This window comes from Kurthia zopfii (assembly GCF_003143955.1).
GTDB lineage: Bacteria > Bacillota > Bacilli > Bacillales_A > Planococcaceae > Kurthia > Kurthia zopfii.
This window is the reverse complement of the sequence record NZ_QFVS01000016.1, coordinates 1-57,217: the sequence shown is the minus strand read 5'-3', so window position 1 is coordinate 57,217 and position 57,217 is coordinate 1. Positions and strand designations below refer to the sequence as shown.

Below are 57,217 nucleotides of genomic sequence, written 5' to 3'. Positions count from 1 at the left end.
ATTCTGAATTTGTAGGCTTTCAATTGTTCCATAAGGTTTACCTCTTTTTTAAGATGATTTCTTGATTTTATTATACCTTATTTTAACTAAAAAAGAAACATATGTTCTTATCTAAGCTAAAAGAAAATGGCGATAAGACCTTTATATCAGTTTTCGAGTTACCAACGGTAACCCTCAAACTGAACGGTATTCATCCCCCACTTATAGAAGATGGGGGAATTCTACCGAACAGATATTAAATTGGTTAAAATGATTCCACACTATTCGTGCATGAGAAGGGCGATTAATCGTAATCGCACGTTGGAATGCGATGCGCAATTCGCTTAAAAATTGTTCTTCTTGAGAAGTGACGAGAAGGTGGGAATTAATATTCAACCTTTTCAAAATCGCTTCTCGAATATGTTCTCTTGGCACAATATGACCTTTTTCAATTTTACTTAAATAGGAGGTGGAACAGATCCCTTTTGCGAGGGTTTGTTGTGTCATGTTTTGTGAGACACGTTCTATTCGTATAATCTGGCTGTAGTTTAACATAGGACACCTCTTCTGATGATCGTATTATTGTTTTGGGACTAAATCATGTGAGAAAGCATAAACGACGGCTTGTGTACGGTCTTGAACTTCAAGCTTAGATAGGATATTACTAACATGTGTTTTCACCGTTTTTAAGGCGATAAATAATTGGTCGGCGATATCTTGATTGGTCATTCCTTTTGCCATTAGCATGAATACTTCATGTTCGCGCTCCGTTAAATCTTCATGCAAAGGTTTGTCGTAACCTGTGCGCATTCGCTGCATCATTTTATTTGTTACTTCAGGTTCTAAAACAGGTGTACCAGCGAAAGTTTTACGAATGGCTTCTGCAATTTGCTTCGCATTCGTTGTCTTTAGTAAATAACTAATCGCACCCGCTTCTAATGCAGGATACACTTTATCATCTTCTAAAAAGCTCGTAACAATCATAATTTTCGCTTCTGGCCATTGCTTTATAATTTCAGCAGTTGCTTCTGCACCGGTCATTACAGGCATCACCATGTCCATTAAGATGATGTCTGGACGATATTCGAGTGCTTTATCAACGGCAATCGCGCCATTTTCAGCTTCAGCTACAACTTCCATATCGGGCTGTGCTTGTAAATAAGCAGATACCCCGATTCGAACCATTTCATGATCATCAACTAGTAGTATGCGAATCATTCTTTGTTTCCTCCTGTTCTACAGGGATTTGTACTTCTATAATTGTGCCTTGATCTGGAATCGACACAACTTTACATGTGCCACCGATTTCAATCGCACGTTCTTCTACATTTCGCAGACCATATGAGCCGGCGTGTGAGTCATCTTTTATTGAAAAACCAACACCGTTATCTTGTACTCTAAAAATGACGATTCCATTTCTCTCTACTAATAAAAGTTGTACTTCAGTCGCTTTTGAATGGCGCAGAGTGTTCGACAACGTCTCCTGTGCGATTCGGAATACATGATCTTCCGCCCCTTTTGGTAGCGTGACTTCCTCTAATCTCTCTTGAATATTGAAATACACTTTTTGACGAAGCTCATCCAATAAATCTTGAAGCCCTTGAGCAAGAGTTTTATTTTTCAACGCAATCGGACGTAAATGCAATAGTAATGCACGCATTTCTAATTGTGCCTGCTGAACAATTTTCTCTGTTTGCGCGAGTTGTTTCGCATTTGCTTCGGGTAAGTTCTCACCGATTGTCTCATTTGTAGCTGACAATAGCATGGAAGCGGCAAAAAGTTGTTGTGACACGGAATCATGTAATTCTCGAGCAAGGCGTTGACGTTCAAGTACGAGACGTTCCTGCACAGCTTTCTCTTGTACATTCGCCTTATCATTCGTCATCCGTTGTAAACTTTTTTTCTGCGTTTGTACAAGTTCATCAATTGAAATTAATGCTTTACGATTTCTTTTAGATAAACCACGCATTTTTTTCTTCGACAATTCACCATGTGTGATTAAGTCGAGTTGTTTGGCGATTTGGGATTCTTTTTTCTTCGTGATGGAATTCGACCATATAGCGATCAAAAATGCTAATGTGATAAATCCGATGACAATCCAAGCGCCAATCGGCAGGTCTGAATAGAAAAATTCATACAAGGTCGCCCATTTTTGCTCATCTTGATCCCAGAGCATATAAAAAATCCCTGCTGTAATACCGAGCATGAGAATCGAAAGTGTCAATGTACGTAGGAAGATTTTCGTCATTTTCGAATCACCTCCAAATTTCCGAATAAAGAAGAAACGCTAATGATTAGCTCTTGTGTAGGTGCAGCATCGGTGTAACCATCACGTATTGATAACCCTTCATTCCAAAGTCGCGGGTGATCTTGATTAATAATTTTTGCTTCGCCTGCGATTGTATTGTAATGAATACGTACAGGGATTTCATATGGAATATAAATCGTAGTTTTACCGAAACCTTGTCGAACAGAGATGAAAGAAGTGCCTTTCGGTAAAATCGTTTCCGTTGTATCAATGACTAACTCCCCGACAAAACTTTGAAGATGAATGTCTTTCCACGCGTACGATTCACCGACGTGATCTTCAAATTGGAAAAGTTGATTTTTATTTTTGACGATATTTTCGGAATCTGTATTTTTTGTAGTGTTTAAAGAAATTTGAATCGGGTCACCTTTGCGAATCCGCCATAGGATATAGACGAGTGTGACAACGAGTAAAAGTCTTAAACTCCACATTGAAAAGAGGGCTATTAAGACAGAAATTACGCCAAACCAAAACAGAACTTTTCTACGACGCTTGAACGCGAAATAGATGGCTAATATTCCGATTACCGCAAAAATGGATACGCCATTTCCGAATAATAGACCTTCAGCGACGATGCAAAGAACGACAAGTAAAAGTAATGTTGTAAACGAATTTGTCGAAATATTTTTCATTCGAATCCCTCCTTTAAAGTAAATGACCGAAAAGGGCTGTTCTAAAAGCTTACTAGCTCCAGAACAGCACCAATCTTATCTATCTATTGTACAATAAATTTTATTTTTCAACGTCATGAAACGAAAGATTTAGAAATTGTTTTTTTCTTTTTCTAAAGTAGCAAGGCGTTGTTCCATAGATGTCACTTCATGCTCTTTTTCAATTTTTGAACCAAGGCGATTAATATAATCTTCCATCGATTCGAATGTATCAAGACGCTCGTTTTGTTTACCATTACTTTCAGGATCTAAAATACGATCCATTTGTGTATGAGCGCGTACTACATTTTCTTTACCCATTAGTTGCAGTTGGCGAACTTTCATATCTTTGATTTTATGCTTCATTTCTTCATATTTACGTTCTAAACCGAATAATTCATTCGTCACTTGATCGATGCTATTTTGTAGAGTAGTCATGCGAGTTGCATAAGCATTTTTCTCTTCAGTAGCGAAGTCGATTAAATCTTGTTCAGCACTTGCTTCCGCTAAGTCAACCTGTGCTTGGCGTTTGTTGAACATTTCATTTGCTTGTTCATACTCTTTTTCAAGTTTTTGCTTCAATTGACCTTGACGTTCTAAATATTTGCCTGTATCTTCTGTTTGTTTTTCAGCTTCACGAATGTATTGATTAAGCATCGAAATTGGATTTTTCTCCTCTTTTTTGTCGAAGAAATGATTCAAATCTGCCTCAATTGTATATTTTAGTCTTTGTAGTAAACCCATTGTTACTACCTCCTCAGTTCATATTATTTTTGTAAGTCATTCCATTGATTTTCGAAATTTGTGAAAGGATCGTTTGATTTTGAAGAAGTGAATACTTTTGCATCTTTATGATCCCATTTTTTATAAATCCAGTAGCCACCAGCTAAAGCAACTAAAGCGACTAGACCTGGGATATTCGAAATTGTTGAAACAACTGCAAAGATTCCGATGATCACCCAAACTACTTTCAAAAATGTTGATTCTGTTTTTGTGTAGAAGTGGATACTCGCAAAAACGATTGCTGCTGAGATCGCTAAACCGAATAACGGTCCAACTAGTGATAAAGCGGTAATACCTGCGACGATTGCTAAAAGTGTTAATAATACTTTTCTCATGTGGAAAAGCTCCTTTCGTTATTTGGTATATTCATCATATAAAATATTCAGAAGAACGATAACGGTCGGAAAGTGGAATTTCAACTAGGTCTACAGGCGGAGGTTGTCTAAGCCTTCGATGTTTATTGATTTTCAAGAGCATAATAAATATGGCAAAATGGGGTGGAGGAGTGATAATTTGAAGAAATTAAGCTTATTTATTTTGGTGTTTCTACTATATAATGGCGTTGTTTTGTACTTAGGTTGGAACGTCTATGAATTTTTAAGAATAGATGCAGTTGAAGTCTTTTCAATTTTATGGCTGATTTGGGCGTATAGTTTATTGATCGGTATGATTTCGAGAAAATTATCCGTCTTCCAAGTGGCTGGGTACTATTGGTTTGCTTTTGTACAATATGGATTAATGTTATTTCCGATTGCCAACTTACTCATTTGGATCACGCCAGCTAATTTTGAAAGAGCGATTGAATGGATCATTTTCGCATTGATGATTATCATTTTTGCGATTGGTATATATCGTGCGTATTCACCTGTCACACGTAAGCTAACGGTAGAAGTGAAAAATGACTTGAAAGCGGGCGAGGAATTAAAAGTTGTCATCGGTAGTGATTTTCACTTCGGACCTGTTATGGGGAAAGGCCAGCTTGAGAAATTCGTTCGAAAATCGAATGCAGAAAATGCGGATTTAGTATTTTTAGCAGGGGATTTAGTAGATGATATTCCGTATTGGTATATGAAACATCAATTGAAAGATACGATGCGTGAACTGAAATCAACATATGGTGTATATGGCATTCTTGGAAATCATGAATATTATGGTAAACAAATTCCTGAAACCGTTTATCAAATGGAACAATCGAATATTAAAATGTTATTAGATGAGACGATCGAAATTCCGGGCGTATGTATGATTACAGGTCGTGAGGATATTACGAATAAATCGCGTAAGAAATTAGAAGAATTGAAAGTGGATAACGGTTTACCATGGTTGATTATGGATCACACGCCTACTGATATCGATACACCTGCACAGTTAGCAGCGGATCTTCAAGTGTCGGGACATACACATCGCGGGCAAATGTGGCCGAATCAATTGATTACGAAGCGAACATTCCCACTTGATTATGGCTATGTTCAAAAAGGAAGCCTTCACGCGATCACGACTTCGGGCTTTGGTTTCTGGGGGCCACCACTTAGAACGAATAGTCGTGCAGAACTTTGGGCAGTTACGATAAAATTTACAAAAGCGTAAACAACAGATAGCGTGTGTCTATGCTATTATTTGGGTATTGTAGAATATTATATCTGTCTAAAGAGGAGAATGCTTTCGTGTTTGAAATCGTAAAAGCGATTATTTTAGGAATCGTAGAAGGTTTAACAGAGTTTGCGCCCGTATCATCAACCGGTCATATGATTATCGTGGATGATATGTGGTTGAAGACACAGGACTTTCTCGGCAGTTCATCTGCCAATACGTTTAAAATCGTCATTCAGCTAGGTTCGATTTTAGCGGTAGTTGTGGTCATGTGGAAAAGATTGCTGAGTATCGTTGGGCTTTACCATATCGAAGGCCAGACGAAAAATCACCGTTTCAACTTACTACATGTTTTAATCGGGATAATCCCAGCCGGTGTTTTAGGGTTACTTTTAGAAAACTATATTGATGAACATTTATTTAGTATAGAAACGGTAATTGTCGGTCTATTTATCGGAGCAATCTTCATGATTATTGCAGATAAATTTGCATGGAAGAAACCGCGCGTCACGTCATTAGATGATTTAACATACTTACAAGCACTACAAGTTGGTGCGATTCAATGTCTATCATTGTGGCCAGGGTTTTCACGCTCAGGTTCCACAATCTCTGGAGGGGTGCTTCTAGGATTGGATCACAGAACTGCTGCCGACTTTACATTTATTATGGCAGTACCGATCATGGCAGGTGCAAGCGGCTTATCATTATTAAAACACTATAAAGAAATCAATCCAGATGACATGATGTTTTACATCGCAGGTTTCGTCAGCGCATTCATCTTCGCATTGCTATCAATCAAGTTCTTCTTGAAATTAATCTCAAGAATCAAACTTGTACCATTTGCGATTTATCGAATTGTGTTAGCGATTGTTTTAGCAATCATCGTATTTGGATAAAAAAAAGAGCGGTTGAGGAGTAATAAATACTCTTCACCGCTCATTTATTATTTATCGAGTGCTTTTTTACGTTGTACAAACGACCAAATGACGATGGCGATTGCCAATAATGAACCAAGAATGATGACGTATAATTTTCCAACGATTAATGCAGTTACGAAAGTCATTAAGAAAATTAGTAACGCAACAATATGCATTCCATAAAACATAGGCATTGATTTCACCTCATTTAATTAGATAACTAAATCTAATAATATTACAGCTTTCAAAAAGTGGCAATATAATGAGGACGTTTCTCATAAAAAGTTCATTTGTTTTCCAAATTTTATCCAATTGAAAAATAGGCGATATAGTAAAGATATGATTCATTGTCGTATGAAATGTCGAAAGGACTTAAATTGGGATTTTGCGAGGTTTTTTCAATAAAATGAAGCGATTTACATAGTTTTGAAAGTGTTGAGGAATAAAATGGATTCAATATGACTGAAAAAAGACAAGTAAGCGATTTAATTTAAGAATATATAAATTAAATGTTCGAAATAAATTCTTTTAGTTAAAAAACGTGTATAATTAGAAAATGTCGTTTGAAGAACCTAGCAGTACTTAACAACCTAGCACCTTTACAAAAAAAGGTATATCAACATTTTATTAAAACTCCGATATCAATCATTTCTTACCACAAAATTCAAGTATATTTGTAACAGAAATTTCGACATATCAAAAAATCAGTAAGCATTTTTACTTTTATATAACTAAAGAATATTTATGCTACAAGACAATGATTTTTTATAGGCCTTTTGCTATGATTTTCTTCTATTCTGAGTTTAATCTTGAATCAACCAATTCGATTGTGTTAGATTTAATAAAGACAAAAACACAATATATTTGTACGGACAACTTCAAAAACACAATATATAGTATTGACTTACAAAATAGCACAATTATAGGGAAACGAGTGTTCGTGGGAATTTAATTACTTTCTAAATAGCTAAATTAACCCATTCGAATAATTTTTACCCATTTTACACAGTACGTTTTATTTCGAAAATTGAGGAATGGACGTAAATGAAGATCGACAGTGAAGCGTATCGCGAGGTATGGAGTTTACTGTTATTTTATTTGCACCTGTTTTTGAATTTCATCGAGAAATCACATAGATAGCAATAATAATTTTTATTAAGGAGACGTGATCACATGGTACAAATGATGACACAAGGAAGAGAAGCACTATTAAAAAAGCTAGAGGAACAGTATGGACAAGAAGAGATTAGCCCTCTTATGCGTAAACACGAAAGATTCGTGTCAAAACATCCAGATGCTGATGATTCTGAGTGGACTAAAGCTTTAAGTTTAGATGCTCTTGGTATGCTAGATGAAGATGAGTCATTTTGGACATTTGTAGCAGCGCGCCTTCTTATTGTTGAAACTTACAAAGAAGCGGCTGACAAACGTAATGTTGCTCAAATTGAGGATGTATATAAAGCATTCCCTCAACAAATTGAAAAATTAGTAGAACGTGGCCTTTACAGCGAGTTCTTATTAACAAAATACACTGCTGAAGAGCGCCAACAAATTTCAGATTTAATCGATCCGACGAAAGATGAATTATTCACTTATATCGGACTTAAAACTTTACTAGATCGTTATGTAGCACGTGATTTCGACAAAACACCTCTAGAGTTACCTCAAGAGCGTTGGTTAGTAATCGCAATGACATTAATGCAAGACGAAAAAGTAGACCGTCTGAAGAAAATTGAAGAAGCGTATTGGGCGATGAGTAGCCTATACATGACGACTGCAACACCAACATTATCAAATGCTGGTAAAACACATGGTCAATTATCTTCATGCTTCATCGACACTGTAGATGATTCATTACAAGGTATTTACGATTCAAATACAGATGTAGCGACACTTTCTAAATTTGGTGGCGGTATCGGTATTTACATGGGTAAAGTACGTAGCCGTGGATCATCAATCCGTGGATTCAAAGGTGCATCTTCTGGTGTAATTCCTTGGATCAAACAATTAAACAACACTGCTGTATCCGTTGACCAATTAGGACAACGCCAAGGTGCGATCGCAGTTTATCTAGATGTATGGCATAAAGATATCTTCCCATTCTTAGATTTAAAACTTAACAATGGTGATGAGCGTATGCGTGCGCATGATATTTTCACAGGCGTAAGCTTACCGGATATTTTCATGGAAGCTGTGGAAGCTCGTGAAGAATGGCATTTATTCGATCCACATGAAGTTCGTACTGTAATGGGCTTTGATTTAGAAGATTCTTACGACGAAAAACGTGGCGAAGGTTCATTCCGTACGAAATATTTACAATGTGTGAATAATCCTGAATTATCTCGTGACACTGTAAATGCAATCGACATTATGAAACGTATTATGCGTTCACAATTAGAGACTGGTGTACCATTCATGTTCTACCGTGATGAAGTAAACCGTCAAAATGCAAACAATCACCAAGGTATGATTTATTCTTCAAACCTTTGTACTGAAATTATGCAAAATATGAGTGCGACAACATTTGAATCAATTACACTTGAAGATGATGTCATCGTGACGCGTCGTAAACCTGGAGATTTCGTAGTATGTAACTTATCTTCAATCAACTTAGGTCGCGCAGTTCCTGAAGATGTTCTTGAACGCTTAATTCCAATCCAAGTTCGTATGCTTGATAACGTAATCGAGCTAAATACAATTCCGGTTGCACAAGCAGAGCGCACAAACTCTCGCTACCGCGGTATTGGTCTTGGAACTTTCGGTTGGCATCACCTTTTAGCGAAAAAAGGCATCACTTGGGAATCGGATGAAGCAGTGGAATACGCTGATTCACTTTACGAAAAAATCGCATTCCTAACAATCCAAGCTTCACATGAACTTTCAAAAGAAAAAGGAGCATATCCTTTATTCGAAGGTTCAGATTGGGAAACTGGTGCTTACTTCGACAAGCATGGTTATGATAGCGCTGAGTGGAACGAATTACGTGCAAACATCGGTAAATTCGGTATGCGTAACGGTTATGTAATGGCTGTTGCTCCAAACTCATCAACTTCAATCATCGCTGGTTCGACTGCAAGTATCGACCCGATTTTCCAAAAATCATATTCAGAAGAGAAAAAGGATTATAAAATTCCTGTAACTGTTCCTGAACTTGATGAAAAAACAACTTGGTACTACAAGTCTGCATACTTCATTGACCAAAACTGGACAATCAAGCAAAATGCTGCACGTGCTCGTCACATTGACCAAGGTATTTCACTAAACTTATATGTTCAAAATACAGTAAAAGCAAAAGATTTATTAGAACTTCACATGCATGCTTGGAGCAGCGGTATTAAGACAACTTATTACGTGCGATCAACTTCTGTAGAGTTACTTGAATGTGAATCTTGCGCGAGCTAATTGTTAAGAAAGGAAGATTTTAATGACTGAGATCAAACGTAGAGTATTAATGGACAAGGATGCACCGAACCGTTCAACAGCAATCGTGAACGGTCAGTCTTCCAACGTTCTTAACTGGGATGATGTTCGCTTTAGTTGGGCATACCCAAAATATAAAAAAATGTTAGGTAACTTCTGGACACCATTTGAAATTAATATGGGAACAGATGTGAAGCAATTCAACAACTTAACGGATGAAGAGAAGAAAACTTTCAAAAAAGTTATTGGTTTACTTGCGTTACTTGATAGTGTTCAAACGGACTATGCTGGTAAAGTAGCAGATTATTTAACTGACTCAAGTTTGAATGCATTGATGATTATTCTTGCGCAACAAGAAGTAATCCACAATCACTCGTACTCATACATTCTTTCAAGTTTAGTTTCAAAAGATGAGCAAGATCGTATTTTCGACTTCTGGCGTACAGAGCCTGTTCTTGAAAAACGTAATGAATTCGTCTTAAAAGGGTATGAGCAATTTGCTGAAAACCCAACAATCGAAAATATGTTAGATTCAATCGTTTATGATGTTATTTTAGAAGGATTATTCTTCTATTCTGGCTTCAGCTTCTTCTACCACTTAGCGCGCGAGCAAAAAATGGTAGCAACAAGCACGATGATTAACTATATTAACCGTGATGAGCAGCTTCACGTAGATTTATTCGTAAAAATCTACAAAGAATTGCTTGAAGAATACCCAGAATACGATACGCCAGAACGTGCTACGAAAGTAGAAGGTATCTTCCGCGAAGCAGCAGCTCTAGAAATCGAATGGGCAAATGACGTAATCGGTAATAAAATCGATGGTCTTGATGTAGAAGATGTAGAAGATTATATTTACTTCTACGCAAATGTTCGTTGTAATCAATTAGGTTATGAGCGTCCATTTGAAGGCTACCGTAAAAATCCATTAAAATGGATCAAAGCTTACGAAGATGTAGATCTTGGTAAAACAGACTTCTTCGAACAAAAATCACGCCAATACGTGAAAGTAAACGTTCAAGATAACGGTTTCGACGATTTATAAAAATAGTAAAAGAGGGATTACATTCGTAATCTCTCTTTTTTTTGAAAAGGAAATGGGAAATGTTTTCAGAAAAGGATTATCTTCATAATTACGAAAAAGTATTAAATATGCATACAGCTGATTTACAAAAGATTAGTGAAAAATGGACAAATAAAAAATATGCGAAAAAAGCAAAATTACTAATGTTTGATTTAATGCTGCATAATGAAAAAATTTCATTGAGCATTGAAACAATGAAAGACTTATACCGACCAGCTTTTGATAGTAAAAAAGGATTCACTGGCAATCAATCAATTATTAGTCGCGCAAGAATTTACAAAACACCAAGCAATGAAAATGATTTTTTTCAATTTTACATAGAGTCGAAACTTGAAAAGAAATTTGTCGATTTGACATTAAAATGGCTTGAGGAAAATTTGCCAGAACAATTTCCGCTCCCTCATTACTTCCAACTGTCATTAGAAAATAAGTATTATTCTTTTAATCTCGGAAAATGGCAAACAGCAAAAGAAATAATGGGCAAACGGAAAAAAGAATTTTCAGTTAAAAAATTTACAAATAAATTAACGAAGGTTTTAGAAAAACAAAGCAAAAAAGTAGTGAAGGAATTAAAACTGTTAAATCAAGTAAAGTTATCCACAGAATCTAAATTATTATTTATGGAATTACATTTTGACGGTGAGAGAATCTCGGTTAATATGCGTGCAATGGAAGATTTAGCAAATGAGAGTGGTGAATATTTCGAAACGATTTTAGAAGATGTGAAGCTTTACAAAGATACACAAGACTTCTATGAATTTTACGAAGAACATGATTTAGAGAGTCATATTATCAGCTATGTTGCGGGTTATATGACACACTATGTGAAGCAAGCGGGTGTAGATGTCGCAATTCCAATGTATTTTGGCGTCCATGATGACTATGATTATTGGCTTGATCTAAAGTCGGGTAGTTGGGTAGATTATGATACATTGGAAGATGAATAAAAATACATCCAATTAGATTATTTCCCAAATAAATTAAAAATTACGAAACTTATTCACTTGTGGATAAGTTTTTTCTTTAATTTTAAACGTTGATACAACGCGATTTTGAGTGAAATTGTCTGAATTTGCTAATTATCCACAATGGTATAAATTTTGGGAATCGATTCCTCCTGTGATACAATTTAAAAAAAGAAAGAATAAAAGGGGTTATGAGATTGAAACCAGTTCTGTGGATTACTTGTAAGTTGCCGGATGAGGTAGTAGAACCATTAAAAGCTTGGGCAGATGTCCGACAATGGCCTACGGTAGAAGTAAATATGCCTCACGACAAGTTAGTTGAGATTATTAAAGAGGCGGAAATTCTGTGGACAATTATGGATAATCAAGTGTCTAGAGAGTTGATCGAATCTGCGCCAAATTTAAAACTCATCTGTAATTTAGCGGTTGGCTACAACAATATTGATGTAGCTGCTGCGAAGGAATTTGGTGTTGCTGTGACGAATACACCAGGTGTTCTAACGGATACAACAGCAGACTTAGCATTCACCTTAATGTTAACGACTGCGAGAAGAATAGTAGAAGCATCAGATGAATTGAGAAATGGCGATTGGACTTATTGGGGAGTAAATCAATTAGCAGGTGTAGATATTTTCGGTGCGAAGCTTGGCATCATCGGTATGGGAAGAATTGGTGAAGCGGTAGCGCATCGAGCGAAAGGGTTCAATATGGATGTCATTTACCATAATCGAAGCCGCAAAGTCGAGGCCGAGGAACAATTCGGATTCGAATATCGAGCTCTTGATGATTTACTAAGTGAATCTGATTTCATTGTCGTTCTCACACCACTCACACCCGAAACAAAAGGGTTAATCGGTGAACGAGAATTGGCATTGATGAAGAATTCAGCGGTATTGATTAATGTTGCGAGAGGTGGAATTGTACAAGAGGACGCTCTTTACAATGCACTTAAGAATAATGTTATATGGGCAGCTGGTTCAGATGTATTTGAAAAAGAACCGATTGATCTAAATCATCCGCTACTAACGCTTAAAAACTTCGTTGCACTCCCGCATATTGGTAGCGCAACTTTACGCACCCGTAAGAACATGATGGAAATGAATATTCAATCAATGATTAGCTATTCGAAAGGGAATCCGATTGATCACCGAGTAATTTAGGGGGTTCTAATTATGAAGCTACCACCAGGCATCACAGGCTTTTTTGATGATCATGCAGCATTTCAACCAATGGATTTAAAGAAATTTCGCACTATTTGCTATGACGTGTCATTTCAAAAAGGCGTAACTTTATTAGCGATTGTGGAAGCAAGTTATCCAACTAATTATCTTTGTGCGAAGTTCTCAATCAATGATCAACCTTTTCAAATTGTAATGAATGCTTATTATCCACTATTCGCAACCACCGTTATAGCGGAAGAGGGGCATTTAACTTTTTGTGAGCTGCCTCAACAATTAAAAACATTTGAAGAGCATTATCAACTTCTGTCAACCGAAGAACTAACGAAACATCTGACAGATCAAGACATCGAAAATTTAACAGATGTCGAAAAATATCAGATTCAACTTTGGTCACCAAGTAATATTGGGGAAGCAATCTTTAATACATGGGACTAAAGATCATAATATGAAATGGTGCGTCTTGCGAAAACACAGACAAGAGCAACATCGACGAAAAAACTCTCTTACCTTGAACAAGTAAGAGAGTTTTTTTACTTATAATTTTTTAATAAATTCGTTAAAATCACATTTCGTAATTGTACGAGTTCAGGATACTTGTAGAAGAATAATATTTTATCATCCGCAACATTGTATCGCACAGGTTTTTCAGAAAGGATGAAGTACATCCAAGCTTCCGCAAAATCTTCTGTTGGATGACTTGTTGAGTATTCTGTGAGGAACTCGTCTGAATGCTCCAAGAAAAACGCAGATTGAGCATCCTGGTCGGTTTCGATGTCATCGACAGATTTCCATTCATTATATAGACTAGTCTTCCAAAAACGGTCGTAAAACTCGTTTAAATAGGCATCCTTTTTCAAACAAGGTTGGCCCGGGTTGTAATTCGAACATTTAGCGTTTTCGTCAAACTCATAGGCATTGAGAGAAAAGAGATGACCGTACTCATGAACGATCGTAGCGTATAGTCCATTCAAGTTGGATGCATCTTTAAAATCTAAAGCTAAAGTCCAATCGGATAAGTCGCCCTTTTGTTGTACATAGCCAAGTGTGCCATCTTTCCCATCAGTCATAATTTTGAATTCGGAAATCATTTTACGGTTTTCCAAAGGGATGATTGATGAAAAGCGATGCCAAAGTTGTTTATGAAATTGTGGATCATCGACAATCTCTTGGAATGCGGCGCGTTTAGAAGTTTTTAACTTTTTCAGAACATCATTTGTAACGCCGAACGATACCACTTCTGAAACACGGTCAGAGTCACTATTCAATGTACTATCGAAATCATCTGTACTTTCATAGAGCAAATCACCGTATTTTTTTTCTAATTTTTGAATAGCACGATCACCAACACCTGAATCAATCGGGTTATTTGAAGCGATTTTCTTAATTGGTGGATTCACTGCAATTGGCATTGCTGAATTTGATTGGCTAAACCACTTATATGAATAAACGCCAGCGATTGCTGACAAAATAATAAAAATGACTAGAAATTTTTTCAAATTGCCACCTCCTACACAGAATATAGCAAATTGAATCGGACATTGCTAGTCGTATTAGCGATCAGAAAATAGGTTGAACAATCCGCCAATACCTTTTTCCTCACTTGAACCGCCTGAAACAGGTGCTGCAGAGAAGACGCGACTAGCTAATCGATTAAATGGCATTGATTGAATCCACACAGAGCCAGGACCTTCTAAAGTGGCGAAGAATAAACCTTCTCCTCCGAATAATGCCGTTTTAACGCCACGTACGCTTTCGATGTTATAGTCGATTGTTGAAGTCATCGCGACAAGACAACCAGTATCAATTTTCAAACGTTCTCCCGGTTGTAAATCTTTGCGGATCACAGTACCACCAGCGTGAATAAATGCCATGCCGTCACCTTCAAGTTTTTGCATGATGAATCCTTCACCACCGAAAAATCCAGTGCCAAGTTTACGTTGGAATTCTACGCCAATTTCAACGCCACGTGCTGCAGCAAGAAAAGCATCTTTTTGACAAATTAACTTCCCGTTAAACTCCGTTAAGTCCATTGGAATGATTTTACCTGGATATGGAGCGGCGAATGATACATGTCTTTTGCCATTTCCTTCATTTGTGAATGTCGTAATGAATAAACTTTCACCAGTGATTAGACGCTTACCAGCACCCATGATTTTATCCATGAAACCGCCACCTTGTGAAGATGAGCTACCGAAAACAGTTTCCATGCGAATACGATCATCCATCATCATCACTGCACCAGCTTCTGCAATGACCGTTTCTTGTGGATCAAGTTCTACTTCTACAAACTGCATATCGTCACCGTGAATTTTGTAATCAATTTCGTCGTTTCTCATTTTTCATTCCTCCATTTTGTTCTAGTACTAATAATACTGATTTTACCGATAAAAAGTTTCAATTAAATAGGAAGGGGAAAAATAAATAGTAGAAAATCTCATCTTAAAAGAGGATATTTATGTAATTTGTAGAAATTATAGTTAAGTGAATAATTGCTAATAATTCTACGAGGAGGGTTTTGTATGAAGCTTCAACATTTTTTGAATGGTAGGTTTGAACCGGGGGATGATTTAAATTATATTCCGGTCGTCAATCCTGCAAATGGAGAAGAAATTGCACAAGTTCCAATGGCATCAAAGAAATTGCTTGATGACGCAGTGCAATATGCAAAAGTAGCACAGAAGAAATGGGCATTAGTCCCAGCCCCAAAACGCGCAGATTATTTGTATGAAATCGGTTTAAAAATGAAAGAACGTAAGGAGCAGTTGGCACAAGTTTTGACGAAGGAAATGGGTAAGGTCATCGAGGAAGCTCGAGGTGAAGTACAGGAAGGAATTGATATGGCATTTTATATGGCGGGGGAAGGGCGTAGATTATTCGGTCAAACGGCACCTTCCGAACTTGCCAATAAATTTGCGATGAGTGTGCGTGCACCTATTGGCGTAGTTGGTTTGATTACACCGTGGAATTTCCCTGTGGCGATTGCGACATGGAAGTCATTCCCGGCAATTGTGGCGGGCAATACATTTATTTGGAAACCGTCAACAGACACGCCGATGATGGCTTACGAAATGGCAAAAATATTCGATGAAGTGGCATTACCAGCTGGCGTAGCAAATATCGTTTTCGGTTCTGGGAATGATGTAGGGACGACGATGATTGAGCATCCAGATGTGAAGGTGATCTCGTTTACAGGTTCCACTGATACTGGTAGAAAAGTTGCGGAATTAGGCGGAAAACATTTGAAGAAAGTATCGCTTGAAATGGGTGGCAAAAATGCGGTCATTGTCTTGGATGATGCGGATTTAGATTTAGCGGTGGAAGGTATTTTATGGAGTGCCTTTGGAACAGCTGGTCAGCGTTGTACAGCGTGTAGTCGTGTCATTGTACAAAGTAGTGTGAAGGAGCAATTAGAGAAGAAATTACTCGTTGCGATGGACGAATTAACGATTGGCGACGGTTTAGATGAGTCAGTGAAAATTGGACCGGTCATTCATCGTACAGCACTTCATAAAATTCATAGTTACACGCAAATTGGCCTTCAAGAAGGTGCGACATTGTTAAAAGGTGGTCATATTTTAGAAAATGCGCCATATGACAAAGGTTTCTATTATGAACCGACACTTTTCACAAATGTAAAAGCTCAATCGCAACTTGCACAGGAAGAAATTTTCGGCCCAGTCGTTTCATTAATTGAAGTGGAAGATTTAGCAGAGGCAATTGAAGTGAATAATAGCGTGAAATTTGGATTATCGAGTGCAATTTTCACGCAAGATATAAATAAGGCATTTCAAGCACAGCGCGATTTAGATACAGGGATTGTGTACGTTAATGCAGGTACAACGGGAGCGGAAATACACCTTCCATTTGGCGGCACGAAAGGAACAGGGAACGGACATAGGGATTCAGGCATTCAAGCACTAGATGTTTATACAGAGTGGAAAAGTATTTATGTAGATTACAGTGGACAGTTACAAAGAGCGCAAATTGATACTGACTAAATTCACATAAGGGGGCATTCCAATGAAAGTGACAATTCTAGGAGCAGGTTTAATGGGTAAAGAGGTAGCACGCGATATGGTGAGCAGTCCAAAAGTAGAGAAAATCTATTTGGCAGATGTCGATGTTGAAAAAGTGAGAAGCTTCGTTGAACGGTTGAATACGGATAAAATCGAACTTTTAACTGTCGATGCGACAATCGATGAGCAACTCCGTGACGCGATGTCGAAAGCAGATGTAGTCGTCAACGCACTTTTCTATTCATTCAATTTAAAAGTGGCGCAAATGGCGATTGAAATCGGTGTTCATTCCGTCGATTTGGGTGGTCATATCGGTGGTATTACGGATGAGGTATTGAAATTGGATGCCAAGGCAAAAGAAAAAGGAGTTACGCTTATTCCAGACTTGGGTGTTGCACCAGGGATGACGAATATTTTAGCCGGATATGGCGCATCGAAATTGGATCGAGTAAATTCGATTAAATTGTATGTCGGTGGCATTCCGGTCGAAAAACAACCTCCTTTAAACTACAATGTCGTATTCTCACTTGATGGCGTATTTGATCATTACACGAATCCGTCTGTCATTATCCGAGATGGCACTTTTAGAGAATTACCGTCATTAACAGAGATTGAAAACCTTTATTTCCCTGGATTTGTTGGCTTGGAGGCATTCCATACAAGTGGAGGCTTATCAACATTGCCGCAATCCTTCCCGAAAGTGCAATCATTAGAATATAAAACAATTCGTTACGCAGGGCATGCGGAGCATTTTAAATTACTTGTCGATCTTGGACTGACTAAAAAGGGTTCAGATGTCACGTTGAAAGACGGTACAACTGTTGAAATGCGTGAAGTGATGAAGCAGTTTTTACAAGAGAAATTGAATTTAGGCGACAAGGAAGATGTTGTTCTATTGCGAGTAGAAGTTCATGGAGAGCGTAATGAAGAACGTGCTTCGTATCAATATGAAATGGTGACGTACCGCGATAAAAATAGTAGTGAAACAGCGATGGCGCTAGCGACTGCGAATACGATCTCGGTTGTTGCCCAATTGATTGGCGACGGTACGATTACTCAGAAAGGCGTGTTACCTCCAGAAGTGGCAGTGCCAGGTGAGGAATATATGAGCGAGATGAATAATCATGGTGTGACGATTACTGAAACAGTGTTGCGTTCGACAAATATCATCAAAGGATAGGGGATGCGAGCGATGGATTTTCAATTTTCTGATGAGCAGTTAATGTTAAGGCAATCTGTAAGGCATTTTGTCGACCGTGAAATTATACCGAAGATAGCCGAATGGGATGCCAAAGGTGGATTTGATCAAGCCATTTGGAAACAACTTGCACAACTCGGTTTGCTCGGCATCTGTATTCCTGAAAAATATGGTGGTAGTGGCATGGACTATAATTCACTCGCTATTGCCTGTGAAGAATTAGAACGTGGTGATACAGCTTTTCGTACGGCGGTATCCGTTCATACAGGATTAAATAGTATGACATTGCTTCAATGGGGCAATGAAGCGCAAAAAGAGAAGTATTTAAAACCTCAAGCGAAGGGCGACAAAATCGGAGCGTTCGGTTTAACGGAGCCAGGAGCGGGTTCGGATGTAGCGAGTATGTCATCGAATGCGGTGTTGGAAGGCGATTACTATAAATTAAATGGTCAAAAAACATGGATTTCACTTTGTGATGTTGCGGATCATTTCATTGTTTTTGCTTATACGGATCGCTCGAAAAGTCATAAAGGAATTTCCGCCTTCATCGTTGAAAGAACGATGGGAGGTTTCTCTTCAAAAGCGATTAAGGGCAAGTATGGCATTCGTTCAGGTAATACGGGCGAACTCTTTTTCGAAGATGTCCTCATTCCAAAAGAGAATTTACTTGGAGAAGAAGGGGAAGGTTTCAAAATTGCGATGTCGGCATTAGATAATGGGCGTTTTACAGTGGCGGCAGGAGCGGTTGGTTTAATTGATGCTTGTTTAGAAGCGAGTGTGAAGTATTGCCAGCAACGTGAAACTTTCGGCAAAAAAATTGGTGATCATCAGCTTGTGAAGCAAATGATTGCGAAGATGGAAGCAGGTTATCAGATGAGTCGTCTACTCGTCTATCGTGTAGGTGACATGAAAAATCGTGGAGAACGTAATACACGAGAAACCTCTTTAGCAAAATGGCAGGCGTGTGATTTTGCGAATCAAGCTGCAGATGATGCTGTTCAAATTCATGGTGCTTATGGTTATTCAGATGAATATCCTGTTGCACGATTTTTGCGAAATTCCAAAGCACCTGTCATTTACGAAGGAACGCGTGAAATTCATACGTTGATGCAAGCAGATTATGTACTAGGCAATCGAGTGGATCGAAAATTATCACATATATTACCTCCTTGGAAATAAAAAAAGGATGAATCGTATATTATAGCTGTACCCTATCAGATCGACACTTTGAAAAAGGTCCCTGATAGGGTATTTTTGATTGAATACATAAGGATTTACGGTATTTATAGAATAAAAAAGATTATTTCAATAAAAATAAGGTATTTTTGAAAGCTATTTGATATATTGCGAATATGACTTTTTGTTATTTTTTTTTATAAAAGTTAGTAAGGAATATAAATTAAGTGGAAGCTTTTTTACGATTCAAGTTGTATTACGACTTTAGTAAACAATTTGAAATCACCAATATGCTTCTCTAAAATCGCTTCTAGAATATCCAGTTCGAGCGCCTGATAATCATGGACAGCGATATTACGGAAACCAACCATATTCATCAATGTTTTAGCGAGCGTTGCATCTAATAAATCCGCTTCTTGTAACAGTCTAAAACCATCACGACTTGCTTTTGGGACACCTAGTTTACGCTCACTTACAATATGCATTGCTAAATCAATACTCGCCTCACACGCGCGTTGAATATTTAAAATGATGCTGTCTTGCTTTGTGAAATCTTTTAAATTTTCAGGATTCCCTGCATACACTTCTTGAATACGATTTATGCAACGTTCAATTGTAGTTGTTTTATTTAAAATGACATCATTCATATCCGAAAACACTTCCTCTTTCTTTAATATCTTTAATAATATCTGCTCGTTGTTCACTTAATGTTGCGTACATACTATAGGCTCTCATTTTTTGACGCGTATATTCACTTTGATTTTGAATCAAAATTGGGATTCCTTGAGAAAAAATTTGCATCGTAAATACTGTATCAATTTGTTTGATATCAATTAAATCAACTTCTTTTCCTGTCAGTTCTGCTAAGTCAGCAGAGAGTATAAAACGCTCATAAGAGGATAGCTGACGCTCGCTATAATAAGCTAAATCAATATCACTCTCTTGACGATTTGTTCCCTTCGCATACGAGCCGAATAAAATAATGAACGCAGGATCTACTTCTGATTGTAAATGGTTGATGATTTGCGTTTGCATTTCTTTCTCTAGCATATTATCACCGCCTTGTCATTAATATGAAGCCTTCTTATCTCTATTATACTATGCTTCTTGTAACAAATCCGTTTCTATAGCATTCACAGATTTGTTCAATATCTTTTGAAAGTTCGACGTTAACGAGGCATAGGATCAAACTCCTTTTAATTGTTAGTCTAAGTTTACAAGCCCTCATTTATTCTGTCTAATTTAGTGTTGAATAGAGTGATTCAATAAAGCATGATCAGCGGGTGTTCCATTAAAAAGGATACGCGTGATCATGCTATTTCTATAGTTAATTAGAGAATTTACTCGGTTCCCTTACGTAGACCAAAAAAGCGACTTTCCCGGAATTAAGGGAAGGTCGCTTTTAGTATACTCAGTCTGCATGATCTAGTACTGCTTCACAACTGCGTGTAAAACATGAAGATCGTCAATGTAAATGTATTTCTGAACAGCTGTGTTCTGCTAAGGATTTTAAATATGTTTAGAGTTAATGCGTATGATTCACTCTTATTTATCGTTTATTTAGAAAGGTTCTTTTGAATATTCAACATTTCTGTAGAAGAAACAAAAGTGTAGCCTTCTTTTTTCAAGTATTTGATTACGGCAGGTAATGCATCAGCAGATGATTGATGAATGTCATGCATAAGAACGGTTGTATACTTTGTTTTTTCTGCTTTGACATTTGCTAATGTTTTCGCTGCATTATGGTGTTGCCAGTCAAGTGTATCGACATTCCATAATACGATTGGCATTTTCGCTGCTTTTGCTACCGCAGGATTGTATGAACCATACGGAGGTCTGAAAACAGTCGGGTTTTTACCAACAGCTTTTTTGATTGCCTTATTCGTTTCTTCAATTTCATGTGCTAATTGCTTTGGATTCAAATGGATTAGATTTGCATGTGTTAATGAGTGGTTACCCAGCTCATGTCCAGCAGCTGCAATTTTTTTCACCATTTTTGGATTTGCCTTCGCTTGCGTACCTACCATAAAGAATGTCGCTTTTACATTTTCCTTTTTAAGGGTATTTAAAATTGATTGCGTTGATGTGGTATTTGGGCCATCATCAAAAGTTAAAGCTACAACTTTACCAGTGATTTTTTTCTTTTTCTGTCTTTTTACAGGATCTTTTAGATTTGAAGCTAAAATCGCTTGTAAATCACTTAACGGAATTTGTAAGTGAACGACATCATCGAAAGAATTGTTAAAACTCTCTGGATTAAAGTACAACTCTAATGTATCTTTGGAAAGTGCAATATTTTTAAAGTTGGCAGAGCGAGAGTCAATTTTTAATTGATGATCCTGTGTCTTATTAAACTTCACAACTTCCGGAACTACATTTAACTTCTTCTGTGCAATGTCACTAAAGTTTTGTAAATGTTTTTCTGATGGAATAATGTCGTTTAATGTTAATAATTCATCTTTTTGTTGGTCAACTGTAAAAGTAGTAATGTTTTTTTCTTTAAACACTGTACCTTCTTTCACTTTTTGTGATACAACAAATGAGTACAGTTTTTTGTGACGATAAACTTTGTAATTTACGTATAAAGTTTCGTTCTGTGAATGATTCTTTAAAAAGTTTGATTTTATCCCGTTGATTGAATCATTTACCGCGTCATTTAGCTTTTTAGAATTAGTTTGTGGATAGTTAATTCTGTACTTACCATGATCTGTGTCATTTGTGACAGTTACTTTTTTCACAAAAGAATCCGAAGTATCAGCAGTTGAAATATGTTCTGAACTAGCAGATGCGTCATCTTTCGGTGTATCTTTCATGAAGAAGATGTAACTAATAGCGAAGATTACTAGAGATAAGAATGTACAAACAAGTAAAGAATCAATGAGCCATCTGCGTTTCGGTCTTCTTTGATTCATATTATGTACTCCTTTATTCAATATTAGTTTAATATTACCATTATTAGACGGACGAATGCGTAAAAAAGTTTGAATTTAATTATATTTAATGACAATTTATACATAAGAAAGGATGTGTGAGTTTTTGGCTCATAATAAAGAGGAAGAATTAGCGATCAACTGTTTCCTATTAGCCGGTCGATTACTCGTGCAAAGTGGCGCGGAAACTTATCGAGCAGAAGATACAATGATGAGGATGGCGCAGTCACAAGGATATGTGGATGCACAAAGTTTTGTGACACCGACAGGAATTATTTTTTCAGCTGGACATGAAAGACCTACAAGAATCGCTCAAATACCTAGTCGTACGACAGATTTAGAGAAAATTTCTCTTGTGAATAATGTTTCAAGAGGTTTAACTTCGAAACAACTCACAGTAGAAAAGGCTTATGAAGAATTATTGAGAATTGAGAGAACAAACTTTTTCTTCCCGGTTTGGGTGCAAATTTTAGCATCTGCCATCGCCAGTGCGTGTTTCTTAATTTTATTTAAAGGGATTTATGCGGATATGCCTGCAGCTTTCGTTGCGGGTGGTATAGGCTTCATCGTCTTTTACGCAATTCACTCATTAACGAGAGTTAAGTTTTTCGCAGAATTTACCGGAGCCCTCTTTGTTGGGATTATCGCTTTCTTCTCCGTAGAATTTGGTTTTGGTGCGGAATTGGATAAAATAATTATTGGATCAGTCATGCCGTTAGTACCTGGTGTGCCGATTGCCAATGCAGTACGTGATTTAATGGCTGGACACTTCGTTTCAGGTGTTGCCAAAGGTGTCGAAGCCTTTCTTACTGCCACAGCAATTGGAGCAGGTGTAGCGCTTGTACTGGCGTTTTAGGAGGATGAAGTGATGGAATACATTATACAATTGGTTTTAAGCTTCATCGCCACGGCTTCATTCGGTATTATTTTTAATGCACCGAAGAATACTTTATTTCATTGCGGTGTTGTTGGAGCGCTTGGTTGGGTAATCTATTTGGCATTTACGAATCAAGGCGTAGACGTAGTACCAGCATCATTTGTTGCATCATTTGTCATTGCCATGATTGCGCATATGTATGCGAAACGCTTTAAAACGCCGATGTTAATCTTCAGTGTAGCGGGAATAATTCCACTTGTTCCTGGTGGTATGGCTTATAATACGATGCGCCATGTTGTTGAAAAGGATTATACGCAAAGTATCGAATTCGCAGTGAAAACAAGTTTGATCACAGGTGCAATCGTAATGGGATTAGTTTTTGCAGAAGTATTTATGCAATTGATTTTTACAATGCTAAGAAGAAAAAAATACGCATCAAAAACAAACTCATAATAAAATCAAACCTTCGCACAATAGTTGCGAAGGTTTTTTTGTGGCGTTTCAGAAATTACGAATAAAAAAGGTGAATGAAATTGAAAATCCAATTTCATTCACCTTAGAAGTAGAACAATAGTGTGTTCGACTACGGTTGATTCATTTGTCTAACGTTGGTTAAGGCTCTGTTTATTTTCCTGTAAAATAATCATAGAGTAAAACGCCATCTAGTAGACCTTGTTTTTGTTTTGCATTAAGTGTAGATTTAAGGTTTTTTCTAGATGCATTGATTTGAACTGTTAAAGTTTTGTTTGCAGCAACATTAGATTTAATCCAATTTCTGTCTTTTGTTGATAAATTATAAAAGCCATATTCGGTTGATTTATAATATTTAGAGCCTTTAATATTTATCGTTAATTGCTTTCCGTTAGACTTGAATACTATAGTTTTAAATGGATTATTGATGATATTTTTTACATCAATTTCCATTATAGGGCTAATGGTTTTCCCTTTTTTATAAACATAACTAGAAACTAGGAATGGACTAATTCCGCTTCCTTTTTTGTTATATGAACTATTTGAAAGATAGAAGTACTTATCATAAAGAAATGCATTTTTTAAAGGATTGTACTTAATTGTGATCGTACGTTTTGCAGTAGCAGTATTTCCAGCTGAATCAGTTACTGAATAACTTAGTTTGTAGACGCCTGCCTTATTAGCATTAAAAGAGCCAGATACTTTAACTTTAGAAGTAACATCACCATCGCCAAGGTCTTTAGCGGTCATGCCGTGCATTGATTTGATTCCTTGGTTTGCATAGAATGTTAGGTTTTTAACACCTTCGAATACGGGCTTCTTTGTATCTACAACTTTTACTCGATTTTTAATTTTTTCATCTAAGTAAGTAGAATAAAGTGTGAATTCTCCAGTTTTCCGCGGAATTAACAGGTTTTTTCCACCATCAATGTAAGCAATATTATAATTATCTGTATGCCATTCGATTCCAGAAGTAATCAAGTCATTTGTTCCATTTGCACGATTGGCAGTAAGTGTTGGTGAATAAGATTGACCAAGCTCGATTGTTTTTAAATTATTCGGTAATTCAACACTTTGTATATAGGAAGTCAGATTTTTTCCACTGTATACGGAGCCGTTATTAAGAATGAATTTCGCATTTTTAGAAAGCGCAATACCGCCACCAGTTGTTTTGCTATCTTCTGATGTGTAAATTCTTTTACCATTAGTAAAATCATAAAGTTTAAAGTGATAGTTTTCATCACTTAAAGCTAGATATTTATTTGTGCTATCGATTGTAAGTAAGTCTGCTTTATTAGAATTAATAAAAGGCAGTTTCTTATCTAATGAATAATTTTTCGTATCAATAATTTGAAGTGTATCTGCGCTAGTTGCTACTACTAGTTTTGAGCCATCTTCAGTAAAGTGTAAATCTGTAATTTTAGAATTAAATTCCATAACATCTTGATAGTTACCATTTGCATCATAGATCATTAAATTTTTGTCGTTCGCAAAAACGATTTCTTTATTGAAAGCATATAAATCATAATTAGGTAAATTTCGTTTGAATACGACCTTTTTTCTATCTAGGTCATAGCCGTATAATGCGATTTTTTCATCATACATATCTATATATTCATTTTCGGGTTCTTCTTTTATTCCAATAATTATTAAAGTTGATGAATTTGCTAAAAAGCCAAGTGGATATCCCATGAAAGGAAGTTTATTCCCGTTTGTTCCTTTTGTTGAGTAAAGTAAGTTGCTTATATATTTATAGGTATAATTAAAAGAATAATCATAATCATCTTGATAGACAAAGTAATTGTTTAGAACATCTGTGCTTAAGTAGTTGAGATAATATTTTTGGGGTTGTATTGTACGTAATTTATTCCCACTAATTAAGTCCATTATATAAGCATGCTCCCTATTTGCTACTAAAATATCCTGCCTTTCTGGATTAGATTGTAGTGGAATCACTGTATCATATGAAGTAGATAAATTATTGATATTCGGTAAAGAGATTTTTTCTGAAGCGTTTGAAGTGCTACTAAATGTGAAGATTAATAGTAGTGAAAAGATAATGCCAAGAGAAAATTTTAATTTCATTTGAAAACACCTTTCTGTAGTTGGTTGGTTCTTATTTACTGGTATTTTTTTATCTTTGAGTAAACTAATTGGTTTTTAGGTAAATAGACCTGTTGATATAATACCACATATTTATGTTAAAAAACACATATATTTACAATTTATATATTCGAAAAAGCGTATTAGAACAACGATTCGTTCTAATACGCTTTATTTTTTAATTCTTATAATAAATTCTCGATGTCGATTGGGCTTGTTGGGCGGCTAATATAGTAACCTTGTACCGCGTCACAACCTGCTTCGCGAAGGAAGAATTCTTGTTCTTCTGTTTCGACTCCTTCTGCGACAACGCGCATTTGAAGTGATTTCCCAAATTGGATCATGCCTTTTACAAGCGCTTGTGTTTTCTCTTGGTACGTAACAGATGAAATGAATGATTTGTCGATTTTAAATTCTTCAAGAGGTAGCAATTGCATGTAACGGAATGAAGCATAACCAGTTCCGAAGTCATCTAATGAGAATTTAACGCCTTCCGCTTGAAGCTGTTTCATTTGTTTTACGATTGATGATTCTGCTTCTGCTTCTAAAGCGAATTTCTCTGTAATCTCAATTTGTAATAAATGTGCAGGGCAGCCTGTACTTTGAAGTACTTTGCGAATCGCTTCTGCCATGTTTTTATCACGGAATTCGCGAATCGATGTATTAATACTTACGCGAATATTATGACCTTGATTTGACCATTCAACTGCTTGTTCACACGCTTTTTCAAGAATGAAACGACCGATTTGGTTGATTAATCCCGTTTCTTCAGCGATTGGAATTAAAATATCTGGTGGGACCATGCCAATTTCTTGATCTTCCCAACGTACAAGTGCTTCGACAGTTTTAATACCATCAGAGTCAAGATCACGTTGAGGTTGATAAAGAACATGTAAATCTTTTTGATTTAAAGCGACTAATAGACGTTTTTCGATAACAGATCGTGTACTTAAATTTTGGTGGTCGTCTTTTGACAGACTCGTAATATTATCTCCACCTTCACTTTGTACTTTTTGAATAACGGTATTTGAAGCTTTGAATAGATTACTAAATGTATTTTGATCCTCAGGGAATTTCGTAATACCACCACTAATTGTTAGAGGTGTAGAAGTATTATCTAAATAAATTGGGTGTTGTTTTAAGTATGCAAGGAATCCTTGGATGAACCATTCGCCAAGTGGTGTTAGAACGACGAATTCATTGACGCTAATACGCGCCATGACACTATCTTGGAAATACATTTTCATACGACTTGTAAATTCCATTACGAGAACAGCTTCTGCCTTTTCGTCGTAAATTTCTTTTAGAGAATAGAACTTATCGATGCTTAAAAAGACGAATGTGAAATGCTGTGCATCCTCAATCATGTCATTAACGATTTGCTCAAGTCGATAGCGGTTCATTAAGCCCGTCTCTTGGTCAATATACGCGATTTTTTCTAATTGTTTCTGTAACACTTTTTTCTCGGTAACATCTTTTTCTAATAATAAGTAAGAAGCTCTACCTGCATGGTTTTTTGGGATAGGAATGGCTGATAGAGATACCCAATATGATTGGCCATCCTTCGTTACTTTTTCTACCTCGCCTTGCCATGAACGATTATTTTTCAGGGATTCCCAAATTTTATTGGCGATTTTTGTCCCTTCAGTAGTTTGAGGGAACATTTGCCAAAAAGTTTTGCCAAGAACACGTTTAGGCGTCCATTTACTCAATTTTAAAAAGCTTGAGTTAGCCGCAGTAATAAGACCTTCACTATCTAAGAAAAGTGTCATATAAGAATCTTTAAGACCTGCGTATAAATATGATAGCTCCTCTTCAAAACTACTATCAGTCGTGCTACTATCAGATAAGACGAGACTCATAGCTAAATAAGGTTGATCTTCAAAGTAGATGATTCTTACATAGGTTTTGAATAACATTCTCTTTTTAGATTTTGTTAAATAATTTTGATACCCAGAGTCAAAAGAAGTTTGAGGCTCGTTAAGTAGCTGGTGGAACAATTCCTCGTATGCAGTAATTTGACTTGAATCTGCAAAAGGAACGGGGAAACCATTCATTTCTTTATAGCTGTAGCCAAGTTTACTTTCGGCATCTGTATTCCACAAAACAATTTCTCCGTTTTGATTTACAAGGAGGAAAGGGTGGGGTAAGTGATTAATTAATTCTATAGTTGTTTGAAAAATATTGTTATTTTCTGACATATCATGCAACGACTCCTTGAAATTACTATATACATTATATTATAGATAAAAACCATGTATAAGTCATTAGTAATGGGTAATGAATTAGAAAAAATATTTTTTGAGTATTTCTTTTGAAATAATTAAAAAAGAATCAAAAATAGGCGTTGTAATACAAAAACTTTACAGTAAATAAGTAAAATAGTTATACAAAAGGGGATGTTCAAGTGAATAGTACGTCACAAAGGTTAAAAGGGATAATCATGATTATTTCCGGCGCGATGCTGTGGGGGGCAACTGGGCCAATGATGGAATGGGTATTATCGTCTAGTGAGTTATCCGTTTCATTTATGCTAACAATTAGATTGACGTTAGCAGGTGCGATGTTATTACTATTTCTAATGTTAACGAAAAAAGATATTTTTTCAATTTGGAAGTCGCCATTTTGGTGGGTAAAATTAATCATTTTTGGCGTTCTAGGGATGTTGGGTGTTCAATATACATTCGTTGCCGCCATTAATGCGAGTAATGCAGTGTTAGCAACGCTTTTGCAATTTTTAGCACCAATTTTCGTTGTGCTATATGTATCATTTGCACAACGCATGCTACCGCCAAAGTACCAAGTGATCGGTATCGCGGGTACATTAGTAGGCCTTTTCCTGTTACTAACGAACGGGTCATTTAGTAACCTGCTCGTAAGTAATGAAGCATTGCTTTGGGGATTAGGTGTCGGCTTAACTTTCGCCTTCTATACATTATACCCAACTTCGATCATGAATGAGTGGGGTGTACTCATTGTTGTTGGTTGGGGAATGCTAATTGGTGGATTAGTTCTCGGTCTTTTCAAAGGTTTTTGGCAATTTGAAGAAATGGAAATCATGCTTCAACCAAGTATTGCTTGGATGATGGTATGGGTCATCCTCTGCGGTACTTTCGCTTTCGTCTTATTCCTCGGCAGTATGAAATATATTTCACCTGTTGAGACGAGTATCCTTTCAAGTATGGAGCCTTTAACTGCGATGGTCATCTCGGTCATTTGGCTAGGTCGTGTCTTAGAAGGTTGGCAAATCGCTGGTGTCATCATCATGCTCGTCTGTGTAACATGGCTTTCGCTCGAAGGTGATCGACAGACGAAGAAATTAGAATCGCAATAATAAACGGAAAGTATCTTCAAAGCAGTATGCTAGGGAGATACTTTTTTTACATGCGGTTGGCCAAGTAAGAACGGTGCAACCGGCACGAATCTTTGCATTAAAACAGATATAATAATCGGAATGGCCAAACCGAGAATTGTGTAACCAAGCAAGCCATACGCAATAAAATCGTTGGCAAATTTATCAACAGAAATATGCATATACATAATAACGATGGAATGTTTTTCGATAAATTCAAAGATCTTTAAACGAATTTTCTTCGTAATCCATTGAATAATCCCTAAAATTGAAATAACGAATGTAAAAGGAATGAGTAAATCATAAATCGGCTCACCGTATCGAATGAATTTCAAACTTAGGTGATAATCGAAGCGGTCATGCCAAGTAAGATACATATGATAAGTAATGAAAAGGGTGCTGGCAATCCACAAAGACCAATGAATGTCTTTAATAAATTTTCTAAGATAGTAACCGATGCCTAAATAAACAACCGCGAGAAGTGCGACATCGAGATTCCATGGAATGATGATCGTTAAGGAAGCTTCTTTAATTGTTCCAGGTAAATTTTCGACATACTGGCCTTCCCATTGAGCAATAGCATAAAAAATAGCTAAAATAATTATTTGTACAATAGGTTTGAAATAACGTGTAATGAGTAAAAATAAGATATAGGCGGCAAATAATGTAGTGATGAACCAAATGACGCCATAAGAGCCACCAGCAAAGCGCCCACCAAGTAGTAAGTCATATAGATCTTGGCGCAAATAGTTTAGGGTGAAATTATGGCTCGCAATTGCTAAAATATAGCGTAGAGCTGTAATAACGATGAGGAAGAAAAAATAAGGAATCATAAGTTGCATGAATCTTTTTTTCACATACGGAAGTATTCGTTCATTTTGCGGAACGGGTTTGAAAAATAATCCGCTTAAAATGAAAAATGCAGGCATATGAAACCAGTAAATAAATGTAATCCAAGGTTGATCCAATTTAACAGGGTAATGACCAATCACGACGAAAATCATGAGCAACCCTTTTGCTGCATCAACCCAAGTTAATCGTTTTTTTGCCATACTTGAACCTCCCCAATCGAAAAAATAAAAAGGTAGTGAAAACAAATGAATTTATTCGCGATGAAAGCATCCTATCCACTTGATGATTTGACGCTTCAAGAAATGAACACATTAATTAGTAAGAGTGAATACCCTGCACATGTCGATTTATATGAAGTTATGCAATTTGCTCGTCTGCAAGATGCCACTTGTAATGGTTTCCTCGTATTAGCATATGACGAAGATATCGATCAATTAATCGGGGCGGTGAATGCGTACGATTTATTCGGTATGAATGCTTTTGAATGGTCGATGGTTGTGCATCCAGATTATCGTAATATCGGCATCGAAGAAGTGTTAATTGAAGGATTGAAGCATGGTTTAAACGAGCGTGAAGCAACAGGCGAGATGGCTGCGATTATATCTGTGGCGAATTATACTGCGTTATTAGAAGAACAAGGGTATGAATACAATTCTTCGAAATATCAAATGGCAGCTAAACCTGCAAAATTAGTGGATGCAACAATTACAGTCATCCCTTTTGAGCAAGCGCATTTACCACAATTACAACAAATCTTTGCTGAAGGTTTCGGTGATCTTCCAGAAGAAACTGCTGAAATGGCAGCATTGATGGAAGAGGAAGAGTCGAGTCAGCTGTGGATGGTACTTCGTGATGAAGCGGTCGTAGGTACATTTACAACAGCGGTCGTTGCAGATGATGTTTGGCTAACTTCAGTAGCGACAAAAGAGCAGTTCCGCAATCAAGGGATTGCATTAAGTATGTTAAATTGGGTAAAGAATTATACATGCGAAAAAAACTTCAGTTCAATTGCTGTTGAAGTAGAGTCTGACAACCCAGCAGCGGTTCAATTATATAGGAAATCAGGTTTTAATATTACGACACAAATTGACTACTTTGTAGTAAAGTAATACCCTAAAATAAAGGGATACAACCAAGGAGGTGGCAAGATGAAAATTGTCTGTTTTGGTGACAGTTTAACGACTCGAAAAGAAGGATATCCGAAACCGATGCTGACTTTAATGCTTTCTGAAAAAGTAAAAGGTCATCTCTATATAAATGCTGGTGTGGCAGGTAATAATACAGTGGAAGCACGTACAAGAATCAAGGAGGACGTTGTATCGAAACATCCTGATGTTGTGACGATCTTATTCGGTTCGAATGATTGTGCAGAACATAAAAAAGTGCCATTACATCTTTTTAAAGAAAATTTAGAAGCTTTCGTACGAAAAATTGGGCATAAAAAAGTCATCTTAATTACACCGCCACCAGTAGATGAGTCGAAGCAAACAAGTAGAACAAATAAAGATTTGAGTCAATACGCGCATATCGTGCAGGAAGTGGCTGCGGAGCAAAGATCAACTTGTATCGACTTCTTCCAATTTGTTTATGACCAGCCCGATTATGAGAAATTATTAGTTGGTAAAAGTGATGATGGACTTCATTTTGGAGAGAAATTATACGATCAATTAACAGATTTAATCGCAGCGGAATTGAAAAAACGTGAGCGCATCGCCGAAACACCTATTTGGAAGAAAATTATTGATAAATTATAAAAAAACATCTCTACTAGATTGAGAAATCATCTAGTGGAGATGTTTTTATTTACAGTAAAAAGTATTCTTTTTTCACACCTACAAAATGAAGTTCATGCATGGCACGAGTGATGGCAACATAGAGAAGCTTTCGTTCCAAAGCGGAATCTTCAAATGGTGATTCATCCGCAACGATGATAACCGCATCAAATTCCAACCCTTTAGATAGATGACTTGGCACGACTAAAATAGCATTTTGATCAATTTCTGTCGCATCATTTAAGTTTTGAGCGTTAATATCATTTTCAACTAATAATGAAGTAATTCGGCTCGCATCATCAATCGTTTTACAAATAAGAGCGATGGAACGATGCCCATTGCTTAAAATCGACCCATGTATTTGAGCAATTAATGCTGAATCGAATGTTTTCATCTCGTGGAATTGTGGTTCAAGACCATGACGAACAACAGGCTCTACCATTGGTAAATCTTCATCCATGCCACTTAAGATTGCATTCGCATAAGCCATAATTTCGATCGTTGTACGATAACTTTTTTGTAATGTTTTATAGCTAGCACGAGGGAATAATTCGCGAACCGGTTGCCAATCATTTAATGAACGATAACTATGAATCCCTTGCGCTAAATCACCAACCATTGTGAACATATCTGTCTCCAATGCATCTTTCAATGCGGCAAGTTGGAATAAGCTATAATCCTGCACTTCGTCAATGAATACAACGCGCATTTTCCACGCATCGGGAATGCCTTTCATTTTAGCAAACAAGTAGTAAAATGCAGTTAAATCTTCAACTGCCCATCTTTCTTTTTCATGAAATTTCAAGAAAGTTTGACGCTGCTTTTTCGTCCAATCAGGCGTAGTCGAAGCGAGTAAATCTGAATCCGTTAAAAATTGACGATACAGTTTTTTTACATTGTATTTGCTGAAACGTTTCATATATTTTGTCGTAACCGTTTTAGCTTCCGCTTCGATCGCTGGCATTCTTTCATCACGCTCATCAATCCAATGCGTTACTTCTTTTTTACGACGATCATCATCAAAAATATTCAATGAACGGCCTAAGATTTCATCATATTTTTTATAAAGGTCGTATAATATTTTTTTCGACTTTTGTTTTACATGACTTTGAATAATACTTCGGATTTTTTGGATTCGTTTTTCGACAGGCATATAAGCATACTCTTCAACGAAAAGTTTTTTTAGACGAGACCCTCGAAGAATACGATATTTTTCCAAATAAACATCTTCAAAAAGTTCGCCAACTTCAGCGACTACATTGTCGACGACGTGATCCATCATATCGCGGTATTCGAGAGAACCTTTTAATTTTGTCACCCATAGTAAATCTTCATTGGCCTCATTGGAAATAAGTGATTCAAGAATAAGCGTGGGATTTGTCAGTTTGAATTTTGTTTTCGTCGCGTTTTGTACATACTCTTCAAAAGTAGTTTGGCAAATGCCACCGACACCGAGTTCAGGAAGTACATCTGAAATATAATCGATGAACAGTTTATTTGGTGCTAGAATCATAAGTTCCTTCGCATCAAAATGCTCGCCCATCGTGTAGAGGAAGTAAGAAATTCTATGCAAGGCAATCGTTGTTTTACCAGAACCAGCAGCACCTTGCACGATGATTGGTTGGCGTAAATGCGCTCGAATTATTTCATTTTGTTCTGCTTGGATTGTCGATACGATTTCAGTAAGGCGCACGTCTGCTTTGCCTTCAAGTGCATCTTGAAGCAGTTCGTCATTCGTTGTTAAATCAATATCGCGCACGTCGAGAAGTTTGCCATCTTCAATTTTATACTGTCTTTTTGAATAGAGATGACCTTTATTTTCTTCGTCATTTACCATATACGTAATGTCGCCCAATCGCCCGTCATAGTAAACATTCGAAACAGGGGAACGCCAATCGACGATTACAGGTTCTTGCGTTTCCTTATCGAAAAGAGAGGTTTTTCCGATATATAATTTTTCATCAGGTTCTCCCTCTTTTTCAAAATGAATGCGCGCAAAATAAGGCTTCGATCGTATTGCTTCGAGCCCTTCTTGTTGATTGCTCGCCATATCAAAAAAGCGAGTATTCGTTAATATATTCAAGTATCCGAGACTGGAATCTAAATAGTCGAGATCCGCCATAGAGTTTCGGATGACTTCTTGTGCATTGGCTAGATCTTCTTCAGATTCAGTTAGAAGCCTTTGCATAAAGTGTTTTACATACGCTAAATGTTGTTGCTCTTTTTCAAATTCAGGGTGTTGATTAGACATAAAAAATCCTCCGATCCGAAATTTCGTTTTAACACGCAATGAATCGGTGTATATTATTTCCGACCAGTACTTTCCCAATTCAGTAGATTGTAATTCTTTTTTTCTTTGGAAAACTTCTATTGTAAAGTATATCATAGTGTACTTTATATTCGAAAATGTGACCATCGCAAGTTTTTTTGTCGGGCCAATCCATTGACCAAAATTTACGGTTTTTACATTAAATTTGCAAAAATTCAGTGAAAAATCAATACTACTTACATACAATAGATTTAAGAGGTGACTGATTATGAAGATTTTTGCACATAGAGGGTATGCGGGTAAATACCCAGAAAATACATTAGTAGCATTTGAAGCAGCGGCGAAACTGCCTGTTGAAGGTGTGGAATTGGATGTACAGCGCACGAAAGATGGTGTACTTGTCGTAAATCATGATGAGCGGATCCACCGTACTTCGAATGGTAAGGGACATTTAAAAGATCATACATTTGAGGAATTACGTGAACTGGATTTTGGAAGTTGGAAGGGCGAGGAGTTTGCGGGCGCAAAAATTCCTACTTTGGAAGAAGTGTTATGCGTATTCCAACAGACACATCATGTCATCAATTTAGAAATTAAAACAGATGTCGTAGCATATCCGAATATTGAAGATGATGTGTTGGACCTTGTGAATCGACTTGGGATGGCGGATCGAATTATGTATTCATCCTTCGACCATACGATGGTGGAATCTTTATTACAAAAAGCGCCATCTAATCTAGTTGGCGTATTATTTGAAAAAATTCTCGTTAATTTACATGAATATGGCGAAAGAATCGGCTCAAATTCACTTCATATCTCAATGGAAGCAGCGAAAAGAGGCGTTATTCGCCAAGATATTGAGAAGGGAAGCGTATTCCGAGTCTACACAGTGAATAAAGTAGAAGATTATGATGTTATGGAATCACTTGGCGTTGAAGCAATCTTCACAGACCAACCTGAATTAATGTACGCACATCGCGAGAAAAAAGCAGCGAAAACCTCAAGTTAGGTTTTGCTGCTTTTTTGATACTAGAAAAATTAAAATATGTATTATATGGAAAAAATTGAACTATTTTTTTTTTTGGTATTATTTATATGGAGTTGGATTTACGAAAGATCGGAGGTTAATGTATGAATAAAATCACACTATCATTCATCGGTATCTTTCTAGTCGTATTTATTATTTTGCCAATCATTTATCCAAATAATAATATGTTAGATTGGATCAGAAATATATTATTTTTCGCTTTGATTATTGCTTTAATTTATGACCTTTTGCTAAGTAAAAGAAGCAAAAGATCATAAATGTTTTTCAAGAACTTACCTTCAAATTAGTTTGAGCGGTGGGTTCTTTTTTTGATCATGAGTTTACTTCTTGTGGATCCAGCTTTTTTCTTAAGATAAAACTAACTAAGAAACTGATACCGCCAATCGGATATACCCATGTGCATTGCGTTTATAACTTTTGAAGACAATTCTTCAGTATTTGAATGACTTTAATAAAAGTGGAATATGATTATTTCTGAAAGTTACAACGTGAATTGTTTTAAGATCCCAAAATATATAATAGAACAAAATAAAAAAGATTGATCCTATATTACTTTAGATCAATCTTCAATATTTTTAGTTGCTTCATCAATGCATTTCAAACAAATACATTGTTTATGAAGTAGCTGGGGTGGTATTTGTTCAAAAAGAGACTTCGGAATCTCTTTTGTGACACACCAGCAAGATGGGTCGTTTCGTCCACAGGCATTGTAATGGCCGCAGATCGGGCATTTATTTTCGTCGATTACCATTTTGCTTTATGCACCTCTGAAGCGCCGAGCATTTGGCGAATTGGAATCGTTTGACCTGTTTCCGTACGAACATAGCCGTCGAAATAGCCAAATAATTGATGCACATTTGATTGAATTAGTTTGGCATCTGAATTAGAAATTCTTTCGAAAAAAGGCTTAAATACAAGGTGAACATCATCCGAAAACTTCGTACGAATCGACCAACATTTTGTGAAATCCTGCTCGTCATATTCAAAGATTACATCTTCATGAATTTTCGTCATCACACCATCATAGAAAAACGCATTTTCCGTCATGCCTGTGCCATCCGTCCATTGCCCACCGAAGTTTAAGCCGATACGATGACCACGACATTTTTGTGAAGCCATTGCCCAATTCCAAGTAGACTCGCGAGGCCATACGCCACGACCGAAGTCGAGAACGGCGAAAGATTCATGGGCATCAAAAGTGTAGCGTTTATCCCCAATTTTCACATAGCCTTCAGTAGGCAATGAATGGTGCTTCGCAGTAAATTGGAAAGTTTGGCGATTCCAAGGAATGACAACATTTAATGAATCATCTTCTTCAGGATGGTGAATCGTTAAATCGGCATGAAGTACCTCGCCATCGAAATCTGGGATCGTCACCGTCATTTGCGTTTCATTATTGCCATCATGCAAAAATTGAATTTTCATATCGCTATGATTGCAAAGTGCTGTTTCTAAAACATGTTCTGAAAGTTGAACTTTCTTTCCAATTGGAGGAAGTGTAATTGATTTTTCAAAAAATCGCTGTGTTTCATAGTCGAGGATGTAGACGAAACAAACGGCTGCATAATCTAGATGACTAATCGTTGCTGAAAACATTAAATCATCACCATATACACACCAATAGTTCCATTTTTTCTTTCGCATGAAGTGACCCTTTAAATTACTTTGAATCACCGGTTTTCTAGCGTATCCAATTGCGGCAGGATTCAAATTACCTTTCGCATCACATAATTTTATTGCGTCATTAATTTCGTTTTCGGCATGTTGTGTCACTTCATATTACACCCTTTCTACATTGCTAACATTACGAGCAAATTCTTAATACTCTCATTGTATCAAATAAAAATGGCAATATGCCGAATTCGGAAAAAAATAAAAGTCATTTTCGCCTTTATTTCCCATTCTGTACACCAGCCCAGAAAAAGCGTACAACTTGTTTAGCTGTTTCTTCAGGTGTTTCGAAAAACCCTTTTCCTTCGCGGTCTCTTTGCTTACTCATTGTCAGTAAAGCGAGGAAAGTATGGGTGAAAAATTTAGTATTTTCCTTTGGTAAAATTCCGTTTTCTGCTTCTCGAATAAAACAAGTTTCGATGCCGTCATACATCGTGTTTTTACAGTCTTCAATTTTCAATAATTGATCGACGGATAGGCTGGGTGTCGCTTCTTTAATAAAATTATCTACATCAATATTTACAGTCGCATATGTGAAAATCGTTACTAAATTTTCAAGCCTTTTTTCAAAAGGTTCTTCTGTCGATAAAATCTCCATGGAACTATTTCGAATCCTAGACATTAGCGCTTCAAATGCAGCGGTAAACAATTCAGCTTTTGTCGAGTAGTAGTAATAAACGGTCGCTTTCGTCACATTACAGCGCAAAGCGACATCATCCATCGCTACATTTTTATACCCTTGTTCAACAAATAAAGAAACAGCTGTAGATAAAACTCTCACTTTTGTAGGGACTGCGTGTTCTTGCTGACGCGGTCTACCCAGATTTCGCTTGGAATCTCCCATTTGAAATCACTCACTTTCATCATATAAATATTCATATTATAGCATATATACAATAAATGTTTGATTAATTAACCCTTGAGTATATATAATTGGGTGGAACATAAAATTAAGGGAGGAATTTGATGAAGAAACATCCGTTTGAGGCATGGGGCCAACTTGTTGCGAGCAAAAAGAGTCGCTGGATCACACTCGTATTTTGGGTTTTACTCGTAGTTGTTCTATCATTTACGATGCCGCAAATTAATAGCATTGATAATAAAAATGCAGACAATTTACCAGAAAGTTCAGCTTCACTTCAAGCCGCAAAAGTAATCGATGAGAATTTTCCAGATAATTCAGGCATTCCATTATTACTCGTTTGGCATAGAGATGGCGGTTTAAAATCGACTGACTATGCAGAGATTCAGAAATTATACCAATCATTAGAAAGTGAGCCAGTGAAGGAACAATCACTCGTGCCACCTTTAAGTAAAGTACCACCACAGCAGCTTCAAGCGACTGCTTCAGAAAATGGCTCCACAATTGTGACACCTGTATTCTTTAATGAGAATGCGACAACTGATGCATTAAGTAAAGGTGTCGACGAAATTGAGAAAGTCGTTGCTGATTTAAATGTGAAAACAACAGGAAACTATGAAGATGCGAAAAACTTAAGTTTACGCTATTCAGGACCTGTTGGAATCTCTTTAGATGCAACAGGGCTTTTCAAAAATGCAGACTTTAAATTAATGGGTGCAACAGTTTTACTTGTACTCGTATTATTAATTCTCATCTATCGTTCGCCATTATTAGCGATTATTCCATTAGTAGCAGTAGGGATGGCGTATGGTGTCATTTCGCCGTTACTTGGCTTTATGGCTGAGCATGGTTGGATCGATAAAGATGCACAGGCAGTATCCATCATGACCGTTTTATTATTTGGAGCGGGTACGGATTATTGTTTATTCCTCATTTCGAAATATCGAGAAATTTTATTAAAAGTAGAAAATCAATTCGATGCGATGAAACAAGCGATGAAAGAGTCTGGCGGCGCGATTATGATGAGTGCCTTAACCGTTGTTTTAGGACTTGCGACATTAGCATTAGCTAATTACGGAGCGTTTGAGCGCTTTGCAGTACCATTTAGTTTTGGTGTGTTATTAATGGGCTTTACAGCATTAATTGTATTACCTGCATTGCTCGTAATCTTTGGTCGAGTAGCATTTTATCCATTCGTTCCTCGTACCGAGAAATTAGCTCAAGAATATGCTGAGAAGAAAAATAAACCTGCGAAACGCCATGAGCCAAAACATAAATATGGCAAAAAAATTGGTCATTTCGTCACATCGAAACCTTGGACGGTTATTTTAGCAACAATTATTGTATTAGGTGGACTTGCTTCATTCACACCGAAAATTCAATATACATTTGACTTATTATCGTCATTCCCAGAAGATACGAGTTCACGAGAAGGATTCACATTAATTGAGGAGAATTTCTCTGCTGGTGAATTAGCGCCAATGAAAGTTGTCGTTGATACGAAAGGGGAAGGGTTAAATCTTCAAAAACAATTAACAGATTTGAAGGAAATTGAATCGGTTAAAGAGCCTCAACAAAGTAAGGAGAATAAAAATCTTCAATTATACGAAGTCAGTTTAAAAGAGAATCCATATTCACCAGAAGCGCTACAAGCAGTACCGAAAATCAAAAAAGAGGTACAATCACTTGTTGAAAAAGAAACAGGTGAAAAAGCAAAAGTATGGGTTGGTGGCGAAACAGCTTCGCAATATGATGAGATGAAGACGATTGAGCGTGATGAATCGGTGATTATGCCAGCGATGATCGCATTAATTGCATTATTATTATTCGTCTATTTACGTTCAATTACAGCGACATTCTACCTTGTTGCGACAGTTGTTTTATCATACGGAGCAGCTTTAGGAGCGGGTTGGATTGTTCTTCATTACATTATGGGTGTGGATGCGATTCAAGGCTCAATTCCACTGTATGCATTCGTATTTTTAGTCGCACTTGGTGAGGATTACAATATCTTTATGATTTCAGAAATATGGAAAAATCGTAAAGAAGGTAAACCGCATAAATTGGCGATTCAAGAAGGTGTCATTCATACAGGAAGTGTCATCACATCAGCAGGTCTAATATTAGCAGGGACTTTCGCTGTTTTAGGCACATTACCAATTCAAGTACTCGTACAGTTTGGTATTGTTACGGCGCTTGGTATTTTGATGGATACATTCATTGTGCGTCCTTTACTTGTACCAGCATTAACAACAGTTCTTGGGAAATACGCTTACTGGCCAGGAAAACTTTTCAAAAAGGGGTAGAAACTATTCCTTTTTGAAGAAACATGGTAAGGTAAAAAGGTATAAAATTGCCCAAAAATAGAGGCGATCGAAACAGAGGAGCTGGGGACATGAGTGAAAAATCTTTATCAGTTAAACAAGCGATTCGTGAGCGTCGCTCGATTAAATTATTTAACGGTGAACCGGTAAATAAAGAAGAAGTTTTAGCTATTTTTGAAGAAGCAAAATGGGCGCCAAACCATGGTAATCGTCAACCTTGGCGTGTTGTATTAGCAGTGGATGAAGGTTTACAAAAACTAGCGGATGTCATTCGTGAATTTGTCGTGCCAAATTGGAAAGAGCTTCCTGAAGAAGAAGTATCGAAAAAAATGGCGAAATTTACGACGCCAGGAGCGGTAGCGTTCATCATTATGCCTCAAGACTTACGTCAAAAAGAGCGTTTAGAAGACTATGCGGCTGCAAGTAGCTTTATCCAAAATGCACAATTATTAGCATGGGATGAAGGCATCGGCACTTGTTGGAAAACGCCAGGTTGGTTAGAAAAACCTGAATTCCTTAAAGCATTAGGTGTTGAAGCGGGAGAACGTCCAATTTCAATGTTACAATTCGGACATTTTGATGCAATTCCAAATGACAAACCTAAAAAATCTGTAGAAGAATTTGTTACTTTCTTCTAATACAATTGAATGAAAAACGTCGATTATAAATTAATCGGCGTTTTTTTTTATTTCGCTTGTAATAGAACGAATGTTCGTATATGATTTAAGTAACAATAAATTAGTGGAAAGAGTGATGACAATGATTCAATTAGAGAAATTATATGAAATTCGGACGAATAACTTTAAAGATACTCAAATGGCTGCGAAATTTGATCAACTATGGAATGAAGCTTCTAAAAATGTTGAAAACGGCGAGGTTCTTTACGGCGTATATAGTGATTATGCGAGTAATTATATGGGGGATTATACAGTTGGTGCATATCGAGAAAGCGAAAAGAATGATTTGAAAATTGATGTTCTTACAAACTACAAAACATATGAAGTAAATAGCGCGGATCCAATCGGTGTATTCAATACTTGGCAAAAGATTTGGTCAGAAGAAGAAGCGTCAGAGATTCGCCGTGCCTACACATACGATTTTGAAAAATACGAAGTGGACGGTTCAATCTCGATTCATATTGCCATCCAATAAAAAAAGAAATTACACATGGCAATTTCTTTTCTGAAAAATATTACTTTGAGTAATCTTTGATTTCGTGGAAGTAGTCACTTACAACACGAAGTCCTTTATCAAAATTTTCTAAGTGGAAATGTTCATTCGGCGCATGGAAGTTTTCAGTTGATAGACCGAAGCCCATCATAACTACAGGAGTGCCTAAGATTTCATCGAATGTTGAAACGATTGGAATCGAACCACCTGCACGAATATAAGCTGTTTTCTCATTATACTGTGTTTCATATGAGCGACCAGCAGCTTGAATTAGTGGATGATCCATTGGTGTGATGAATGGTTTCCCTTTATCGAATTCAGTTACTTCAATATCAACGCCTGCAGGTTTATTCGCTTCGATATGTTGACGAAGTAATTTTACAATTTCATATGGATCTTGGTCAGGAACTAAGCGACAAGTGATTTTTGCGCCAGCTTTTGCAGGAAGTACAGTTTTAATACCTTCTCCAGCAAAGCCACCGAATACACCATTCACTTCTAATGTTGGACGAGCCCAAGTTTGTTCAAGATAAGTAAATCCTTCTTCACCGAATAATTCTGTAACACCGGCTTCAGATTTAATACCTTCTTCATCAAAATCAAGTTCAGCAAATGCAGCACGTTCTTCAGCAGTTAATTGACGAACAGAATCGTAGAATCCTTCAACTTTGATCGTACCGTGTTCATCGTGGAATGAAGCTAAAATGTCAGCAAGTGCGTGGATTGGGTTTTGAACGCCACCACCGTAAATACCTGAGTGAAGATCGCCTTTTGCACCAGATACATTAATTTGTACGCCTGTTAATCCTCGTAATGCATAACATACTGCTGGTTTTCCAGGAGCGTATAAAGCTGTATCAGAGATTAATACTAAGTCAGCTGCTAATTCTTCTTTATGTTCCTCGATGAATCCATCAAGATGCACACTACCGATTTCTTCTTCGCCTTCCACAAGTAGTTTTACGTTTACTGGTAATTTTTCTTCAGTTTGTAACATCGCTTCTAACACTTTTACGTGCATGAATACTTGTCCTTTATCATCACTTGAACCACGACCATACATGATATTATCGCGAATTTCGGGTTTGAATGGTTCAGAATCCCATAATTCGATTGGATCTACTGGTTGCACATCATAATGGCCATATACAAGAACTGTCGGGCGATTTTCAGCGTGTAACCAATCAGCAGTTACAACCGGATGACCTGCAGTATCACGTACTTGAATATTCTCCATTCCAGCTTTTTTCAATAAGTTTGCTAAATGGTCAGCAGCTTTTCTCATGTCTGGTTTATGTTCTGAAAGAGAACTTATACTTGGAATTGAGATAAATTCCTTCATTTCTTCTAAATGTCTTTCGCGATTTTCAGCGAAAAATTGGTCTAATTGCTTTAATTGATCCATATTTAGTCCCTCTTTTCTAACAGATTGTAGCCATAGTATAGCATATATTTCGGCTTACGTAATATCACTCAGCCTTGATTTCCTTCTATTAAATCGCTTAAATTAAAAGTAGAAGTAAATGGGGTGAAAATATGGTAATGACCGTAAAGAATTTTTTAGAATTGCCCATTACGAAAGATTTCAAAGTTGAGACTGGGCATCATGATTTAGAACGCACGATGAAGAACGTTGAAATACTCGATTTTGAATTTATGCAGGAATTTAATAATTTGCGAGATCAAATGTTTACAGAGAACAGTCTAGTATTAACAAGTTTATTATTTGCTAAAGATGATGCTAATTTACTTTTTGAGATGGTTTCGAAATTAGCGGAGTTAAAAGTTAGTGCATTAGCATATAAGCCGGTCATTTATGAGCAATTGCCTGAAGAAGTATTGCAATTGGCTGAAAAACATCGACTACCCATTTTGAAATTTGGCGGCGATGAATTTTTTGAAGATATTATTTTTCAAGCGATGGATTATCGCAATAAATCTTCGCAAACGGACTTTTTAGAAAGTAGTATTACACAATTAATTGAAAATGAGATGACTGAAGAACAACTTCAAAATATCATTCGACAAATGAGTAAACCATTTGAAAAATATATGTATGCTGTTTGTATTCAAAGTGATGAGAAATTGGAGGAGAATCTTTTCCATTTTGAACCTTTCCTACGAACAGGGTTACTTAGCTATTACAAAGACAAATTGATTATCGTAATGACGAATAATGATGTGAACTATCCTTTCCACGAAAAAATGCATAGTTTACTTCAATTATTCAATTGGGATTTGAGTAAGATTCATTTAGGTGGAAGCAGTATATGTGAGACAGCAGATGAATTAGCAGAAGCTTTGAAAGAAGCCTATTATTCTAGTATTTTTGCTAAAGTGTACAGTGAAGTGGCGTGTTTATACGCTGATTTACAGTCGGAGCAGTTACTCATTCAACTTGTTCGCCAAGATCGTGCATTCGCAGAGAAATTTATTGAACAGTCCATTACATCACTTGAGACGACGGAGCATTTATTAGAAACAGCGATTTCTTTTATTTTATATGAGGGGAATATTAAGGAGATGGCGAATGATCAATTTTGTCATCCGAATACCGTCCGTTATCGACTAGGGAAGATTAAGCAAATCATTGCACCAAATGCGACGGATTTTAAGTTTTACAGTAGTTTAAGTCAGGTAATCTTATTGTATCTCTTACTTCAGCATCATCCTTTGTAAAAATTACAAAGATTGAGGGGTATTTTTAGAAAATAGATGAACCAATTTGTTCTCTTTACATGGTATTCTAGTTAAAGCTAGAGGAGGAGAACGATGAAACAACATATTGGTGTAATGATGCTAATGGTGACAGCCGTTGTTTGGGGTAGTGGTTTCGTAGTTACAGACATCGGTCTTGATTATTTTAACGCCCATCAACTAATGGCTGGACGATTTTTATTAGCAGCAATTTTACTATTAATCATTTTTAGTTATAAATTAAAACAAATTAATAAAAGAATCATAGTCAAAGGGGCAATCCTCGGAGCGATTTTATATACAGGTTTCGTACTTCAAACAGTCGGACTGGAACATACAACTGCATCGAAAAATGCTTTCTTAACGGCAGTAAATGTACTAATCGTACCTTTAATTGCATTTGCAGTATACAAAAGAAAAATTGATCGTTTTGAAATTATTGGAGCATTTACAGCTTTAATAGGGATCGGTTTACTCTCATTACAAAGTTCATTCACAATGAATATTGGGGATATTTTAACTTTACTATGTGCAGTTGCTTTCGCTTTTGATATTTTTTACACGAATAAATTTGTTCAAAATGATGATGCGATTTTAATTACGATTATGCAATTTGTTTCTGCAGCAACGATCAGTGTGATAGTAGTCTTAGTAAGAGGCGACATTCCTACATCAGTAGAATCTGGCGGAGTATACGCAATTGTTTACTTAGCAATTTTCTCAACAATCGTGGCATATTTATTCCAAAACATTGCTTTCAAATACACAACAGCAACTCAAGGAGCAATTATCCTTTCAATGGAGTCGCTGTTCGGTATGATTTTCTCAGTCATCTTCTTACACGAAGTATTAACAGGACGCATGATTGTCGGAGCAGCATTAATATTGCTCGCGATTATCTTTACAGAATTGAAACCAACCTTTGGTAAGAAACAACCAAATCTGATTAAACCAGATCAAAACCCTTAAAAAAAGCGTTAGTGAGGAAAACAATCATCTACTCAAAAGATGAATGTCTAAACTTCACTAACGCTTTTTCTTTGAAAATCCAAAACCTACTAATTATTTCTTGTTTATTATTCTAAATCTCCGCCATAAGCATTTGAAGTAAATTCCCAATGCGCACGATCATAAGCTGTTTCTCGGAATTTAGCAGGTTCAACCCAATCTTCATCAGCAAACTCCTCGATTGGGCTAAGTTCTAAGTGATTTGTACCATCTAGAGCATTAATCTGTTTTACGATTTTAGTATATTCTTTATAATGTTCTTTTTTTGTTCTTGGTTTAAGACTTTAGGTAATTTAGAATCACTCGGTAAAGTTTGATTATTAATCATTACCTCATTAGTAATAAATTCCGTTTTGCTTTCTTTTGCTTTGTCTTCAATAACAGAGTTTGTATTATATCCAACTAAGGCAATAATTGTACCAAGAAGAATCCCTGAATAAATGTATTTTTTCATATTAGTCACCTCAATAAATTAGTATTAAACAAAGTAATCGTATGAAAATTCGTGATAGCTAATAATCTAATAATACCATATAATGGTTTTTTATTCTTAGATACATAAGGTTCAATATATCCAATTTGCCAAATAAAACGAAAAAGATCACGCAATACACCTAACTCGAATCATTGACGAGGGGGGATTGCATGATCTTTTTTATGTGCTGCTCAAGAAGTCCTTCATAAAACGCACTATGACTGCTTACACGAAAAGGTTGCTTACCTTACAAGTTTGTAATGAAAGTGAAAGCAAAACCGATAGAGCGTAAGGTTCGTTTCGGAGATAATAAGAATATCAAAACGAACGAAAACTAATTGGAGGTTTTAAAAATGACAATTCAACTTGAAACAGTTTATGAAGAATATAACCGCTATATATATCATTTATGCTTAAAATTAACTAGAAATAAAGCAGAAGCAGAGGACTTAATGCAAGAAGTATGGGTTAAAGTTGTACGCTATGAATCATACGTTGCACAAGTCGACCACTTGAAAGCTTGGTTAACAACAATTTGCATGAACACTTTCCGCGACCGCTATCGCAAAAATGTTCGCCGCAGCAAATATATGATGAACCAACCTGATACTCTAGACGTACCGATCCTAGATTTAGTTCCCAATAATGAACTAACAACTGAAGAATTAATTGAAAAGGAAGATGTAGCCAGTCTTGTTCAATCAAAAATCAACGAACTAGATGGCATTTACCGCAACACTTTATTGTATTTCTACGTAAATCAATATTCGCTAGTAGAAATCGCTGAAATTATGAAAGTTTCAATCGGTACAGTGAAATCTCGTCTATTCCGCGCGAAACAACGCTTAAAAGAAATGATGCTGAACGACGTAACGACTGCATCAGCAATTTTACCAGCGTAAAAATTGCCCCCCTTTCTCTACAGTTACCTAACTGTGAGTTTATATAGATTGAAGTAGAGTAATCATGCCGCGATTACTCTATTTCTCGTACATAAAAAAAGCCACCTAGCACATATTAAAAACCGTCACATCTTTGTGAAGGCCAATAAGTGTTAGGTGGTTTTCGAACATGACTGTGTTCAATTAACCGAGTAATAGTTTTGTAAAAATTTTGCGAAGTGAATCGACTTCTTCTTCAGAGAGCATACCAAACATACGATGTACCATTAAATCAATATGTTCATAAGCTAAATCCAACTGCGTAATACCGTCCTCAGTAATTTCAAGTTGATAAGCTCGGCGATCAGACTCGTTTTTCGTCTTTTTAATATACCCAGCATTAATCAATTTCGTAGTGAGGACGGTCACACCGCCAGTCGTAACATGAAGTTTTTCAGCTAAATCGGATGGACGCACTGGCCCATTTGCTTCTAAAATATCAAGTAACAAAATATGAGTTTTTGAAAAACCAATATTGTTGTGACTATTCCATTCATTTGCCCATTTACGCTCAAGAGCAGCAGCAATTTCAAAAAGCGAAGATATGCTGTGCTCTTTGTTTTCTTTATTCATCATTTAACTCATCTCCAAAGCTATTCATTCAAAACTCATTTGATAAGCGTTGCATTTCAAATAATTCATAAGCACGTACTTTACGAGGGATAAAACGACGGATATCCATTTCGTTATAACCAACTTGTAGACGTTTATCGTCAATTAAAATTGGGCTACGTAGCATTTTTGGATGTTCTTTTATAATACTATAAAGTTCTTTAATCGATAACTGATTAATATCGCAATGTAAGTTTTTGTAGTCTTTTGAGTTTGTTGAGATGATCTCATCTGTACCATCTTCAGTCATGCCAAGGATCTTTTTAAATTCTGGTAAAGTAAGAGCCTCAGATGTAATGCGTTTTTCAATATACGGAATTTCATTTTCAGTTAACCATTGTAGTGCCTTTTTTGAAGATGTGCAGCTCGTTTGTGTATAAATTGTAACAGTCATGTTCATTACCTCTTTCTCTCTTGTTATTATATTTATATCTTACCAATAAGATATTTATAAGTCAATTACATTTTCGTGACAAAAAGATGAAGAAACGTGCATAAATCAGTAATATTACACAAATGTAAGGTGCAAATACGAAACCTTAATCTGTATTAATGCGTATGCCAATCTGTTGCTATTTCGAACTCTTTTGCCAATGTTCTTATATATATAACGAATGAAAAGGGTGAAAAGATTCAAATATTACAAATTATCTTCTAATTCAGTCTTATTTATTTGGAATGCCTTGTTTTTTCTTTTGCGTAATACCAATAAAAATGGAGCAGCGATAATTGCGCCGAGGAAAAATCCGATATTGTACAATAGGAGATCCGATAAATCGAAAATCCCTAGAAGTAATTTTGCTTGTAATAATTCAATCGCGACAATGAATAGTTCAAATACGATTAATTTTGATAGAAAACTTTTTAATCTAGTAGCGTATGATAATAAAAAGTACATCGGAATCAAGATGGCAATATTAATGAACATGATGATCAAAGAGAGATTGTCATTTTGTATATCTGCGACAAAACCAAGTGGATTCCATGCAAAAGAACCTGTTTCACCAAAATTTTGCTGATCTGGACGCAATAAACCGAAGATTAATACGACGAGATAGAGTACAAAGAGCAAAATTCGTTCAATTTTTTGATCAACATTAAAAATAATTGTTAATAATGAATAATGAGCGAAAATAATAATGAGAATTGCTAAAATATTTTTTTCGATATTTTCCATGTTTGCGAAAAACATCGGAAGAATATTTACGAAAAACAATAAATAAGATAGAACACCGAGAATAATACTAATGGAAAGCAAACTTATTTTAACGGTTTTCTGTGATTTCATGAATGGACTCCTTTCAATCTGTAAAGTAATCGTAACATGAAAAAAACGTTATTTCAAAAAAATGTTATATTTACTAAATTTTACTTTTAAGTCGATAAAGCCATTAATTCTACAAAAAAACCAAAGTTGCTCAGCACAACTTTGGTTAATGTTTATTGATGTCCTTTAGAGAACCATTCTGCTACATCCCATACTTTCGTTACAAGACCTTCATAAAATTCAGGTTCGTGACTGACAAGGATGATTGTGCCTTTATATTCTTTCATGGCACGTTTTAATTCTTCTTTCGCATCTACGTCTAAGTGGTTTGTCGGTTCATCGAATAACATCCAGTTCGATTCTTCCATCATTAGTAGGCATAGACGTACTTTTGATTGTTCGCCCCCTGATAAGTGAGCCATTGGACGAGAAATATGTTCGTTTTTCAAGCCTGTTTTCGCTAATAATGCGCGAATCGTACCTTGTTCTAATGAAGGGAAGGCATTCCAAACTACATCGATTGGCGTTTCGTTACCGCCTTTTACTTCTTGTTCGAAGTAAGAAGGGAATAGGAAGTCGCCGCGTTGTACATCACCATCAAGTGGTTTGATCTTACCAAGCATAGTTTTTAGTAAAGTTGATTTACCGACACCGTTCATACCGACAAGTGCGATTTTTTCGCCACGTTCGATTTCAAAAGTAAGTGGTGGTAAAAGTGGTTTATCATAACCGATGACTAAATCTTTCGCTTCCACGACATAACGGCTTGAACTACGAGATTCTTTAAAAGCAAACTGTGGTTTTGCTGCTGTTTCAGGGCGATCGATACGTTCCATACGATCCAATTGTTTTTGACGAGATTTTGCACGACCAGTAGTCGAGAAACGCGCCTTATTTTTTTGGATGAATGTTTCTTGTTTTTTAATGAAGTCTTGTTGCTTTTCATAAGCATCAAGATGTTGACGTTTGTTCATCTCAGCTAACTCTAAGAATTTCTCATAAGTCGCTGTGTAACGAGATAGTTTTGAAAATTCTAAATGGAAAATAACACCTACAACATCATTCATAAATTCAACATCATGTGAAATTAAAAGGAATGCATGTGGATATTCTTTTAAATAGTTTTTCAACCAAGTAATATGCTCTTCATCAAGATAGTTGGTAGGCTCATCTAGTAATAGAACTTTTGGCTTCTCTAATAGAAGTTTCGCTAAAAGTAATTTCGTACGTTGACCACCTGAAAGAGCTGTTACATCACGGTCTAAACCGATTGCATCAAGACCAAGACCACGTGCTACTTCTTCAATTTTCATATCTAAAGTGTAAAAATCGCCTGCATCAAGAGCATCTTGAATGGCAGCCATCTCTTCTAATAACACTTCTAATTCTTCGGGGGTAGCTTCACCCATTTTATTCGCGATGTCATTAAGTTCTTCTTCCTTTTTATATAAAGGTAGGAATGCATCCCCTAAAGTATCACGCATAGAACGACCAGGCGTTAATACAGCATGTTGGTCTAAATAACCGTAATGTGTATTCGGAAGCCACTCAACGCGACCTTCATCGTGAATTAATTGCCCAGTTAAAATACTCATCATCGTTGATTTACCAACACCGTTTGCGCCGACTAGCCCAACATGCTCGCCTTCAACAATTCGGAAAGATACATCTTTGAAAAGTGTGCGATCACCAAAAGTGTGCGCCAACTTATCTACTGTTAAAATTGCCATAAAAAATCGTTTCCTCCTAAAAATAAAAATTGCCTAAAGTCCGTTCGCTATTCACTTCAGATGAACGAGCGAAGAATAGGATTTTAGACAATCTAAAGTTTGATTAAAATTTTGCTAATTCTTCATTCAATGCTGCTAATTGTGCTTCCATATCTTTTAGACGTTCTTCAGCCTTGATGATCATTTGTGGAAAACCAGTTGATTCTAGTTTTTCAATATCACCTTGTTGACGGATGTAGTCACTTTTTAGTTCAAGAATTTGATACTCGATTTCAGATTTAGTTGCCATTTTCATGCGCTCCTTTATTGAAAAAATGCATTAGCATTTTATTTTAATACTCATTAAATTAATTGTAACACAGGACATTATAGATAGAAAAGAACGCAATATTTCGTTTCCGTCTAAAGACTGATTTGTCCTTTCTAGAAACAATATTTCTATTGAAAAGAATGTGCTTTTGATACAATTGAATAAGTATTAAAGAACTTGGAGGTACGACACATGAAAATTCTATTAGTTGATGGCACAGTATTAGGTAGAAAAACAGGTGCGATCCTAGAAGAAGTAAAAACATATATCGAACAATTTGATTCTAAATTGGAGCTTGAAATTTTAACTTTTGCAAACTACGAGCATCAAATCGTAGATGGTCGTCCGTTTGATCAATATAATGCGGGAATGCAAGAGATGGTTCGTAAAATTGAAGAAGCAGATGGCTATATTTTTGCGACACCTATTTTCCAAGGATCGATTCCTGGTGTATTAAAAAATGCATTTGATTTCTTAAATCCGAAAGCACTACGCTATAAACCAGTATCAATTGTAGCAAATGGCGGAACTTATCAACATCATTTAGTTGTGGAAAACCAATTAAAACCGATTCTTGATTATTTCCGCGCGCTTGTGACACCGAACTATGTGTATACACATGCAAGTCATTTTGACGCAGATAACCACATTATTGATGAAAATGTACATGAGCGATTACAAGAATTGGCTCGCGTATTCGTAAAATACTGTGCGCTAAGTGCTGACTTACCGAAAACGCCGATTGATCAACATTAATGAGAGAAAGCGACTACTTTTTAACGAGTGGTCGTTTTTTTATTTTCTTTAAATTACTTTACGATAGGTAGAAAATAGGAACTACTGTATGACAATACGATAATGCTTTATAATAAGGACATATTGAGAGGAGCGGAATCATGTCAAAATCATTAGTAATCGCTGAAAAACCTTCCGTAGCAAGAGATATTGCCCGCGTATTAAAATGCGGTAAAAAAGGAAATGGGTTTTTAGAAGGCGATCAATATATCGTTACTTGGGCTTTAGGTCACTTAGTAACACATGCAGATCCAGAGCAGTACAATCAAAGTTTTAAAGAGTGGAAAATGGAGGATTTACCGATTATTCCAGATCCATTTAAACTCGTACCAATTCGTCAAACGACGAAGCAATTCAATGCGGTGAAAACACAATTAAATCGTAATGACGTGAATCAAATTATTATTGCGACAGATGCAGGGCGTGAAGGGGAACTTGTAGCGCGTTGGATTTTAATAAAAGCAAAATCACGCAAACCTGTAAAACGTCTGTGGATTTCTTCTGTAACCGATAAGGCGATTAAAGATGGTTTCAATAATTTAAAAGATGGTCGTCAGTATGAGCATTTATTTGAAGCGGCAGTTGCTCGAGCAGAAGCTGACTGGGTTGTTGGTATTAATGCGACGAGAGCGTTAACGGTGAAGCATAATGCACAGTTATCAACAGGTCGTGTACAAACACCTACTTTGGCGATGATTGCAAATCGTGAACAGCAAATTAAAAATTTCAAATCGAAAACATTTTACGGCCTACAAACTTTGACGAATTCTGCGACATTCACTTGGCATGAACAAGGAACGAATCAATCGAATTCATTTAATAAAGAAAAAGTAGAGCAAACTATGAAAGCATTAGATGCAGAGAAAACAGGGCAAATTACAGATGTTAAAACGACGCCGAAAAAAACGCCTGCGCCTAGCTTATTCGATTTAACGGAATTGCAAAAAGAATCGCATAAACGTTGGGGTTGGTCGGCCAAAGAGACTTTGTCTACGCTACAAAATTTATATGAACAATATAAAATCGTGACATACCCTCGTACCGATTCAAAACATCTTACTTCTGATATGCGTGATACATTAGCAGATCGCATTAAATCAGCAGCGGTGGGCGACAATCGTGCAGCTGCAAATAAAATTTTGAGCAAAGGGAAACCACAAGCTCAAAATGGTGTTATTAATGACGCATTAGTATCCGATCACCATGCGATTATACCGACGGAAGAACCGGTTAATTTACGTGCGCTTTCAGATAAAGAATATAAATTATACGATATGATTGTGAAACGCTTTTTAGCAGTGTTTTACGGACCTTATCAATACGATCAAACAGTCGTTTCAATGAAAGTTGGCAATGAACAATTTTCTGCGAAAGGGAATACGGTGCGTGATGAAGGTTGGAAAGCTGTTTACTTACAAGAAGATGAAAGTTCAAATGAGCGCTCATTACCTGTATTTAAAAAAGGCGAAGAAATCGAATTACGTGGCATCGCAATGACAAATGGCGAGACGAAACCTCCAGCACGTTTTAATGAAGGAACTTTACTAGCTGCGATGGAAAATCCTTCTCAATTTATGGGGGATGAATCGAAGGAATTAGTAAAAACATTAAAAGAAACAGGCGGAATCGGTACAGTTGCGACGCGTGCCGATATTATTGAGAAGTTATTCAAGTCATTTGTTATTGAGAAAAAAGGTAAGGACTTATACACAACTTCAAAAGGTCGCCAATTATTAGATTTAGCACCTGAAGGCTTAAAATCACCTGCATTAACAGCCGAATGGGAAACAGAATTAAATAAAATTGCCAAAGGTCAGGCGAAAAAAGCCGACTTTATTAATGATATGATCGAATTTACGAAAAAATCGATTTCAGACATTAAGAAAAGCGATCAAAAATTCAAACATGATAATATTTCAGGCAAGGTTTGTTCAGAATGTGGAAAACCAATGTTAGAAGTGAATGGTAAACGTGGCAAAATGCTCGTTTGTTCAGATCGTACTTGTGGCAATAAGAAAAAAATCTCAACAGTTACGAATGCCCGCTGCCCGGTATGTCATAAGAAATTAGAATTACGTGGCGAAGGTGATGGCAGAATGTTCGCATGTAAATGTGGCCATCGTGAAAAATTATCAGCTTTCGAAAAACGTAAAAAAGAAACAGGAAATAAAAAAGTTTCGAAACAAGATGTTAATAAATATATGAAAAAACAAGAAGAACCAGAAAACACTGCAATGGCAGATGCGCTGGCAAAACTTTTTGGTAATAAAGAAGATTAAGTAAGTGCAAAAGACTATGACCTGTTTTCATCAGATTATAGTCTTTTTTCTATTTTGAGAGAATTATTTCACTTGAGGTGAATCATTTTTATTGATTTTAACAATATATTATCAATGGTATCTCTATTTATAGGTGTTTCATCTTTAATAGAATAGTCAAATTAGTACCAAGTATTCACTACGAATAGAGTGCTAATACGTGACATTAGTTGGTTTTGAAGATGGGCGAAAAGTGGTAAAATAATGGTAACTATATTCGTGGAAAGGAGTGAATCGTATGCGTTTAGCATCATTACTTAATAATCGCTTTACAGAAGTGGAAGCACGTAAGAAATTATTAACAGTTAAAAACGTGGATCATGCATACAAGAAAAATGCTAAGTATTTTGAAACAACTAAAAATCCAGCAATGGAAGAATTAGTGGATTTATTGACGGGGAAAAAGGAGAAGGAAGACCACTCCGAATTACAAAAAACAATTGAAAATTTACAGCAGCAAAAAAGATTGGAAGATGACTTAACAGCAGCTGAAAACCCAGCAGTAACGCCTACTGAAATGATGTTAAATCATGATGTGTCGATTCACTTACTACCAGAAACGAAATTACCAGATCTACCTAATGTGCAGTTAAAAGATGCGAAGCAAATGGCGCGTGAAAGATTGACGGAGAAAGCCATTGCGACATATCAATTCCAAATGTCGATGGCAAAAGGCGGCTTCAAAGTGTTGCAGCCGATGATTTATCGCACAGCGTAAGGACGTGAAATAATGGCGAAAAAGATTCAAAAAACGAATGCGGTACGCTTACTGGATCAAAAGAAAATCCCGTACTCTTTAAAAGAATATGAGATTAATGAAGAACATTTAGATGGTGTCACGGCAGCAGAAGAAATTGGGCAACCAGTCGAAACGGTTTTTAAAACACTCGTAGCAACTTCAATGAAAAAACAGCTTTATGTTTTTGTCATCCCGGTAGCGAAAGAGTTAGATTTGAAAGCAGCAGCTAAATTTGTCGGAGAGAAAAAAATCGAAATGCTACATGTGCGCGATTTACTCGCAAATACAGGCTATATTCGAGGCGGTTGTTCACCAATTGGTATGAAAAAGCAATATCCTACAGTTGTAGATGAAGCGGCTTTATTACAAGATGAAATTTTTATTAGTGCAGGTAAAAGAGGTATGCAAATCTGCATCGCACCGAAGTTTTTAGAACAAGCAGCTCAAGCTAAATTCGGTTCGATTACTTGTTAATCCTTTAAAAACTCTGATACAATAGCATTTGTCTGATCAATACAACACAATCAGGTTGTTCCCGAAAAGGGAGCGACTTTTTTTATGGAGGAATTATGAAAAAACACTATGGTCTACGTTGGGCATTTTTCATTGGCGGTTTAGCCATCTTAGCTTGCGGCGTAGCGCTCACAATTAAGGGACAGCGATATGGTGTAGGTTCTTGGGATGTACTCCATGTCGGGTTATATAAAAATTTAGGATTAACAATTGGTACATGGTCGATTATTATAGGGTTAATTATTATTATACTTAGTGCAATTATTTTAAAAGAGAAGCCTAGAATTGGAACGATCGCCAATATGCTACTAACAGGTACTTTTATCGACTTTTTCAATGCCATTATTCCAGATGTACATACGGCTGGTGCGCAACTTGCTTGTTTTGTTGCAGGTGTCATTATTTTAGGAATAGGCGACGCCATTTACATTACAGCGAATCTTGGAGCAGGTCCCCGAGATAGTCTTATGCTAATTGCAGTCGAAAAGATGAAATTAAGTATTACTGTAGCGAGAACAGGGATGGAATTCATCGTTGCGGTAGCCGGTTATTTAATCGGTGGCCCAATTGGTTTAGGGACAGTTATTATGGTCTTCGTATTAGGACCAGTCATTCAAGTATCGTTTAAATATAGTCAAAAATTCTACAATCGTATTACAGCGTAATTTTTATGCAGATTTCTCAAATTCGAAGGGGAAATCTGCTTTTTGTATGCGTATAAAAAACATTTGTTTTTATTAATTCATAGGATAATACAAATGTATATTTCAGGTGGAAAAAGTGTTTTACTTTAAAGTTAAACCTAGATATATCAAAGGTTTAACAGTTGTTTTCATGTGTAAATGATCGAGTTACTATGATACAATGACTGTAATATTGATAGAGGGGATGATTCAATTGTCTAAAATTTTAAATGCATTTGTAGATGAAAACTTACAACAACTTCGTGATCAAGGTCTTTACAATGAAATTGATCCAGTAGAAGGTCCAAATGGTCCAATCATCAAAGTAAAAGGGAAGAATCTAATCAACCTTTCTTCTAATAACTACTTAGGTTTAGCGACGAATGAGCAATTAAAAGAAATCGCGAAAAACACGATTGAAGAGTATGGCGTAGGGGCTGGCGCTGTACGTACGATTAACGGAACATTAGATTTACATGTGAAATTAGAAGCGAAACTTGCTGAATTCAAAGGTACAGAAGCTGCGATTTCATATCAATCAGGATTTAATTGTAATATGGCAGCAATTTCAGCTGTAATGGATAAAAACGATGCGATTCTTTCAGATCAATTGAATCATGCTTCAATCATTGATGGTTGCAGACTTTCAAAAGCGAAAATTATTCCATTCAATCACTCGGATATGGAAGATTTACGTGCGAAAGCAAAAGCAGCAACGGAATCAGGTCAATACAATAAAGTAATGGTCATTACAGATGGTGTATTCTCAATGGATGGCGATATTGCGAAATTACCTGAAATTGTAGAAATCGCAAAAGAATTTGATTTAATCACATATGTTGATGATGCGCATGGTTCAGGCGTTACAGGTAAAGGAAAAGGCACAGTGAAACATTTTGGACTTCAAAATGAAATCGACTTCCAAATTGGAACACTTTCAAAAGCAATCGGCGTAGTTGGCGGTTATGTAGCAGGTAAACAAAACGTCATTGATTGGTTGAAAGTACGTTCTCGTCCATTCCTATTCTCGACAGCATTACCACCAGCAGATGTAGCAGCAATTACTGCAGCTGTTCAAATGATCATTGATTCAACAGAATTACATGATCTACTTTGGGAAAATGGCGATTATTTAAAAGCCGGATTAGAGAAATTAGGCTTTAATATCGGTCATTCAGAAACACCAATCACACCTTGTATTATTGGTGATGAGACATTGACACAGCAATTCTCAAAACGATTAATTGAAGAAGGCGTTTACGCGAAATCAATCGTATTCCCAACAGTTCCAAAAGGTACAGGACGCGTTCGTAATATGCCAACTGCAGCACATACAAAAGAAATGTTAGATGATGCATTAGCGATTTACGAAAAAGTAGGAAAAGAATTAGGTGTTATTTCATAAAACACGATCCAACTAGTTATCAACTAAAAATGAAGCTAGTTGGATTTTTTTAATGATTGGAGGGGATACTGATGATGATTGAAACAGATCGACTAATTATTCGAGATTTTGAACCATCCGATGTTCCAAGTTTATTTGCCTATACTTCTCAAAATGAAGTGATGCATTATTTACCGGAGGAAGTTCAAACAATTGAAGAAGCGAGGAAATTTGTAGCTGAAAATATTGGGGATGAAGCAAGACATTTCCCAGTCTGTTTGAAAGAGAATGGACAATTAATCGGACATTTAGCTTTTCATCCATATTTTGGTAATCATACATATGAAATCGGCTGGGTGTTTAATCCAACTTATTTTAATAAAGGGTATGCGACAGAAGCGGCTTTTGCTACATTGAAATACGGTTTTGAAAAAATGGGATTACACCGAATCATCGCAACTTGCCAGCCTGAAAATATTGCTTCCTATCGCATTATGGAGAAAATCGGTATGAGAAAAGAAGGCTTTTTCAAAAAATGCATTCCTTATGGGGACGAGTGGTGGGATGAATACTACTACGCAATCCTAAATGAAGAATGGGGAAGATAGTACGCTATTTCTAATAGAACAAAAAGAAACAACCAGCTTCCGATAAAGTGTACCCTTTGTAAAGGACATTTTGAAAAAGACTAGGAAACTTGTTGAAGCTGCTGTCTGTATTTTACAGGCGGCAGCTTCTTTAAATTCCACTGACCACGATAATGATTGTAATACGTCA

The 57,217-nt window shown here is 36.5% G+C and carries 56 protein-coding genes; 30 read left to right on the top strand and 26 right to left on the bottom strand.

Going from position 1 to position 57,217, the window contains the following annotated elements; translation table 11 throughout:
- Positions 1 to 201: 201 nt before the first annotated feature.
- From DF281_RS07485 to DF281_RS07460, 6 genes are all read right to left on the bottom strand, one after another.
- Complete coding sequence (locus DF281_RS07485) at positions 202 to 534, bottom strand: helix-turn-helix domain-containing protein (protein ID WP_109349638.1); 333 nt, start codon at positions 532 to 534, stop codon at positions 202 to 204.
- A 24-nt stretch (positions 535 to 558) separates the two neighbouring features.
- Complete coding sequence (locus DF281_RS07480) at positions 559 to 1,197, bottom strand: response regulator transcription factor (protein WP_109349637.1); 639 nt, start codon at positions 1,195 to 1,197, stop codon at positions 559 to 561.
- On the bottom strand, positions 1,175 to 2,227 hold the full coding sequence (locus DF281_RS07475) for a sensor histidine kinase (protein ID WP_109349636.1): 1,053 nt from the start codon (positions 2,225 to 2,227) through the stop codon (positions 1,175 to 1,177). Before DF281_RS07475 ends, DF281_RS07480 begins: the two co-directional genes overlap by 23 nt.
- Positions 2,224 to 2,919 (bottom strand): cell wall-active antibiotics response protein LiaF, encoded by a 696-nt coding sequence (liaF, locus tag DF281_RS07470; protein ID WP_109349635.1) that lies wholly within the window; start codon positions 2,917 to 2,919, stop codon positions 2,224 to 2,226. Before liaF ends, DF281_RS07475 begins: the two co-directional genes overlap by 4 nt.
- Before the next feature lie 129 nt (positions 2,920 to 3,048).
- Positions 3,049 to 3,681, bottom strand: a complete 633-nt coding sequence (locus DF281_RS07465; RefSeq protein WP_109349634.1) for a PspA/IM30 family protein — start codon at positions 3,679 to 3,681, stop codon at positions 3,049 to 3,051.
- Positions 3,682 to 3,704: 23 nt separating this feature from the next.
- Positions 3,705 to 4,055, bottom strand: coding sequence for a lmo0954 family membrane protein (locus tag DF281_RS07460; protein WP_109349633.1), 351 nt, complete (start codon positions 4,053 to 4,055; stop codon positions 3,705 to 3,707).
- A gap of 178 nt (positions 4,056 to 4,233) precedes the next feature.
- On the opposite strand from DF281_RS07460, the gene DF281_RS07455 reads away from it, so the two are divergent.
- On the top strand, positions 4,234 to 5,307 hold the full coding sequence (locus DF281_RS07455; protein ID WP_240605527.1) for a metallophosphoesterase: 1,074 nt from the start codon (positions 4,234 to 4,236) through the stop codon (positions 5,305 to 5,307).
- A 77-nt stretch (positions 5,308 to 5,384) separates the two neighbouring features.
- A complete protein-coding gene (locus tag DF281_RS07450) occupies positions 5,385 to 6,206 on the top strand; it encodes an undecaprenyl-diphosphate phosphatase (RefSeq protein ID WP_240605526.1) in 822 nt (273 codons plus the stop codon).
- Positions 6,207 to 6,253: 47 nt separating this feature from the next.
- Here DF281_RS07450 and DF281_RS14730 read toward each other — a convergent pair whose 3' ends face one another.
- Positions 6,254 to 6,421: a hypothetical protein gene (locus DF281_RS14730; protein WP_166636101.1), complete on the bottom strand. Its 168-nt coding sequence runs from the start codon at positions 6,419 to 6,421 to the stop codon at positions 6,254 to 6,256.
- 979 nt (positions 6,422 to 7,400) lie between these two features.
- Between DF281_RS14730 and DF281_RS07445 the strand changes: the two genes are divergently transcribed.
- The 5 genes from DF281_RS07445 (at position 7,401) to DF281_RS07425 (ending at position 13,312) form a co-directional block, all read left to right on the top strand.
- Complete coding sequence (locus tag DF281_RS07445; protein ID WP_109349631.1) at positions 7,401 to 9,629, top strand: ribonucleoside-diphosphate reductase subunit alpha; 2,229 nt, start codon at positions 7,401 to 7,403, stop codon at positions 9,627 to 9,629.
- Between the two features lie 22 nt (positions 9,630 to 9,651).
- Positions 9,652 to 10,692, top strand: coding sequence for a ribonucleotide-diphosphate reductase subunit beta (locus DF281_RS07440; RefSeq protein WP_109349630.1), 1,041 nt, complete (start codon positions 9,652 to 9,654; stop codon positions 10,690 to 10,692).
- Positions 10,693 to 10,751: 59 nt separating this feature from the next.
- Positions 10,752 to 11,678, top strand: coding sequence for a hypothetical protein (locus tag DF281_RS07435; RefSeq protein WP_109349629.1), 927 nt, complete (start codon positions 10,752 to 10,754; stop codon positions 11,676 to 11,678).
- Positions 11,679 to 11,893: 215 nt separating this feature from the next.
- On the top strand, positions 11,894 to 12,856 hold the full coding sequence (locus DF281_RS07430; RefSeq protein ID WP_109349628.1) for a 2-hydroxyacid dehydrogenase: 963 nt from the start codon (positions 11,894 to 11,896) through the stop codon (positions 12,854 to 12,856).
- A gap of 12 nt (positions 12,857 to 12,868) precedes the next feature.
- A complete protein-coding gene (locus tag DF281_RS07425) occupies positions 12,869 to 13,312 on the top strand; it encodes a hypothetical protein (protein WP_109349627.1) in 444 nt (147 codons plus the stop codon).
- A 95-nt stretch (positions 13,313 to 13,407) separates the two neighbouring features.
- Here DF281_RS07425 and DF281_RS07420 read toward each other — a convergent pair whose 3' ends face one another.
- The gene (locus tag DF281_RS07420) at positions 13,408 to 14,373 is read right to left on the bottom strand and encodes a hypothetical protein (RefSeq protein ID WP_109349626.1); all 966 of its coding nucleotides are present in this window, start codon (positions 14,371 to 14,373) and stop codon (positions 13,408 to 13,410) included.
- Between the two features lie 54 nt (positions 14,374 to 14,427).
- On the bottom strand, positions 14,428 to 15,213 hold the full coding sequence (locus DF281_RS07415) for a TIGR00266 family protein (protein WP_109349625.1): 786 nt from the start codon (positions 15,211 to 15,213) through the stop codon (positions 14,428 to 14,430).
- A gap of 183 nt (positions 15,214 to 15,396) precedes the next feature.
- On the opposite strand from DF281_RS07415, the gene DF281_RS07410 reads away from it, so the two are divergent.
- From DF281_RS07410 to DF281_RS07400, 3 genes are read left to right on the top strand one after another with little or no spacing between them, the layout of a single operon-like run.
- Positions 15,397 to 16,875, top strand: coding sequence for an aldehyde dehydrogenase family protein (locus DF281_RS07410; protein WP_109349624.1), 1,479 nt, complete (start codon positions 15,397 to 15,399; stop codon positions 16,873 to 16,875).
- Positions 16,876 to 16,897: 22 nt separating this feature from the next.
- Positions 16,898 to 18,073 carry a saccharopine dehydrogenase family protein gene (locus DF281_RS07405; RefSeq protein ID WP_109349623.1) on the top strand — a complete coding sequence of 392 codons (1,176 nt, stop codon included), beginning with the start codon at positions 16,898 to 16,900 and terminating at the stop codon, positions 18,071 to 18,073.
- Between the two features lie 12 nt (positions 18,074 to 18,085).
- Positions 18,086 to 19,270 (top strand): acyl-CoA dehydrogenase family protein, encoded by a 1,185-nt coding sequence (locus tag DF281_RS07400; protein ID WP_109349622.1) that lies wholly within the window; start codon positions 18,086 to 18,088, stop codon positions 19,268 to 19,270.
- Between the two features lie 236 nt (positions 19,271 to 19,506).
- Here the strand turns inward: DF281_RS07400 and hepT are convergent, their stop codons facing one another.
- The 3 genes from hepT to DF281_RS07385 all read right to left on the bottom strand — a co-directional run bounded on the left by hepT (position 19,507) and on the right by DF281_RS07385 (position 22,179).
- On the bottom strand, positions 19,507 to 19,914 hold the full coding sequence (hepT, locus tag DF281_RS07395; protein ID WP_109349621.1) for a type VII toxin-antitoxin system HepT family RNase toxin: 408 nt from the start codon (positions 19,912 to 19,914) through the stop codon (positions 19,507 to 19,509).
- Complete coding sequence (gene mntA, locus DF281_RS07390) at positions 19,907 to 20,317, bottom strand: type VII toxin-antitoxin system MntA family adenylyltransferase antitoxin (RefSeq protein ID WP_109349620.1); 411 nt, start codon at positions 20,315 to 20,317, stop codon at positions 19,907 to 19,909. The genes hepT and mntA overlap by 8 nt, the downstream gene beginning before the upstream one ends.
- 506 nt (positions 20,318 to 20,823) lie before the next feature.
- The gene (locus DF281_RS07385; protein ID WP_109349619.1) at positions 20,824 to 22,179 is read right to left on the bottom strand and encodes a polysaccharide deacetylase family protein; all 1,356 of its coding nucleotides are present in this window, start codon (positions 22,177 to 22,179) and stop codon (positions 20,824 to 20,826) included.
- A gap of 112 nt (positions 22,180 to 22,291) precedes the next feature.
- Here DF281_RS07385 and DF281_RS07380 point away from each other — a divergent pair, with 112 nt between their 5' ends.
- The gene (locus tag DF281_RS07380; protein WP_109349618.1) at positions 22,292 to 23,053 is read left to right on the top strand and encodes a threonine/serine exporter family protein; all 762 of its coding nucleotides are present in this window, start codon (positions 22,292 to 22,294) and stop codon (positions 23,051 to 23,053) included.
- A gap of 12 nt (positions 23,054 to 23,065) precedes the next feature.
- Positions 23,066 to 23,527 (top strand): threonine/serine exporter family protein, encoded by a 462-nt coding sequence (locus DF281_RS07375; protein ID WP_109349617.1) that lies wholly within the window; start codon positions 23,066 to 23,068, stop codon positions 23,525 to 23,527.
- 171 nt (positions 23,528 to 23,698) lie between these two features.
- Here the strand turns inward: DF281_RS07375 and DF281_RS07370 are convergent, their stop codons facing one another.
- Positions 23,699 to 25,630, bottom strand: coding sequence for a DUF5011 domain-containing protein (locus DF281_RS07370; protein ID WP_109349616.1), 1,932 nt, complete (start codon positions 25,628 to 25,630; stop codon positions 23,699 to 23,701).
- A 203-nt stretch (positions 25,631 to 25,833) separates the two neighbouring features.
- Entirely contained in the window at positions 25,834 to 27,849 is a 2,016-nt protein-coding gene (locus tag DF281_RS07365) for a bifunctional diguanylate cyclase/phosphodiesterase (RefSeq protein WP_109349615.1), read from the bottom strand.
- 242 nt (positions 27,850 to 28,091) lie between these two features.
- Between DF281_RS07365 and DF281_RS07360 the strand changes: the two genes are divergently transcribed.
- A complete protein-coding gene (locus DF281_RS07360; RefSeq protein WP_109349614.1) occupies positions 28,092 to 28,982 on the top strand; it encodes a DMT family transporter in 891 nt (296 codons plus the stop codon).
- A 29-nt stretch (positions 28,983 to 29,011) separates the two neighbouring features.
- On the opposite strand, the gene DF281_RS07355 is transcribed toward DF281_RS07360, so the two are convergent.
- Positions 29,012 to 30,052 carry an acyltransferase family protein gene (locus DF281_RS07355; protein ID WP_109349613.1) on the bottom strand — a complete coding sequence of 347 codons (1,041 nt, stop codon included), beginning with the start codon at positions 30,050 to 30,052 and terminating at the stop codon, positions 29,012 to 29,014.
- Between the two features lie 45 nt (positions 30,053 to 30,097).
- On the opposite strand from DF281_RS07355, the gene DF281_RS07350 reads away from it, so the two are divergent.
- Together DF281_RS07350 and DF281_RS07345 are read left to right on the top strand one after the other, a co-directional pair.
- The gene (locus tag DF281_RS07350; protein ID WP_109349612.1) at positions 30,098 to 30,961 is read left to right on the top strand and encodes a GNAT family N-acetyltransferase; all 864 of its coding nucleotides are present in this window, start codon (positions 30,098 to 30,100) and stop codon (positions 30,959 to 30,961) included.
- A gap of 39 nt (positions 30,962 to 31,000) precedes the next feature.
- Positions 31,001 to 31,606, top strand: coding sequence for a GDSL-type esterase/lipase family protein (locus DF281_RS07345; RefSeq protein WP_109349611.1), 606 nt, complete (start codon positions 31,001 to 31,003; stop codon positions 31,604 to 31,606).
- A 49-nt stretch (positions 31,607 to 31,655) separates the two neighbouring features.
- On the opposite strand, the gene helD is transcribed toward DF281_RS07345, so the two are convergent.
- On the bottom strand, positions 31,656 to 33,875 hold the full coding sequence (gene helD / locus DF281_RS07340; protein ID WP_109349610.1) for an RNA polymerase recycling motor HelD: 2,220 nt from the start codon (positions 33,873 to 33,875) through the stop codon (positions 31,656 to 31,658).
- Between the two features lie 286 nt (positions 33,876 to 34,161).
- Between helD and DF281_RS07335 the strand changes: the two genes are divergently transcribed.
- Both DF281_RS07335 and DF281_RS14725 read left to right on the top strand, forming a co-directional pair.
- Positions 34,162 to 34,902: a glycerophosphodiester phosphodiesterase gene (locus DF281_RS07335; RefSeq protein ID WP_109349609.1), complete on the top strand. Its 741-nt coding sequence runs from the start codon at positions 34,162 to 34,164 to the stop codon at positions 34,900 to 34,902.
- A 122-nt stretch (positions 34,903 to 35,024) separates the two neighbouring features.
- Complete coding sequence (locus DF281_RS14725; protein ID WP_166636102.1) at positions 35,025 to 35,198, top strand: hypothetical protein; 174 nt, start codon at positions 35,025 to 35,027, stop codon at positions 35,196 to 35,198.
- Between the two features lie 302 nt (positions 35,199 to 35,500).
- On the opposite strand, the gene DF281_RS15080 is transcribed toward DF281_RS14725, so the two are convergent.
- The 3 genes from DF281_RS15080 to DF281_RS07320 all read right to left on the bottom strand — a co-directional run bounded on the left by DF281_RS15080 (position 35,501) and on the right by DF281_RS07320 (position 37,456).
- Positions 35,501 to 35,692 carry a cysteine-rich CWC family protein gene (locus DF281_RS15080; RefSeq protein WP_109349608.1) on the bottom strand — a complete coding sequence of 64 codons (192 nt, stop codon included), beginning with the start codon at positions 35,690 to 35,692 and terminating at the stop codon, positions 35,501 to 35,503.
- Positions 35,686 to 36,714, bottom strand: a complete 1,029-nt coding sequence (locus DF281_RS07325; protein WP_109349607.1) for a DUF2804 domain-containing protein — start codon at positions 36,712 to 36,714, stop codon at positions 35,686 to 35,688. The genes DF281_RS15080 and DF281_RS07325 overlap by 7 nt, the downstream gene beginning before the upstream one ends.
- Before the next feature lie 118 nt (positions 36,715 to 36,832).
- The gene (locus DF281_RS07320) at positions 36,833 to 37,456 is read right to left on the bottom strand and encodes a TetR/AcrR family transcriptional regulator (RefSeq protein ID WP_109349606.1); all 624 of its coding nucleotides are present in this window, start codon (positions 37,454 to 37,456) and stop codon (positions 36,833 to 36,835) included.
- Between the two features lie 122 nt (positions 37,457 to 37,578).
- Between DF281_RS07320 and DF281_RS07315 the strand changes: the two genes are divergently transcribed.
- The 3 genes from DF281_RS07315 (at position 37,579) to DF281_RS07305 (ending at position 40,950) form a co-directional block, all read left to right on the top strand.
- A complete protein-coding gene (locus tag DF281_RS07315) occupies positions 37,579 to 39,780 on the top strand; it encodes an MMPL family transporter (protein ID WP_109349605.1) in 2,202 nt (733 codons plus the stop codon).
- 89 nt (positions 39,781 to 39,869) lie between these two features.
- Positions 39,870 to 40,436: a nitroreductase family protein gene (locus tag DF281_RS07310; protein WP_109349604.1), complete on the top strand. Its 567-nt coding sequence runs from the start codon at positions 39,870 to 39,872 to the stop codon at positions 40,434 to 40,436.
- Positions 40,437 to 40,557: 121 nt separating this feature from the next.
- Positions 40,558 to 40,950: a GyrI-like domain-containing protein gene (locus DF281_RS07305; RefSeq protein ID WP_109349603.1), complete on the top strand. Its 393-nt coding sequence runs from the start codon at positions 40,558 to 40,560 to the stop codon at positions 40,948 to 40,950.
- 40 nt (positions 40,951 to 40,990) lie between these two features.
- Here DF281_RS07305 and DF281_RS07300 read toward each other — a convergent pair whose 3' ends face one another.
- A complete protein-coding gene (locus DF281_RS07300; protein WP_109349602.1) occupies positions 40,991 to 42,373 on the bottom strand; it encodes a dipeptidase in 1,383 nt (460 codons plus the stop codon).
- A gap of 131 nt (positions 42,374 to 42,504) precedes the next feature.
- On the opposite strand from DF281_RS07300, the gene DF281_RS07295 reads away from it, so the two are divergent.
- Both DF281_RS07295 and DF281_RS07290 read left to right on the top strand, forming a co-directional pair.
- Positions 42,505 to 43,647 (top strand): PucR family transcriptional regulator, encoded by a 1,143-nt coding sequence (locus DF281_RS07295; RefSeq protein ID WP_109349601.1) that lies wholly within the window; start codon positions 42,505 to 42,507, stop codon positions 43,645 to 43,647.
- A gap of 93 nt (positions 43,648 to 43,740) precedes the next feature.
- Positions 43,741 to 44,634 (top strand): DMT family transporter, encoded by an 894-nt coding sequence (locus DF281_RS07290; RefSeq protein ID WP_109349600.1) that lies wholly within the window; start codon positions 43,741 to 43,743, stop codon positions 44,632 to 44,634.
- A gap of 268 nt (positions 44,635 to 44,902) precedes the next feature.
- On the opposite strand, the gene DF281_RS07285 is transcribed toward DF281_RS07290, so the two are convergent.
- A complete protein-coding gene (locus tag DF281_RS07285) occupies positions 44,903 to 45,127 on the bottom strand; it encodes a hypothetical protein (RefSeq protein WP_109349599.1) in 225 nt (74 codons plus the stop codon).
- Positions 45,128 to 45,501: 374 nt separating this feature from the next.
- On the opposite strand from DF281_RS07285, the gene DF281_RS07280 reads away from it, so the two are divergent.
- The gene (locus DF281_RS07280; protein ID WP_109349598.1) at positions 45,502 to 46,050 is read left to right on the top strand and encodes an RNA polymerase sigma factor; all 549 of its coding nucleotides are present in this window, start codon (positions 45,502 to 45,504) and stop codon (positions 46,048 to 46,050) included.
- 183 nt (positions 46,051 to 46,233) lie between these two features.
- Here the strand turns inward: DF281_RS07280 and DF281_RS07275 are convergent, their stop codons facing one another.
- From DF281_RS07275 to DF281_RS07255, 5 genes are all read right to left on the bottom strand, one after another.
- The gene (locus DF281_RS07275) at positions 46,234 to 46,665 is read right to left on the bottom strand and encodes a MarR family winged helix-turn-helix transcriptional regulator (protein WP_307725165.1); all 432 of its coding nucleotides are present in this window, start codon (positions 46,663 to 46,665) and stop codon (positions 46,234 to 46,236) included.
- Between the two features lie 25 nt (positions 46,666 to 46,690).
- Positions 46,691 to 47,095, bottom strand: coding sequence for a transcriptional regulator Spx (spx, locus tag DF281_RS07270; protein ID WP_109349597.1), 405 nt, complete (start codon positions 47,093 to 47,095; stop codon positions 46,691 to 46,693).
- Between the two features lie 246 nt (positions 47,096 to 47,341).
- A complete protein-coding gene (locus DF281_RS07265; protein WP_109349596.1) occupies positions 47,342 to 47,989 on the bottom strand; it encodes a VanZ family protein in 648 nt (215 codons plus the stop codon).
- Positions 47,990 to 48,141: 152 nt separating this feature from the next.
- On the bottom strand, positions 48,142 to 49,698 hold the full coding sequence (locus DF281_RS07260) for an ABC-F family ATP-binding cassette domain-containing protein (protein WP_109349595.1): 1,557 nt from the start codon (positions 49,696 to 49,698) through the stop codon (positions 48,142 to 48,144).
- 103 nt (positions 49,699 to 49,801) lie between these two features.
- Positions 49,802 to 49,987, bottom strand: coding sequence for an SE1832 family protein (locus tag DF281_RS07255; protein WP_109349594.1), 186 nt, complete (start codon positions 49,985 to 49,987; stop codon positions 49,802 to 49,804).
- Between the two features lie 213 nt (positions 49,988 to 50,200).
- On the opposite strand from DF281_RS07255, the gene DF281_RS07250 reads away from it, so the two are divergent.
- The 7 genes from DF281_RS07250 to DF281_RS07220 all read left to right on the top strand — a co-directional run bounded on the left by DF281_RS07250 (position 50,201) and on the right by DF281_RS07220 (position 57,048).
- Positions 50,201 to 50,764 carry an NADPH-dependent FMN reductase gene (locus DF281_RS07250; protein ID WP_109349593.1) on the top strand — a complete coding sequence of 188 codons (564 nt, stop codon included), beginning with the start codon at positions 50,201 to 50,203 and terminating at the stop codon, positions 50,762 to 50,764.
- A gap of 140 nt (positions 50,765 to 50,904) precedes the next feature.
- A complete protein-coding gene (locus DF281_RS07245; RefSeq protein WP_109349592.1) occupies positions 50,905 to 53,082 on the top strand; it encodes a DNA topoisomerase III in 2,178 nt (725 codons plus the stop codon).
- Positions 53,083 to 53,359: 277 nt separating this feature from the next.
- A complete protein-coding gene (locus tag DF281_RS07240; RefSeq protein ID WP_109349591.1) occupies positions 53,360 to 53,839 on the top strand; it encodes a hypothetical protein in 480 nt (159 codons plus the stop codon).
- Positions 53,840 to 53,851: 12 nt separating this feature from the next.
- Positions 53,852 to 54,334, top strand: coding sequence for a Cys-tRNA(Pro) deacylase (gene ybaK, locus DF281_RS07235; protein WP_109349590.1), 483 nt, complete (start codon positions 53,852 to 53,854; stop codon positions 54,332 to 54,334).
- A gap of 95 nt (positions 54,335 to 54,429) precedes the next feature.
- Positions 54,430 to 55,038 (top strand): YczE/YyaS/YitT family protein, encoded by a 609-nt coding sequence (locus DF281_RS07230; protein ID WP_109349589.1) that lies wholly within the window; start codon positions 54,430 to 54,432, stop codon positions 55,036 to 55,038.
- Between the two features lie 223 nt (positions 55,039 to 55,261).
- On the top strand, positions 55,262 to 56,461 hold the full coding sequence (locus DF281_RS07225; protein WP_172461948.1) for a glycine C-acetyltransferase: 1,200 nt from the start codon (positions 55,262 to 55,264) through the stop codon (positions 56,459 to 56,461).
- A gap of 71 nt (positions 56,462 to 56,532) precedes the next feature.
- Positions 56,533 to 57,048 (top strand): GNAT family N-acetyltransferase, encoded by a 516-nt coding sequence (locus DF281_RS07220; RefSeq protein WP_109349587.1) that lies wholly within the window; start codon positions 56,533 to 56,535, stop codon positions 57,046 to 57,048.
- Positions 57,049 to 57,217 lie beyond the last annotated feature (169 nt).

Excerpts from the sequence above, each read along its gene's own strand:
- DF281_RS07485 (WP_109349638.1), bottom strand. The coding sequence starts at position 534 with ATGTTAAACTACAGCCAGATTATACGAATAGAACGTGTCTCACAAAAC.
- DF281_RS07480 (WP_109349637.1), bottom strand. The coding sequence starts at position 1,197 with ATGATTCGCATACTACTAGTTGATGATCATGAAATGGTTCGAATCGGG.
- DF281_RS07475 (WP_109349636.1), bottom strand. The coding sequence starts at position 2,227 with ATGACGAAAATCTTCCTACGTACATTGACACTTTCGATTCTCATGCTC.
- liaF (WP_109349635.1), bottom strand. The coding sequence starts at position 2,919 with ATGAAAAATATTTCGACAAATTCGTTTACAACATTACTTTTACTTGTC.
- DF281_RS07465 (WP_109349634.1), bottom strand. The coding sequence starts at position 3,681 with ATGGGTTTACTACAAAGACTAAAATATACAATTGAGGCAGATTTGAAT.
- DF281_RS07460 (WP_109349633.1), bottom strand. The coding sequence starts at position 4,055 with ATGAGAAAAGTATTATTAACACTTTTAGCAATCGTCGCAGGTATTACC.
- DF281_RS14730 (WP_166636101.1), bottom strand. The coding sequence starts at position 6,421 with ATGCCTATGTTTTATGGAATGCATATTGTTGCGTTACTAATTTTCTTA.
- DF281_RS07445 (WP_109349631.1), top strand. The coding sequence starts at position 7,401 with ATGGTACAAATGATGACACAAGGAAGAGAAGCACTATTAAAAAAGCTA.
- DF281_RS07440 (WP_109349630.1), top strand. The coding sequence starts at position 9,652 with ATGACTGAGATCAAACGTAGAGTATTAATGGACAAGGATGCACCGAAC.
- DF281_RS07435 (WP_109349629.1), top strand. The coding sequence starts at position 10,752 with ATGTTTTCAGAAAAGGATTATCTTCATAATTACGAAAAAGTATTAAAT.
- DF281_RS07425 (WP_109349627.1), top strand. The coding sequence starts at position 12,869 with ATGAAGCTACCACCAGGCATCACAGGCTTTTTTGATGATCATGCAGCA.
- DF281_RS07415 (WP_109349625.1), bottom strand. The coding sequence starts at position 15,213 with ATGAGAAACGACGAAATTGATTACAAAATTCACGGTGACGATATGCAG.
- DF281_RS07410 (WP_109349624.1), top strand. The coding sequence starts at position 15,397 with ATGAAGCTTCAACATTTTTTGAATGGTAGGTTTGAACCGGGGGATGAT.
- DF281_RS07405 (WP_109349623.1), top strand. The coding sequence starts at position 16,898 with ATGAAAGTGACAATTCTAGGAGCAGGTTTAATGGGTAAAGAGGTAGCA.
- DF281_RS07400 (WP_109349622.1), top strand. The coding sequence starts at position 18,086 with ATGGATTTTCAATTTTCTGATGAGCAGTTAATGTTAAGGCAATCTGTA.
- hepT (WP_109349621.1), bottom strand. The coding sequence starts at position 19,914 with ATGAATGATGTCATTTTAAATAAAACAACTACAATTGAACGTTGCATA.
- mntA (WP_109349620.1), bottom strand. The coding sequence starts at position 20,317 with ATGCTAGAGAAAGAAATGCAAACGCAAATCATCAACCATTTACAATCA.
- DF281_RS07385 (WP_109349619.1), bottom strand. The coding sequence starts at position 22,179 with ATGAATCAAAGAAGACCGAAACGCAGATGGCTCATTGATTCTTTACTT.
- DF281_RS07380 (WP_109349618.1), top strand. The coding sequence starts at position 22,292 with ATGTGTGAGTTTTTGGCTCATAATAAAGAGGAAGAATTAGCGATCAAC.
- DF281_RS07375 (WP_109349617.1), top strand. The coding sequence starts at position 23,066 with ATGGAATACATTATACAATTGGTTTTAAGCTTCATCGCCACGGCTTCA.
- DF281_RS07370 (WP_109349616.1), bottom strand. The coding sequence starts at position 25,630 with ATGAAATTAAAATTTTCTCTTGGCATTATCTTTTCACTACTATTAATC.
- DF281_RS07365 (WP_109349615.1), bottom strand. The coding sequence starts at position 27,849 with ATGTCAGAAAATAACAATATTTTTCAAACAACTATAGAATTAATTAAT.
- DF281_RS07360 (WP_109349614.1), top strand. The coding sequence starts at position 28,092 with ATGATTATTTCCGGCGCGATGCTGTGGGGGGCAACTGGGCCAATGATG.
- DF281_RS07355 (WP_109349613.1), bottom strand. The coding sequence starts at position 30,052 with ATGGCAAAAAAACGATTAACTTGGGTTGATGCAGCAAAAGGGTTGCTC.
- DF281_RS07350 (WP_109349612.1), top strand. The coding sequence starts at position 30,098 with ATGAATTTATTCGCGATGAAAGCATCCTATCCACTTGATGATTTGACG.
- DF281_RS07345 (WP_109349611.1), top strand. The coding sequence starts at position 31,001 with ATGAAAATTGTCTGTTTTGGTGACAGTTTAACGACTCGAAAAGAAGGA.
- helD (WP_109349610.1), bottom strand. The coding sequence starts at position 33,875 with ATGTCTAATCAACACCCTGAATTTGAAAAAGAGCAACAACATTTAGCG.
- DF281_RS07335 (WP_109349609.1), top strand. The coding sequence starts at position 34,162 with ATGAAGATTTTTGCACATAGAGGGTATGCGGGTAAATACCCAGAAAAT.
- DF281_RS14725 (WP_166636102.1), top strand. The coding sequence starts at position 35,025 with ATGAATAAAATCACACTATCATTCATCGGTATCTTTCTAGTCGTATTT.
- DF281_RS15080 (WP_109349608.1), bottom strand. The coding sequence starts at position 35,692 with ATGGTAATCGACGAAAATAAATGCCCGATCTGCGGCCATTACAATGCC.
- DF281_RS07320 (WP_109349606.1), bottom strand. The coding sequence starts at position 37,456 with ATGGGAGATTCCAAGCGAAATCTGGGTAGACCGCGTCAGCAAGAACAC.
- DF281_RS07315 (WP_109349605.1), top strand. The coding sequence starts at position 37,579 with ATGAAGAAACATCCGTTTGAGGCATGGGGCCAACTTGTTGCGAGCAAA.
- DF281_RS07310 (WP_109349604.1), top strand. The coding sequence starts at position 39,870 with ATGAGTGAAAAATCTTTATCAGTTAAACAAGCGATTCGTGAGCGTCGC.
- DF281_RS07305 (WP_109349603.1), top strand. The coding sequence starts at position 40,558 with ATGATTCAATTAGAGAAATTATATGAAATTCGGACGAATAACTTTAAA.
- DF281_RS07300 (WP_109349602.1), bottom strand. The coding sequence starts at position 42,373 with ATGGATCAATTAAAGCAATTAGACCAATTTTTCGCTGAAAATCGCGAA.
- DF281_RS07295 (WP_109349601.1), top strand. The coding sequence starts at position 42,505 with ATGGTAATGACCGTAAAGAATTTTTTAGAATTGCCCATTACGAAAGAT.
- DF281_RS07290 (WP_109349600.1), top strand. The coding sequence starts at position 43,741 with ATGAAACAACATATTGGTGTAATGATGCTAATGGTGACAGCCGTTGTT.
- DF281_RS07285 (WP_109349599.1), bottom strand. The coding sequence starts at position 45,127 with ATGAAAAAATACATTTATTCAGGGATTCTTCTTGGTACAATTATTGCC.
- DF281_RS07280 (WP_109349598.1), top strand. The coding sequence starts at position 45,502 with ATGACAATTCAACTTGAAACAGTTTATGAAGAATATAACCGCTATATA.
- DF281_RS07275 (WP_307725165.1), bottom strand. The coding sequence starts at position 46,665 with ATGATGAATAAAGAAAACAAAGAGCACAGCATATCTTCGCTTTTTGAA.
- spx (WP_109349597.1), bottom strand. The coding sequence starts at position 47,095 with ATGACTGTTACAATTTATACACAAACGAGCTGCACATCTTCAAAAAAG.
- DF281_RS07265 (WP_109349596.1), bottom strand. The coding sequence starts at position 47,989 with ATGAAATCACAGAAAACCGTTAAAATAAGTTTGCTTTCCATTAGTATT.
- DF281_RS07260 (WP_109349595.1), bottom strand. The coding sequence starts at position 49,698 with ATGGCAATTTTAACAGTAGATAAGTTGGCGCACACTTTTGGTGATCGC.
- DF281_RS07255 (WP_109349594.1), bottom strand. The coding sequence starts at position 49,987 with ATGGCAACTAAATCTGAAATCGAGTATCAAATTCTTGAACTAAAAAGT.
- DF281_RS07250 (WP_109349593.1), top strand. The coding sequence starts at position 50,201 with ATGAAAATTCTATTAGTTGATGGCACAGTATTAGGTAGAAAAACAGGT.
- DF281_RS07245 (WP_109349592.1), top strand. The coding sequence starts at position 50,905 with ATGTCAAAATCATTAGTAATCGCTGAAAAACCTTCCGTAGCAAGAGAT.
- DF281_RS07240 (WP_109349591.1), top strand. The coding sequence starts at position 53,360 with ATGCGTTTAGCATCATTACTTAATAATCGCTTTACAGAAGTGGAAGCA.
- ybaK (WP_109349590.1), top strand. The coding sequence starts at position 53,852 with ATGGCGAAAAAGATTCAAAAAACGAATGCGGTACGCTTACTGGATCAA.
- DF281_RS07230 (WP_109349589.1), top strand. The coding sequence starts at position 54,430 with ATGAAAAAACACTATGGTCTACGTTGGGCATTTTTCATTGGCGGTTTA.
- DF281_RS07225 (WP_172461948.1), top strand. The coding sequence starts at position 55,262 with ATGATTCAATTGTCTAAAATTTTAAATGCATTTGTAGATGAAAACTTA.
- DF281_RS07220 (WP_109349587.1), top strand. The coding sequence starts at position 56,533 with ATGATGATTGAAACAGATCGACTAATTATTCGAGATTTTGAACCATCC.